Source organism: Serratia sp. LTN-2, from assembly GCF_059740205.1.
Genome location: NZ_JCAXDO010000014.1, coordinates 28,769 through 86,439, shown reverse-complemented (window position 1 = coordinate 86,439; position 57,671 = coordinate 28,769). Strand labels below are relative to the sequence as shown.

The window sequence follows — 57,671 nt, the reverse complement described above, 5'->3', positions numbered from 1 at the left end:
AACTAAAAACCGGTATTAAAACCCGATATGAAGTCACTAAAAGAGTCAGACCTTTTGTGGATGTTGCTTACCAATATGAAAAAGGACAAAAAGCAACTAACGTGCAAGAAGCAACTGAGTCCGAAAAAGGATGGAAATATGGTGCAGGCATCGAATTGGTATTTTAAAATACTATAACTTGAAATCATGAATAGTAGTTTCGGCTACTATTCATGAAATTGTTGCTATTACGATTCAATTCTGTAAAACTAAAAAAGCTTAAAATTTGGTCTATGTCTATGCAGTGGTTAAAAACATGCCTATCGCTGTTTTTATCGTTTGCTATCCTGTTAGTAGGATCGGCTGCTGTTGCCTCGTCTGTACATAAACGATGTTTAATGCCATCTGAACAGATGCAATCCATGCAAATGGAAGAGTCGAAAAATCAGAATATGATGCATACTGATTGTATGAAAGGAGAAGCAAAGTCCAAAAAAACTCTGCATGATCCATCCTGTCTGTCTGAACAAGATTGCATTATGTCTTTTACCAAGCTTGTATATGCTAATGACGTTCAGGGTATTTTGCACTCAATGGTTTCCTTTCCTATAGAGCGCTCAGCTTTTTACTCTTTAGATCAAAATCTTCCTTCTCCATACCCTTCGGGTTTATGGAAGCCTCCACGCTCTAACTAATTTGATAGTCCTCTATCATTCATAGAATTTTCTATGAATGTTCTGCGCGTGCGCGTAAACATTTTAGAGCAAAAAATATGAATATTTATAAAGAAAAGCAATCTCATCGTAAGAGATGGCCAATAGCTACTATCTGTTTCTGTCTGGTCTATGGTCAGGCTTATGCTGAGCCATTAACTTTGAATACAGCTATGAAGCTTGCTGAGCAATATGCACCTACCCTAAGAGCAAATAGTGCAAGGATTGAAGGGGCTGAAAATATGGTTTCAGCTTCAGGTATTTTACCCAACCCTAAATTATTTGTAGGTTTAGATAATTACCCTGTATCCGGCGATGCCGCATGGTCAGTCACACGCGAAGGTATGACTATGCAAAAAATTGGCGTGATGCAAGATTTTCCAAATCGTGCCAAAAGACAAGCTGAGGTCGATTTAGCAAAAGCTGAACTAGGTTCGGCCAATGCTCAAACTGAGATTCTGCGTATTGAGGTACGTCAGAAAGTCGCATCTGCTTGGCTTAAGCGCTTTTATCTTGAACGTAAATTAGCACTATATGATGAACTGTTTTCAGAGAATCGATTACTTTCTCAAATTACTCAAACACAGGTCATCTCTGGTCGTACAATCATTGCCGATGCACTTGATCCAAGACAAGAAGCCACGGTATTGCTTGACCAGAAGGATGATTTACTTCGTGATTTAAATAAAGCCAAGTTAGAGTTGCATCGGTTAGTCAGTGCAGAACCTACTGAAAATCTCTCTCAAATTGAAACCTTACCTGACCAAGCACCATCTATCTACCTTGATACATCAAAGCTATATCATCATTTGCATCAACATCCTGAATTAAAAGCATTTCAGGCAGAAAAGCAAACTGCTGAAGCAAAACTGAAGCAAGCTCAGGCTTTACAGAAACCAGATTGGGGTATTGAACTTGCTTATCAGCATCGAGCACCCGAATTTGGCGATATGATCGGGGTGCAACTAACAACAGAGCTTCCTGTCTTTTCAAAAAGACGTAGTAGTCCACTCATTCAGGCAGCTTTAGCCGAACAAAACAGGATTACCGCCGATCAAGAAGTCCAATACCGTGACCATCTCACTATGCTAGATGATGGGTTATCCGATCTTGATGCACTTGATCAGCAAATTAGACGTGCGATGCAAACAAGTATTCCACTCGCTAAACAAAAAGTGGGTTTACAGTTGGCAAGCTATCAAGCAGGTAAAAGTAATTTGTCTAATGTTATTGCTGCTCGACAAGCTCTTTTAGAACAGCGTTTGCGTCTCATTGATCTCCAACAGCAACAGGCTGTGACTAAAGCCCAACTTTATTATGCCTTTGAAGAACCGACCTTAAACCATGTTGAGGGGCAGCCATAATGTTAAGAAATAAATTAGCAGTTACTGTCATGGGCGTTGCGGTAATTAGTCTGGCTGCGGGTGGTGGTGCTGGATACTGGATTGCACATCAGAAATACAATCCTCAATCAGGTCCGCAACAGGCTGCCAAAGTGTTGTATTGGTACGACCCAATGAAGCCTGAACAGCATTTTGATAAACCGGGGAAATCGCCATTTATGGACATGCAACTGGTTCCTAAATATGCAGATGAAAATACTACGATGACTGAAGACAGTTATCCTGCGGTTAAGATTGATCCATCCCTCCAACAAAATTTAGCAATTCGTTATGCTTCAGTCGAACAAGCTGTGATGGGAAATACTTTGTTAACCAATGGTATATTGCAGACCAATGAACGACAGGTAGCTATTTTACAAACAAGAGCAAGTGGTTTCGTCCAACGAGTGTACGGACATGCTGTTGGGGATATGGTGACGCAAGGCAGTCCCATAGCTGATATTTCAATACCTGAATGGACAGGAGAACAAACTGAATTTCTAGCTGTACTCCGAACAAGAGATCGTTCTCTTATTCAGGCAAGCCGACAACGTTTACAGCTTTTAGGAATCCCACAAAATGTGATTAATCAAGTCGAGCGGACACATCGAGTGCAATCCAATATGACTTTAAGTGCACCTGTAAGTGGATTTATTGATTCGTTAGAAGTCCGCAATGGAATGGCTTTAGCTATGGGGCAAACGCTTGTCACCATCAAGGGGATAAGCCCAATCTGGTTAGAAGCATCTGTTCCAGAAGCACAAATTGCCGGGATAAAACGGGGAATGAAAGTTGAAGCTACTTTTGTTGCATATCCTCAAATAGTGTCCGGTAAAGTCATTGATATTTTACCAACTTTGGATAGCACGAGTAGAACCATAAAAGTTCGTATTGAGTTGCCCAATAGAGAGGGATTGCTCAAGCCGGGAATGTTTGCTTCCGTTAAATTCTCCAACAACCCACAAAGCAATTTAGTTATACCAGAGCAAGCTGTTATACGTACAGGTACTCGGAACGTTGTCATTGTGGGACATGAGCAAGGGCGTTTTGAACCTGTTGTAGTACAGTTAGGTCAAAGTGATGGCAATAAAATTGCAATTCTAAAAGGGTTGAAAGCTGGTCAGAAGGTGGTAATTTCAGGGCAATTCCTGATTGATTCTGAAGCAAATTTACAAGGTGTATTGGATAAGCTGAACACTGGACAATCGAAGACTTCATCTCAAGTGGTTAAGACATCAATATATCAAGGCATTGGTAAAGTTGAAAAAGTCACAGCTCAAGACATTACCATTTCACATCAGGCGATTCCTGAGTTGGGTTGGGGGGCTATGACTATGAGCTTTAAACAACCAGTGCAACCATTTACCCAAATTCAGCAAGGCGATCAGGTCCGTTTTAGTTTTACACATGCTAGAGATACTTACGTTATTTCTGACATTTCCAAGATGTCTATGACATCTATGAAGAACTAAACGGGAGGACGATTATGATTGCCCGTATTATTCGTTTTTCAATTGCAAATCGTGTATTTGTCCTGTTGGCCGCTTTAATTCTGGCTGCTTGGGGAACTTGGGCCGTAAAGAATACTCCGGTCGATGCATTACCAGATTTGTCTGATGTACAAGTAATTATTCGAACTAATTTTTCTGGTCAGGCACCACAAATTGTTGAAAATCAGGTGACCTACCCTTTAACAACAACCATGTTATCGGTGCCCGGTGTTAAAACTGTTCGCGGTTATTCTTTTTTTGGTGACTCATTTGTTTATGTCATCTTTGATGAACATACTGACCTTTACTGGGCCCGTTCTCGTGTATTGGAGTATCTAAATCAAATTCAAGGGAAAATGCCTGCAAATGCGAAATCTTCATTGGGACCAGATGCCACTGGCGTTGGTTGGGTTTATGAATATGCATTAGTAGACCCAACAGGACAGCATGATCTTTCGGAGCTGAGAAGCATACAAGACTGGTTTTTAAAGTATGAACTGAAGACATTACCTAACGTGGCTGAAGTTGCCACAATTGGGGGAATGGTTAAGCAATATCAGGTTGTCTTAGACCCAAGCAAGATGGCTACTTTAGGTGTCACACAAAACAATGTCATTGAGGCGATTCAAAAAGCTAATCAGGAAACTGGTGGTTCAGTTCTGGAAATGGCTGAAACGGAATATATGGTGCGGGCTTCTGGTTATTTAAAAACTTTAGATGATTTTCGCCAAATTCCTTTACGAACAAATAGTTTCGGTGTTCCTGTTTCTTTAGGTGATGTTGCAACTATTCAACTTGGTCCAGAAATGCGTCGTGGCATCAGTGAATTGAATGGGCAAGGTGAAACGGTTGGGGGTGTCGTGATTTTACGAGCAGGTAAAAATGCACGTGAAACGATTACTGCTGTGAAAGCGAAGCTAGCTGAATTACAACAAAGTCTACCGAAAGGTGTACAAGTTGTTCCTGTATATGATCGCAGTCAATTGATTGATAGAGCAGTAGAAAATCTCAGCCATAAATTAATTGAAGAGTTTATTGTGGTGGCTTTAGTCTGTGGACTATTCCTCTGGCATTTACGTTCAGCAATGGTGGCTATTGTTTCTTTGCCGCTTGGGATTTTATCTGCTTTCTTGGTGATGCATTATCAAGGGCTAAATGCCAATATCATGTCGTTGGGTGGTATTGCTATCGCGATTGGCGCTATGGTCGATGCCGCAATTGTAATGGTTGAAAATGCACATAAGCATATCGAAACTTGGCAACACGAACATCCTGAGCAAGTCTTGGAAGCACAAGTCCGTTGGAACATCATTACACGTTCTGCCAGTGAGGTCGGGCCAACTTTATTTTTCTGTCTACTCATCATTACCTTATCCTTCATTCCTATTTTTACTTTACAGGCACAAGAAGGTCGCTTGTTCTCACCACTGGCATTTACTAAAACCTATGCAATGGCAGCAGCAGCAGGTTTATCCATTACCTTGATTCCCGTTTTAATGGGTTATTGGATTCGAGGGAAATTACCTTCTGAACAGCGTAATCCACTGAACCGTTTTCTGATCAAAATATACAGCCCTATGTTGGATAAGGTTTTAGCTCATCCAAAGACAATTTTACTTGGTGCATTGCTAATTTTCCTTATTAGTCTTTTCCCTTTAACACGGTTAGGTGGGGAGTTTCTACCCAATATGGATGAAGGTGATTTACTGTATATGCCTTCAGCTTTACCGGGATTGTCCGCAGCAAAAGCTTCTGAGCTACTCCAACAGACTGATCGAATGATTAAAACCGTTCCTGAAGTTGCAACAGTATTCGGTAAAGCTGGTCGCGCAGAGTCAGCCACAGATTCTGCACCATTAGAAATGTTTGAAACCACGATTCAGTTCAAACCACGGTCTGAATGGCGTTCAGGTATGACACCTGACAAATTGATAAAAGAACTAGATAAGGCAGTCCAAGTACCGGGTTTAACAAACATTTGGGTGCCACCTATCCGTAACCGGATTGATATGTTGGCAACTGGGGTGAAAAGTCCAATCGGGATTAAGGTTTCAGCAAATGATCTGCAAGATATTGATCGGGTAGCACAGCAAATTGAACAAGTGGCTAAACAGGTGCCCGGTGTTAGTTCAGCTTTAGCTGAACGGCTCACAGGTGGTCGATATGTTGATGTTGATATTAACCGTATGCAGGCTGCGCGATATGGTCTCAATATTAAAGATGTACAGCAAATCGTCTCATCAGCGATTGGCGGGGAAAATATTGGTGAAACTGTTGAAGGCTTGGCACGGTATCCCATTAATGTACGTTACCCACGAGAGATTCGAGATTCACTGGAAGCCTTAAGAAATTTACCGATTCTAACTGAATCTGGTCAACAAATAGTCTTGAGTAGTGTTGCTAATATTCAAATTACAGATGGGCCGCCAATGCTTAAAAGTGAGAATGCCCGTCCAAGTGGTTGGATCTATGTCGATGTACAAGGACGTGACTTAGCTTCGGTTGTACAAGATTTGAAGCAGGCCATAGACCAAAAAGTAAAACGTTCTTCTGCCATGAGCATTAGCTATTCAGGACAGTTTGAGTTCATGGAGCGTGCGAATGCTCGCTTAAAAGTTGTTATTCCAATTACTTTGATGATCATTTTTCTATTGCTCTATTTGATTTTTAGGCAAGTACAAGATGCTGTTCTGATTATGGCAACACTACCTTTTGCCTTGATTGGTGGTATTTGGGCTATGTACTTGAGTGATTATCACTTTTCGGTTGCGATTGCTGTTGGTTTTATTGCACTTGCTGGTGTTGCCGCAGAGTTTGGTGTAGTCATGTTGTTCTATTTAAAGCAAGCAATTGAGCATGCACAGCAAAGCCTATCTTCTTCAACGGCATCCTTAACAGAGCAACAACTCAATAAGGCAATTCATACAGGAGCCGTGCTACGTGTTCGCCCTAAAGCAATGACAGTCGCTGTCATTTTGGCGGGGTTAATCCCTATTCTGTTGGGGACTGGAACAGGTTCTGAATTAATGAGTCGTATTGCTTTACCTATGGTTGGGGGGATGATTTCAGCCCCTCTCTTATCTATGTTTGTTATCCCTGCGGCATATCAGCTTTTAATCAAAAGAAAACTATCAAAGAATTGATAGTTTTATTATTTCGTCAAAAGAGGTTTTATTATGTTGAAATTTATGAAAATTGTGGCTCTTGTTGCAACTGTTGCTGCGTTAAGTGCATGTAGCAAAAATGAGGCATCAGAGCAAAAGAAAGCGGAAGCACCGATGGAGCAGATGAGTAAAGAGTCATCTACAGTTGCAACAGCTCAAGCTGTTGGTGTGATTACTGCTATTGATACGAAAGAAAATATTCTAACACTCGACCATGAAGCAATTCCTGCAATTAAATGGCCTGCAATGACCATGGGCTTTAAAGTTGCAGATCCAGCATTATTGAATGGTTTAACTGTAGGGGAAAAGGTTGACTTCGAATTAAAAATAGAGGGTGAGAGTCAGATTATTGTTGCTGTGAAAAAAAGCTCATAATCAGTTTGATACTTAAAAGAAAAATGGATGCGAAGGCATCCATTTTTCTTTATGAAATATTCTTATTTTGATTAAAGTCTACTAATAAGCTGATATGTAATGAAGGCAAAGAAATACGCAAGCCCAAATAAGTAAGTCGCCATAATAACAGGCTGTTTCCAGCTACCAGTTTCACGACGAATGGTCGCTAATGTTGCAAGACAATGTGGTGCGAAAATGTACCAAACTAATAATGACATCCCTGTAGCTAGCCCCCAACCATCAGGACCAGAGATTTGACTCAACAATGTTTGAGTTACAGTATCTTCATCTCCAGACATAGCATAAATTACACCTAAAGCAGCAATGACAACTTCCCTTGCAGCCATAGCAGGAATTAATGCGATACAGATTTCCCAAGTAAAGCCAATAGGTGCAAATATAGGCTGAATAATGTGTCCAAGTTGTCCAGCTAAACTATAGTTGATAGCAGGCATCGTGGCATGCTCAGGTGGTTGAGGGAACGTAACCAACACCCAAAGCAATATAGATAATGCTACGATAATACCACCAACTCTTTTTAGAAAGATCGTAGCTCGATCATAAAGTCCTAATGCAACGTTTCGAATATCTGGCAATCGATAAGTAGGCAACTCAAAGATAAAAATACTTTCTGTTTTATCTTTTCTAACTAGTTTCAAAAATAAAGAAACACATAATGCTGAAACAATTCCAGCCATATATAGTCCAAAAAGAACTAAACCTTGTAGGCTCAACCAACCATAAACTAATTTGTTTGGAATGAATGCCGCAATTAGCAAAGCATAAACAGGTAATCTTGCAGAACAAGTCATTAATGGCGCAATCATAATGGTTGCTAGACGATCTCTTTCCGAACTAATGCTTCGTGTTGCCATGACACCAGGAATAGCACAGGCAAAACTAGACAATAGTGGAATAAAGGAACGTCCACTTAAACCAGCTTTGGACATTAATTTATCCAAAAGGAATGCTGCTCGTGGCAAATAACCTGATTCTTCTAAAATTAAAATAAAGAAGAATAAGATAAGGATCTGCGGCATATAAGCCAAAACACTACCCGATCCAGCGATTACCCCATCAACAATAAGACTTCTAAGTAATGGATGAGTAATAAGCGGGCCAATTGTATTACCTAACCAAGCAATTGCATTTTCAATTAATGAGATAAAAGGTTGTGCCCAGATAAAAACGGCTTGGAACATGACAAACATGGTAAGCGTTAGGATGACTAAACCAAGTACAGGATGTAAGAAAATTTTATCCAAGAAAGCTGTTCTTGCATCACCGTTATCATTTTTTAAAATTACCTGTTTAGTAATATTTTTAATCTGATCAAAATGATTCAGATCAGAATGATAAGGAGTGACAAATAGATTTTTTTGATCTAATTGATTTAGTAGTTCTTGCACGCCTTTAGTTTTAACGGCAACAGCCTCAATAACAGGGATACCCAACAATTCTGATAGCTTATTAATATCTATCGAAATACCACGCTTTTTGACCTCATCCATCATATTTAAAACAAGAAGCATTGGTCGATTCAATGCCCTTATTTCAAGCACAAGACTTAAATGTAAATGTAAATTAGTGGCATCAACCACACATACATATATATCAGGTAGAACCTCACCCTCAAGCTCACCTAAGCATACAGCCCTTGTTACCTCTTCATCTAGACTCGTAGGCTTTAAGCTGTATGTGCCGGGCAAATCTAAAACTCGAACTGATTCACCAGAAGGTAGTTTAAAAAAACCTTCTTTCCGCTCAACAGTAACACCAGCATAATTAGCTACTTTTTGACGAGTACCTGTTAAAGTATTAAAGAGAGATGTTTTCCCACAATTTGGGTTACCAATAAGTGCAATATTTTTACTGTTCATTTGAAACAATCTCTACAAAAATTCGTTCAGCTTCATTCTTTCTTAACGCAAATCGAGAAGTTTCAATTTGAACCAATACTGGATCACCACCGAAAAGTCCCTTAGCTAGAACTTGTAAAGTTTCACCAATTCTGAAACCTAACAATTCAAGTCGTTCGAGAACTGGATCATTTTTATCTAAATATTGGTTACCTTTTTTTAGGTCAACAATTTTGACAAATTCGTTTGGTTTAACTTGGAATAAATTCATTTTTAATACTCTTATTTCAATGCCAAAATTTTTCGAGCACCGTTAAGTACGAAAAGTGAAACAATTATTCCTATAACAAGATCTGGATATGCGGAACCTGTCAAAGCAACTAGTATCCCTGCACAAATCACACCAAAATTGACTATGATATCATTGGATAAAAAGACCCAACTAGCCTTCATGTGTGCACCATCATTTTTTTGATGAGACATTAGGTATATACAATAAAAATTGGCAATTAGCGCTAAAGCAGCAATTCCAATCATCAAGAAAGACTCTGGCTCACTACCATAAATGAACCGACGCACAACATCTACAATTACAGAAGTAGCGAGAATTAACTGTAACCAGCCTGAAAGATGCGCTGCTTTTAATTGTTTTTTTACACTTTTACCAACAACAAACAGTGCTATACCAAACACTGTGGCATCAGCAAGCATATCCAATGAGTCAGCAATCAAGCCTGTAGAGGCAGCTACCAAACCACTGATAAACTCTATAAAGAATAATAGGAGATTAATCGCTAAAAGAATTTTTAAAACTTTTGCTTGTTCAGACGTATCTGCTTTTTCAGGCATTTCACCCACAGAGGCAGCGGTACTTTCAAGTTTGGCTCCAAAACCAAGTGCTTCAAGTTTGCTAGTAATTTCATTAAGACCATCATTATGAAAAACTTTTAATTTCCGATTAGGTAAATCAAATATTAGTCCTTTGACCTCACTCACTGGAGACAATGCCATACGAACCATTTGCTCCTCAGCAGAGCAATCCATTTTCGGAATCAGAAACGTACTGATTTCTTTTGCATGCTCTTTATTTACATAGGCTTCAGTTTTATTTAATTTAGCGCCAAACCCAAGAGCTTCAAGTTTTGCAGTGATTTCATTACTTTCACCATTATGCATAACTTTTAGGTTTCGATTCGGCAAATCAAAAACTAGCCTCTTAACATTTACCAAAGAAGATAAAGTCATCCGAACCATTTGTTCCTCTGCGGAACAATCCATTTTAGGGATTTTATAGTCACTGATGAAAGTCGCTACACCCTCATTATCACTGATTATCTCAGGTGAACTTATTGAATCTGGGGTGCAACATGAGTTTGACTGCGTAGAACATGGCTGAGTACTAGCACAAGAATCTTTTTCATCTGGCTTAGATTGTTGTGGTACTTCATTACCACAACAAGAGCTTTTACTTTCTTCAGCAGTTAAATCTTTACTGTTACCAGAATTTGTTTCTGATTCATTTTGATTTTGCTTAGTGTCTTCACAAGAACTTTCTTTATTACAACCGCAACCACTCATTGATGTGCCCATAGTCATATCTTTACTTATTGCATATTAAAATCTCTATAGCTACTATAGAGTCAAGTTGGATTTTGAGTATTTCTAATGTTTATGAAGATAGGAGAGCTCTCTGAGAAAACGTCGTGCTCAGTACTGACAATACGGTTTTATGAAAAAGAAGGTTTAATCCCGCAACCTGATCGAACTCAAGGTAACTATAGACTATATACTGAAGATTACATTGATCGGTTGAAATTCATTGTGAATTGTCGTTCTTTGAATATGAACTTAATTGAAATCAAAAAATTACTAAATTATAAGGATCTGCCTAATCTAAATTGTTCTGATGTGAATGAGCTTATCGATTCACATATTAACGATGTAGAGGAAAATATTCGGAATCAGCAGAAACTCATACAGCAGCTATTAGAAATAAGAAAGACTTGTGATGGGTTATGTACAGTGGACAAATGTGGTGTACTGAAGAAGTTAGCCTGAATAAAAAGTTAGTGATCACATTTGTTTCTCAAACTTACTGATACGTATATTGGCTTATTTAATATTATTGCTAAATTCTTAATCTAAAATGAATTGTTTACAGCAGTTTTTCAAATTTAACTAGCTTATTTAATGGATTGTATTTTGCAGACCATCATATATGAAGTTGCATATATATGCTAATTCATATATAAAGATATTAATATATTAGAGGTCCCAGTTTCATGACAACTTCATTAGATGTAAAGATTTATCACAATCCTGCTTGTGGCACCTCTCGGAATACTTTGGCTTTGATTCGCAATACAGGAATTGAACCAACCGTTATTGAATATCTCATTACACCACCTAGTCATGACGAATTAGTTAAATTGATTCAGGATGCAAACTTAACAGTAAGAGAGGCTATTCGTCAGAATGTAGATCCTTATCGGGATTTACAGCTTGATCGTAGTGATTTGAGTGATGAACAACTACTCAGTTTTATGCTTGAACATCCTATTTTGATTAATCGACCATTTGTTGTTACTGAATTAGGTACTCGCTTAAGTCGTCCTTCAGAAGTTGTCTTGGATATTCTGCCATTACCACAAAAAGGTGCTTTCACTAAAGAAGATGGTGAACAAGTGATCGACGAAAATGGTCAGAGAGTAAATTAAAAAATTTAGTTCTTGTATGTGATTATCTGCATATCCAAATTTATAGGTAGCAAAGATGGATCAAGTTAATTTTTTTAAATGCTTATCAGATGAAACCCGTCTCAATATTGTCACTTTAATTGCTGAGAATAAAGAACTCTGTGTTTGTGATCTGACAGAAAAGCTACAACTGAGTCAACCAAAGATTTCTAGGCATTTAGCTTTATTACGCTCTTCTGGTCTCTTACAAGACAGACGACAAAGCCAATGGGTGTACTACAGCATTAATCAACAACTTCCAGCATGGTGTTTTGAAATTCTAGATACTTTAAAAAAAACATCATCTAGTCAAGTTGTAAGCAATACCAACACGCTTTCTATAAATAGTTATTGTGAGTAATAGATTATGAAATTCCTTTTTTTGTGTACTGGAAATAGTTGTCGTAGCATTTTGTCTGAAGTGCTTTTTAACAGTCGTGCTCCTCATGACTGGAAAGCATACAGTGCAGGTAGTAAGCCATCAGGACAGGTGCATCCATTGACTATTGAAACTTTGGAAAACCTTGGTCTTTCAACAGAAGGTTTATGGAGTAAAACCATTGATGACTGTGAGCAATATAAACCTGATGTAGTGATTACTGTGTGTGATTCAGCAGCTCAAGAAGCTTGTCCTCTTTATTTGGGGGGAGCGATCAAGGCACATTGGGGCTTGGCTGATCCATCACATTTAGACTTGCCTAAAGAGGAAAAATTAAAAGCTTTCCAAGTGACAGTAGACCATATCAACCGTCGTTTAGATGCTTTATTTGCACTTGATACAGCAAATATGTCTCGTCCTGAATTAATTGCTGCAATCAATCACATATCAGATATTGAATGAGAAAATCATGGCTCAACAAAGACTGTCATTTTTAGATCGTAACCTGACGCTATGGATTTTCATTGCGATGGGGTTGGGGATTGCGATAGGTGTCTTCTTACCTCAAGCTTCCGTTACTTTAGACAAAATGAGTGTGGATTCTGTCAATATTCCAATTGCGATTGGTTTGATTCTGATGATGTATCCACCGTTAGCCAAAGTGGACTATGCAGCTCTACCACAAGTATTTAAAGACAAAAGAACATTAACTTTGTCTTTAGTACAGAACTGGATTATTGCTCCTGTATTAATGTTTGCATTAGCAATTATTTTTTTGCATAGCTATCCAGAGTATATGACTGGACTAATCCTGATCGGATTAGCTCGTTGTATTGCAATGGTTTTAGTTTGGAATGGTTTAGCCTGCGGCGATAACCAATATGTAGCAGCATTGGTTGCATTCAATAGTATCTTTCAGATTTTGTTCTTTAGTACTTATGCTTGGTTATTTCTTACCTTCTTACCACCTTATTTTGGTATTGCTGGGCAAGTAATCAATGTGGATTTTTGGACGATTACCCACGCGGTATTAATTTACTTGGGTATTCCTTTTTTTCTTGGTTTCTTGACCCGTTTGATCTTAGTCAACGCCAAAGGCTTAGAGTGGTACCAAAATGTCTTTTTACCGAAGATCAGTCCATTAAGTCTATTGGCATTACTGTTTACTATTGTTGCTATGTTTAGTCTCAAAGGTGGAGATGTAGTGAGTCTGCCTTTGGATGTAATTCGAATTGCGATTCCATTAACAATTTACTTTATCGTAATGTTCTTCATTAGTTTCTTTATGAGTAAGTGGATGGGTAATGACTACCCAAAAACTACAGCAATTTCATTTACTGCTGCGGGTAATAATTTTGAGTTAGCACTGGCTGTAGCCATTGCAACCTTTGGTTTAGCATCGCCTGTGGCATTTACTACAGTCATTGGGCCATTAGTTGAAGTACCAGTTTTGATTGCTTTGGTCAGTGTCTCTTTATGGCTAAGAAAAAAGTATTTTGAATCGGTGTAAATCTATGAATCTCCCAAATGTTGATATGAATCTTCTTGATCGACCTACTTTAGAGAAAGTTCAAGCTAAAGCACTGGATCATGCACCACGCATCTTATTGTTATATGGCTCGAATCGTGAACGTTCTTATAGTCGTTTAGCGGTGATGGAAGCAGGACGAATCTTGGAGGAGTTTGGTGCTGAGGTGAAAATCTTTCATCCGAAAGGATTGCCTTTGCCAGAAGATGCCGATACTGAACATCCAAAAGTAAAAGAATTGCATGAACTTTTGGCTTGGTCAGAGGGTATGGTTTGGTGTTCACCTGAGCGTCATGGTTCTATGAGTTCTATTTTTAAATCCCAAATCGACTGGATTCCTTTGGCTGGTGGTGCAATACGTGCGACGCAAGGTAAAACTTTAGCACTTATGCAAGTTAGTGGTGGTTCACAATCTTTTAATAGCGTTAACCAGATGCGTATTTTGGGGCGCTGGATGCGGATGATTACAATCCCGAATCAATCTTCAATTCCTAAAGCCTTTTTAGAGTTTGAAGAAGATGGACGTATGAAAGCATCTTCTTATTACGATCGTATAGTAGATGTGATGGAAGAACTCTATAAGTTTACATTACTTACGCGTGGACAAAGCCTGTATCTAACTGATCGATATTCTGAGCGTAAAGAATCTGCTGAAGAATTATCTAAACGTGTTAACCAGCGTAGTCTGTAACACATTGGAGAGAACTAAATGCAAAGTAGACATTCACGTCTGATAATTCTCGGTTCTGGCCCTGCGGGCTATAGTGCAGCTGTCTATGCAGCGCGTGCAAACCTTAAACCTACTTTAATTGCGGGTTTACAACTAGGTGGGCAACTTACAACAACAACCGAAGTTGACAACTGGCCGGGCGATCCTGAAGGTTTAACTGGTCCTGCATTAATGGATCGTATGCAAGCACATGCTGAACGCTTTGGTACAGAACTCGTCTATGACCATATTAACGAAGTGGACTTAAACGTACGTCCTTTTGTTCTAAAAGGTGATATGGAAGAGTACACATGTGATGCTTTGATTATTGCAACTGGTGCTACAGCTCAATATCTTGGCCTAGAGTCTGAACAAAACTTTATGGGACAAGGCGTAAGCGCATGTGCAACATGTGATGGTTTCTTCTACAAAAACCAAAAAGTAATGGTTGTAGGTGGTGGTAACACTGCTGTTGAAGAAGCGCTTTATTTATCAAATATTGCTTCACATGTAACGCTAGTACACCGCCGTGATAGCTTACGTTCTGAAAAGATTTTGCAAGATCATTTATTTGCTAAAGAAAAAGAAGGCAAAATCAGCATTATCTGGAATCACGAAGTTGAAGAAGTATTGGGTGACAATACTGGTGTAACAAGTGTTCGCCTTAAATCAACTCAAGATGAGTCTAAGCAAGACGTAGAGGTTCATGGTCTATTCGTTGCAATTGGCCACAAACCAAATACCTCTATGTTTGAAGGTCAGCTAAACTTACGTGATGGCTATATCCAAGTACAAAGCGGTACTTCTGGTAATGCAACAGCAACTTCTGTAGCTGGTGTTTTTGCTGCTGGTGACGTCGCTGACAGCATTTATCGTCAAGCGATTACTTCAGCTGGGTCAGGCTGTATGGCTGCTCTAGATGCTGAAAAATATCTAGATCAATTGAACGATTGAAAAGCTAATTCAATCACTTGAAAGTTTTAAGAAATAAGCCCAGTCTGTTAAACAGGCTGGGCTTTTGATTTTGTTTATGACAATAAAGAAGAGGGAGAGATAATTTGTCTCAATTACAAGCTGAAGTAGATGTAGTCATTATTGGTGGTGGACAAGCAGCTCTTGCTACAGCCTATTTTTTAAAACGTAAGAAAATTCCATTTGTGATTTTAGATGACCAAAATCAGGCAGGTGGTGCATGGTTACATGCTTGGGAGTCTTTACGTCTTTTTTCTCCAAATACTTGGAGTTCGTTGTCGGGCTGGATGATGCCAAAAACTGAACAAACTTATCCAACGCGGAATGAGGTGATTCAATACTTATCTGCATACGAACAACGCTATCAATTTCCTGTCATTCGACCTATACATGTTGATCATATTGAGAAAAAAAATGACTGCTTAGATGTATATGCGGGTGATAAATATTGGCGAGCAAAGGCCGTTGTCAGTGCTACAGGTACATGGAGTCAGCCTTATATTCCACATTACGAAGGATTAGAAAGATTTAAAGGAATACAAACCCATTCAGCACATTATGTTAATCCAGAACCTTTTATTAATAAAAAGGTTCTAGTGATAGGAGGAGGTAACTCTGGTGCTCAAATTCTTGCTGAAGTTTCAGAAGTTGCAGACACTATTTGGATCACAGTAAATCCTCCTCAATTTTTATCGGATGATGTTGATGGGCGTGTTTTATTCCTTCGAGCAACAGAACGTTTGAAGGCACAACAGGAGGGACGAATAGTTGATCAACCCATTGGTGGTCTAGGGGATATTGTCATGATTGATAGTGTCAAAGATGCACGTGAACGTGGGGTATTACATAGCAGAGAACCCTTTAAAGCATTTAAAGAATATTCGGTTGTTTGGGAGGATGGTTCAACACAATTGGTTGATGCTGTGATTTGGTGTACAGGCTTCAAAGCATCCCTAAATCACTTAAGGAGTCTAGGAGTGATAGAACCTAATCAGACTGTTGCTGTCAATGATGGGCGTTCAATAAAAATAAACAACCTTTGGCTAGTTGGTTATGGTGAATGGACAGGCATGGCATCGGCAACATTAATTGGGGTTTCTAGAACAGCCAAAGCAGTAGTCGATGAAATAGCTGTTTACTTAGCTATAGATTAAAAATTCTTAAATAAAGGATGGCTAAAGATATAGAAGGTTTATATATTTTTTATATCAAACACTTATATTTTTTTTTGGTGGTATTGGTTCTAATTTAGTTAGTGATCAATAACTGGAAAATTTTAACTAGACTCTAGTTGCTTAATATAATTCCCAATAAAACTAGTCTACTGTTTATATACTCTTTCATGAGTAAGGAGGTATCTGAGTACTACAAAAGTTGTTATTACTCAGATACCGACAGATTTAATTGAGCTAATTACACTGTAAGCAGAACCAATTACAGAGATGAAATCATGAAGTCTATAGATGAAATAAAAGCTCAAGAGGTATGTGTAGCTATTCTATTAGATAAAAAAGCTACTAATACGCAAGCCAAGATACTTCCTAGTGAAAATATAATCATTGATAGGTTACTTGAGCGTAAAGTTGAGTTACAACATGCTTATAGTGAGTTGTATTCAAAACTAGGGAAATATCATCAAGCCCTCACAAATTTTTTAGATTTGTTAGTAGAAATTACTTCAATGCATAGTCCAGAGGAAGTAATAAAGTCTAGAGCTGCTCAGAAAAAATTGAATGAGATTAATCAGCAAATTTCTATTAAAGCTCATGAATTAGCAGCTCTCCTAGAAACTAGATCCGAGTTAATAAATACTTCTGGCTTTATGACAGATACCCATTATCACATTGGTAATGTAATTCGTGAAGCATCTCAGAATAATCCGTATTTTAGAACATCTTTGCTAGATAAATTAAAGCAACTCCAAGGTCGGTTTGATCTTAAATATTGGCCTCGGTTAGATGATGTAATGAAAGTTATCGCTGAAGATGCAAGAATGGCCGTACCTATTGCTATTGATTCTATTACTGAAGTGGCAACAAGAGGTGAGAGAGCTTCCTTAGTTGATTATTTTAGAGCTTTATTTGAAGCTATTGAATGTAATCGTCAGAAAGAATATGGTTTCTTACCTAATGACTTTAAGTTAACAGATAATACAATTGCTACTTTAGCTAATTGCGCCTTAGCTTTAGAGCCAAAAGAAATGATTGATGGCCTATATGTGAAAAATTTTAGAAGTCGTGAACGCAAACGCATAGGTAGTGACTCCTAATTTTAAATATGTGGACAAGTCTGGATTTGTCCACATACATAAAACAATCTATAGACTACCTATCCCTATAACAGAAAGTATTTTTACTGTTATTTATTATTTAAGATCATTAGAGGTTAGTCAGACTGTAATTCTGTTAGAAAGACCGTGACTAAATTAGGTTTTGAATGAAGGAATTATGGGCAGCTTATGTCAATTCAATATCTAACATATCAAACTTTAAATATTGATTTATTTAATTAAATTTATTCTTTTATTTCAAAAAAATCTAACAAAGACCATATTACTGATAAATATTTAAGCAATTGAAGTAGTTCTCAATAATTAGTTTATGATAATTACCAAAATGGGAATTGAGTTGTATTTTGAAATGGTGTAATTTATTCCCAAATTGGGAATATTTTTAAATGAAGCTTTTAGGTCTTGAAAAAATAACAGTGATTGAGTGTGAGTTTGCTAAAAAATGGCTCATAAGTTGGATCTCTGAAATACGTGATGCTCATTGGCGGGGCGCGGAAGATATTCTGAAACAATTTCCAAAAGTATCTATTTTGGAAAATCAATGTTTCGAATTTTCGATACATAACTCTAAATGGGTTATTTGTCTACAAATCGCGTTTTCTCAAAGAATAGCGATTATTAAAGCTGTAAACATTAAAGGTGCTAACAATGGAATTTAAAGTTATTCGTACAAGAGAGCAGTATCAAGCTTATCTTGACGAAGTGCATTCTTTAATTATGCTAAATCCGGCTATAGGAAGTCCTGAGAGTGATCGGTTGGAATTATTATCGGTTTTAATAGAAGATTATGAAAATAAACAATATCCGATAGAGGCGCCTGATCCTATTGATGCAATTCTATTTAGGATGCATGAGAAAGGGTTAAAACAAGCTGATTTGGCCCCATATTTTGGTACTACTAGTAGAGTTTCTGAAGTTCTTAATCGAAAAAGAGCTTTAACCGTAGATATGATCCGAGCATTATCTGTAGGGTTGGGACTGTCGGTAGAGACATTAATTGGTTTATCAAATTCAAAGAATACATTAGATAAAAATAATATTGATTGGTCTAAATTTCCTGTTAAAGAGATGAAAAATAGGGGGTGGTTAAAAACATTTCTTGCTGATACGGCAGCATCAACTGAGAGTATTATCCAAAAATATATTGCTCAATCAGGGTTACAAATCGGCTCAGCTTCTTTTAAACGAAAGTTGTCTGGTGATGCCCAAACACCTAATACGATGTATGCACTGTATGCGTGGCTAGCTAGAGTCATTCTCCAAGCTAGAGATAAGAAAGATAGTCTAGGAAAATATGACCCTAATTTAATAAATAGTAATTTTTTAAGAGAGTTAGCTCAATTAAGCTGGTTTGAGCATGGGCCAATATTAGCAATTGAATACTTAGAAAAGCATGGAATTGCTGTAGTCATTGAGCCTCATCTTAAGGGTACGCATCTTGATGGAGCGGCATTGAAGGACAGTGACGGCACTCCTATTATTGGGCTAAGTTTACGATATGACCGATTGGATAATTTTTGGTTTACGTTACTACATGAATGCGCACATATTTGGAAGCATGTTGATGAAACAGAAGCATTTCTCGATGATTTAGATTCATCAAGTATGGAGGATCGGAGGGAGGCTGAAGCAAATCGATTGGCAAGAGAGGCATTTATACCAAGAGGAGTTTTGAGACGTACAGAGGCATTTATCTCACCAAGTAAAGAATCTATTGAAAAGTTGGCTAAAGAGTTGAGAGTTCATCCAGCAATCATTGCAGGGCGTATTCGAAAAGAGTTGGGAAATTACACCTTATTTTCAGACTTGGTTGGTCAATATCAGGTCAAGGCATTATTAACCAATTCTCATTTATTAAGTGTTGAGGAGTAGAGATGATGAAAATTCCAGAATATGTCCCAATCATGAAAGCGAAGCAAGGTGAATTTGATGCGATAAAACCTATTAGGTCTGAGCAGTTAGAATATCAAATACAGCCAACTTTCCACCCTTTATTTGAAATGCCTAATATTTATAAAGAAGGGGTTTCAAGACTTGTTGATATTAATAGCCGTTGCGAGAAAATAGGGAAATTATGGAGTGGAAATATTGCTTTAGTGGATGGTTATTTTTGGAAACCATCTGAAGCTTTATTGGAGAATGGTGAGCATTTCCTAACCTATACGTATAACAAATTGTTTGCATTAGGAGTAAAGGTAGTTCCTGTAATTGGTTATGACCGTTGGTTTGATCAAATGAGCAGTCTTTATCATCAAACAATGAAAAATTTAAATTATCCAGAGGCTCCTTATTTTTGTATTAGATTAGATGGTGAGGCAATGTATGATATTGATGAACCTGATTTTTTCAAAGAACAACTAGAATCAATTATTTCTGATTTAAAATTAGCAGAAAATAATTGTTCTATATTATTAGATTTTGGGGATGTAAGTGTCAATCGTATAACAATTGAACAGATGCTAAGCAAGTCTAGAGACTTTTTAGAAGTATTAACTGAATATGATTTTAAATACATTTCTATCAGTGGAGCTTCATATCCTTCAAGCGTTGCAGAAGCCATTGAAGATCATGATACGGATGGTCCAGTACTTCGAAAAGAAATGGTTGTATGGCAGACTTTAAGAAACATGTTCCCTAATGTTAAATTGAAGTTTGCAGATCATGGAGCAAGACATCCAGCTCCAGAAAAGCAGATTATTAATCAACATACGAATGGAAAAATTATCTACACTATAGATAAAAATTACTATGTCGTAAGAGGCCATCCATTTTCTAGAGATGGTGGAAGTCATGGGCATAGAAAGCAGCTAGCAATGAGATTAATTAATTCTATCTATTATGAAGATGTAAGCTTTAGTTGGGGAGACAATAAAATCTTTGAATGTGCGCACGGTATTAATAATTTTATAGGAAATCCTACGCAATGGGTTGCAATTGATACGAGCCACCACATTCGGTATGTCTTAGAGGAAATAGGATCTTTTGAGCTAGCTTATCAAAAATAGATCAAATAAAAATCCAGCCATTCATAAATGGGCTGGATTTTTAAATTATTTTTCAGTAATTAAATTTTTACACTAAATTTACACCATGAATTTTATTTTTGTTTCTAAGTTTTTAATAATAAATGATATTTTATTTTAGTTGATCCTATCCATCATTGGGGCTACTGAAATACGAGGTTGTAACGATTGAAGTGATTGCATAACCGATAGACCCAAAAGTCGCTAAATTAAAGAAAGGGCAGCATTATACGGGGTTTAGTCCTGAATCGACAGTGGCATTTAACTGCGCAATTTATAACCGCCCTTATGTTAAATATAGAAAGATGATTTTTAACAAATTACCTTATAGCTAAGCCATTTGCTTTTTTTGTAAGAAAGCATCAATCATGCTAAATAAAATACAAAATACAACGAGCCCTACACCTGCAAGGCAAGTCATGGTCCATCCACCACGATTCCATGCAAAAATCCCTAATGCCGAGCCAGCTGCACCACCAATAAAATAAGTAGTCATATAAATAGCATTAATACGAGATTTAGCATCGGGACGTAAACGGAAAATAATACTTTGGTTGCTGGTGTGGACAAGGGCAAGTGCCAATTGAATTAAAGCAAAACCAATAACATAAGCTGAAAGTAGAGTTTGTCCGAAATAGAAACAAATCCAGCTTACTAAAAATAGCCCGCAACCCATCCAGGTGAGTAAACGTGTGTAGCCTTGGTCGGCATATTTACCGATATAACGTGTTGATAACGCACCAAAGATACCAACTAAAGGTACCAGCCCAATAAATAGATCGGGTAAATGATGTGCCGAGGTCAGTAGTAACGCGATTGTTGAATACAAAATACTCACTGACGCAAATGCGAATGCACCTGTAAGCGCTCTTAATAAAAGTCGCTTTTCCTGCTTTAAAAGCTGAGCCATGGAAACAAAAATTTGTCCATAGTTCAGTTTCATACGCATGACATAAGGTAGGCGGCTTTTTAAGGTATAGGCCAACAAAAGCATTAATATACCACTTATGGCATAAACGACTTTCCAGTGGAAAAGGTTGGAAAATAAGCCAGCCAGACTGGTAGAGAGTAAAATCCCGACCAATAAGCCACTCATTAAGAAGCCAATAATCTCACCAGTTTTTTCAGGTTTAACCGTCATTGTTGCAAGAGGAATAAGCACTTGAGCTGCAACTGAAAACAAACCCGCTAAAATTGTACCGATCCAGAGCATAGGTAAGTTAACAGCAAAAGCAGAGGTAAATAGGCCAACTGCACAAAGCATCATCAAAAACGGAATGGCTTTGGCTTTATTGACAATATCACCCATCGGAACAATAAAGAGTAAGCCTAAGGCATAAGACACCTGAGCAAATGTTACTGTTAAAGCAGCTTGTGCCTGAGTTACAGCAAAATCTTGCTGAATAGAGTGAATAAGGGGTTGGCAATAGTAATTCACACCTGCACATAGGCCACATGCTGCTGCCATCAACCAAAGTAAAGGTTTATTTTGACTGATATCTTCAGGGGTAGACATGATGTTCTCTCGATTTTATTAAGTGTATGCCGTTGCTTCGACTTCAATGAGCATATGTTCTAGTGCAAGACGCGGCACAGGAATGAGTGTGCAGGCTGGAAAAGGATGATTTTTCCATAAATCCTTCATAATTTTAATCAAAATCTCATGTTTTTCTACCGAATGGTCAACAACTAGAATTCTTAAAACGGCGATATCCGTAAGTTCTGCATTGGCAGCTACTAACGCATATTTAATATTTTCAAATGCTTGTAGGACTTGTTCGCTGAAATGAGAACTTAATTGACCTTGTTTGTCTTCGCCACCTTGACCTGCAATATGAATAATATTGTTAAAATTGCTTACTACAGCGACATGACTATAAGCGTTAGGTGTTGGGTCATATAAAGTAGAAGGATTTATGATTTTAAAAATTTCTTTGTTCATGGAACTCAACCGTTTAATAAAATTTAGATGAGTATCCAACCTCAACTTAAGTTGAGGTCAAGAGCATTTAGTGTTTTAGTCTTTTCTTTCTTAAAGTAATCATCATTACGCCGACTATATTGAGGAAACAACCGAACCATTGCCATATATTTAGGTTTTCATTTAAAAAAGCAACGGCAAGCAAAATCGTTAAAACTGGTCCGATCGAAGCAATCATTGCAGATTGAGATGCTCCGAGTCGCTCAATGCTTTGCATAAGCATAACGGTAGGTAAGACAGTGACTAAAAAACCTAAGCCAATCCCGTACCAAATTACACTAGAGGGGAGTTGTAATAGAAGTTGAATAGGTTGAGGTGTGCTTAATACGTAATGAGTTAATGTGCCGATACAAGCCACAGTTAAGGCTAACCCTGTGAAATTCCAAGAGCCAAATTTTTTAATTAATGGTGGAGTCAGCAGTAAATAACCGGCAAAAGCTACAGCGCTAGCAAATACAAAACTTGTTCCGAGCCAAAAGTTGCCCTGAATTGGTGCATTTTTGTGCTCTTGCAGCATCACTAACACGGTTCCACCATAACTAAGAAAAATGGCGAATAAACTTTTTACATCTAATTTTTGTTTGTAGAGCAGACTTGAAGCGATCACGGTAAGTGTGGGATATAAAAATAGGATGATTCGCTCTAAAGAAGCGCTAATAAACATGAGGCCCATGAAATCGAGCCAGCTGGCAAAGTAGTAGCCTAATAGACCGGCAAAAATTAAAATTAGCCAATCCTTCTTTTTTATGCCCTGATTATGATGCCTATTGAACCAGCAAATTAATAGAAAAAACGGTAAAGCGCTTAACATCCGTAAAGCCATCAGGACTGTACCGTCTACTAATGGAGAAAGGGCATAAGTTTGTTTAATAAAAATCGCTTTTGTGCTGAATAGAAAAGCAGAGCAAAGCGCAAAAAAAGACCCAATTTGAAACGAAGATAAAGAAATTTTCATATACAGGACTGTATAAGAGAGACTATTGTCTGCAAAAAAAGAAAAATCCTCCTATATTACACCTCATGTCAAATAACGTGAATCATCAGTTCAAAATATGGGTATTTATTAAATAAATAGTGGGTGGTATTTTCAAAAAGTTCAATTAGAATCCAAATTCTGTACAAAGAATACACATGGGGGAAACATTGCGGGTTGCAATGTTTTTGACAATGAGAAATTAGCTTGAGGAACGCTCATGCAGATCGGAATCCCAACCGAAACTGTCGTCGGTGAAAATCGTGTAGCTGCTACGCCAGAGACAGTAAAGAAGTTGATTAGCGCTGGTCATAGCGTTGTGATTGAACGTGGTGCTGGTGTAAAGGCTGCGTACATTGACAGTGCTTATGAACAGGTCGGTGCAACCATTACGGATGATGCCTATACGGGTAGTCAAATTATTTTGAAAGTTCGTGCGCCACAAGGCGGGGAAATTCAAAAACTTGCAGCAAATACAACTGTTGTAGCAATGTTTGATCCTTATCGTAATACCGAGCTAGACCAATTTGCGAATCAGCAAGTGTCTGCTTTTGCTCTGGAATTGCTTCCTCGTACGCTTTCTCGTGCACAAAACATGGATGTGTTGTCTTCTCAAGCAAACTTAGCTGGTTATAAATCAGTTTTGCTTGCAGCTGCTGAATATCAACGCATGTTCCCAATGCTTATGACTGCTGCTGGTACTGTAAAGCCTGCACGTGTTGTGATTATGGGTGTTGGGGTTGCAGGCCTTCAAGCGATTGCTACTGCAAAACGTTTGGGTGCAATTGTTGAAGCAACTGACTTGCGTCCAACGGCAAAAGATCAGGTTGAGTCTTTGGGTGGTAAGTGGTTAGACGTACCAATGTCTGAAGAAGAACAGCAACGTGCAGCAGATGCAGCAAAAAATGGTTATGGCTGGATGCCGGGTGAGCAATACATCAAAGACCAAGCTGCGATTGTAGATAAAGCTGTATCGAATGCCGATATCGTGATTACAACAGCATTGTTGCCAGGTCGTGATGCACCGCGTCTGATCAAAGCTGAAACTGTTGCCAAAATGAAACCAGGCTCTGTCATTTTAGATATGGCAGTTGAAACAGGCGGTAACGTTGAAGGTTCTAAAGTTGGCGAAACTGTTGTCACTGAAAATGGTGTAAAAATTTTGGGTATTCCAAATATTCCAGCCACTGTTGCGACAGAAGCTTCTGCATTATATGCACGTAACGTTTTTAATTTCGTAGAGACTTTATTCGACAAAGAGAAAAACTTTGCGATTAATCAAGAAGACGAAATCCAAAAAGCCCTATTGGTCACTCATGGCGGTCAAGTGCTGCTTAAGCGTGGTTAAGGAGATTTCTCATGGTTGAAACTATTACAATTTTCGTCCTTGCCATCTTCGTAGGTTATTACGTTGTTTGGGGTGTTACACCAGCTTTGCACACGCCACTTATGGCGGTAACCAACGCATTGTCATCGATTATTGTTGTTGGTGCGATGTTACAAACAGTTGGCCTGCCTGTACTTGGTGTAGATGCAAATATTGCATTTCAAAGTGTGAATGTTGTGAGCGTACTTGGTGCGATTGCAGTATTTTTAGCAAGCATTAATATTTTCGGCGGCTTCGCAGTAACTGCACGCATGTTGGAAATGTTCAAGCCTAAGCAAAAGAAATAAGAGGGCTTTGACATGGAATTTATTCAAGCAAATGCAAACTGGTTGTACCTTGTAGGCGCAATTCTCTTTATCTTGACGCTTCGCGGCCTATCTGGTCCTAAAACAGCAATTCAAGGTAACCGTTACGGTATGATCGCAATGGCGATTGCAGTTGTAACAACCTTCTTTGTTGCCAATAACCCAGTTATTTGGATGATTGGTGGTGCAATGGTGCTTGGTGCGATTGTGGGTATTGCACGTGCACGTACTGTACCAATGACTCAAATGCCTGAAACTGTTGCACTTATGCACTCATTGGTGGGGTTGGCTGCGGTTTTGATTGCAGTTGCAGCAATTTTGCATAACAACCAGCTTACAGCATTGTTTGCTCAAAATGAGGCGGCATTAACAGCGGCTGGCGTGCAACATGCACACATGAGCAAGGTTCACCTATTTGAATTGTTTGTTGGTTGTTTCGTTGGTGCGATTACCTTTACAGCATCTGTGTTTGCTTACGGTAAATTGGCTGCGAAAAAATGGGCTAAAACAATCTCTGGTGCATGGGTTAAACCTGTTCAAGCACTTATCTTTGTTGCGATGTTGGCTTGTGGTTTCTACTTCTTCACAACTGGCAACATGACTGCTTTCTGGGCAATGACCGCACTTGCACTTGCATTTGGCTGGGTATGGATTGCACCAGTAGGTGGTGGTGACATGCCTGTAGTGGTATCGCTTCTTAACTCGTTCTCTGGTTGGGCAGCAGCAGGTATTGGTTTTACATTAGAAAACAACATGTTGATCGTTGCGGGTTCACTTGTGGGTTCATCTGGTGCGATTCTGTCATACATCATGTGTAAAGCAATGAACCGTTCAATCATCAACGTATTGTTTGGTGGTGCAATGGGTGGTGCAGCAGTTTCTACAGCTGCTAAAGGTGAACAAGTTCAACGTAACTACCGTTCAGGTTCTGCTGATGACGCTGGCTTCTTAATGTCAAATGCAGACAGCGTTGTGATTGTACCGGGTTATGGTATGGCGCAAGGTCGTGCACAAAATGCTGTAAAAGAGTTATGCGAAATTCTAAAAGAGCAAGGTGTTCGCGTCCGTTTCGCAATTCACCCGGTTGCAGGTCGTATGCCTGGTCACATGAACGTATTGCTTGCTGAAGCAGACGTAGCATATGAAGACATCTTGGAAATGGATGAGATTAACTCAGACTTCCCAGCAACTGACGTAGTACTTGTTATTGGTGCAAACGACGTTGTGAACCCTGCTGCAAAAGATGACCCAGGTTCACCAATTTATGGTATGCCGATTCTTGAAGCACATAAAGCACGTACAATCATGGTGATTAAGCGTTCTATGGCGACAGGTTATGCTGGACTTGATAATGACTTGTTCTATAACGAAAAAACAATGATGATCTTTGGTGATGCTAAGAAAGTTGTTGAAGATATGACGAAAGCAATTAATGGTACAGGCCACTAAGTTGCTTTGATATAAAAAAACCACCTTTGGGTGGTTTTTTATTTTTTGAGGGTTAGAGGAACTTTTCCACTAGATTCATAGATTGCTGATAGAGGTCGCGTGCTAATTGCTGGTTTTTGGCATGAGAGGATTTCCAGTCTGGCATATGCGCACTGACATATTCACCATTGCGGTTTTGCCATGTGTCGCCAGTCGCCATTTCTGTAATGAGCTTTGCAGGAACCGATGTTGGAACTAAACCTACTTTCATGGCTGCATAAACTGGTTTTGGTAAATCGCGATAAATATCGGAAGCAACACCACCGGGGTGTAATGCATTATTGGTAATTGAACTATCTGCTAGTTGTTCAGCTAATGCATTGCTGAACAATAAGTTTGCAAGCTTGGATTGTCCATAATAGAACAGAGGATTGTAAAAACCTTCCGCACGAAATTTATTAGGCTTAATTGAACCAACCCAGTGAGCAATAGACGCTAGATGAATAATACGTGCTTGAGGAGACTGCTTTAAAACGGGGAGTAGTTTTTGAGTTAATAAAAAGTGACCTAAATAGTTAACGCCAAATTGCTGTTCAAACCCATCTACGGTGAGTTGCTTTGTTTTTGAAAATAGACCGGCATTATTAATAAGTACATCAAGGCTGCCATATTTATCTGCAATTTCTTCGGCAGCTTTTTGAGTTAATTCAAGGCTGTTTAAGTCGAGAGAAACGACATCGACTTCTCCTTGGTCGAGTGAGCGTAGTTTGTTTTGTGCCTCTTGTGCTTTTTGAGGATTTCGGCACGCCAAGATCACATGTTGCCCTTGTTTTACAAGTTGTTCTGCTGCGGCAAAACCAATACCTGTGTTGGCGCCTGTAATGAGTATCTTCACTTTTTAGTGCTCCGGTTATGCTATTTATTGATGAGACTATAAGAATTAGTATAGTGCTGGAATTCTGACAATTTGTCATGTCAAATTTAAGTGGGGCTGATGACTTGCTTGTTAGTGTTATTAAAGTTTTGTTGAGTTAACAGCTTTTCATAGGAAGTGAGGGTAAAGGTGGCTGTTTAAATAATAAAAGTTTGATTAAGTATATAAACAAAAAGCGGCTCAAAAGAGCCGCTTTTTTTAAAAGCAAAATTTTATGCGACCGACTCTGGAGCAGTACGCCATAAGCTTTCTAAATCATAGAATTTGCGGGCAGTTGGTAGCATCACATGTACTACAACAAAGCCAAGATCGATTAAGATCCATTCGGCATCTCGTTCGCCTTCAACGCCAATCGGGCGGAAACCAGCTTTTCGAGCTTCTTCTGCAACATTGTCAGCAAGTGCTTTGACGTGACGAGTAGAAGTACCACTCGCGATGACAATAGCATCAGCAACATTGCTAATAGAACTAACATCTAACTGTAGAATATCTTTTGCTTTTACATCAACTAAAGCGTCATGGACGACTTTAAGACAAGCTTGTACGTCTTTATTTGAGGTGTTCATTGCGAAATCGTGAGAATTAGACACGCTGGGCGATGGTTCTAAATTCATATAGGGTATATTTTCCTGACAATTACTCACTATCTAATATAGTGGTTTTCACTCAGAATTTCAAACAAAACTAGTAACAGTTTATATATTTACATCATCGGAAAAATATTTCTTTTTCCATGTAAATGACTGATTTGAGCCATTTTTAGGTTTATATTCTGCCGCAATATAGCCCTCATAAGCACTTTGCTTAATCCATGAAAAAATTTGCTCATACGGTATTTGAGCCGTATCGGGTTCATGACGTCCCGGACAATCTGCAAACTGAATATGGCCAATCTGGTGAATATTTTCTTGTAAACCTTCAAGTACATCTTCACCCATCATTGCCATATGGTAACAGTCATATTGCATTTTTAAGGCAGGGTGATTGACTGCTTCTAGCATTTCTTGGGCTTGCGCAATGTTCTGTACCAAAAAGCGTGGCATATCTGTGCCATTAATCATTTCAAATACAGGTTCAATATCGTGTTCTGTCAGTAAATCACAGGCTAATTTTAAGTTGGTTGCAAGTGTCTTAAGGCAAGGAAGTAAGTCAGAGTCTTGAGGTTGCTTACCTGCCAAAATATTAACACGAGGTACTTTTAATGCTGTGGCATAGCGAATCGCTAACTGTAATGCCTCACGAAATGCAGCCTCTTGACCCGGTATACCTGCTAAGCCATTTCCACCTTGCATAAGGTCACCAGCAGGAACGTTAATTAAACATAAATTTAGGTTGTAACGTTCAAGTTGGTCTTGAATATCAGAAATGGCAAGCTCGTATGGGAATTGAATTTCTACATGTTCAAAGCCCTCTGCATGGGCTAATGCAAAGCGTTCAATTAAAGGAACTTCGGTAAAAATCATGGATAAGTTAACGGCAAGACGACCCATACACAAACTCCGTTTATTATTGCTCTACTACTTGAATCATAGTAGCTAAATCTTTCTCAGCAAAGCCATTTTTTTGGTGAGTTTGTAGCTGTAATAGAGCTTTTTGTGCAACGGGGATGTCTAAATTAACATTGTTAGCCAATGTTACTGCGTTGTTAAGGTCTTTCGATAATGTTTGAACTTTCCACTGAACAGGTTCGAAAGTATGAGTCGCCATACGTGGTGCCAGTATTTGAAAAGGTTTTGAGTCGGCAAATCCGCCAGCTAGGGCAGGAGCGAGTAAAGTGGTATCTACGCCCGCGCGGTCTGCTAGTGCAACTGCTTCGGCAATCAGGGCGCTGTTTGCTGCCACAATGAGTTGATTGCAAATTTTAGTTGCTTGTCCTGTGCCTGTATCTCCCATTCGTGTGACACGTTGGGAAAGAACATTATAAACAGGACTTAAAGCTTCAATAGTTTGAGCATCGCCACCTGCAAAAATGACTAGCGTGCCTTGTTCTGCCCCAGCTGTACCGCCTGAAACAGGGGAGTCAATCCATATCACATCTTGTAAAGCAGCAGCCTGAGCAAGTGCTTTTGTCGCAGCAACAGAGAGACTTGAGAAGTCGACAATGACCTGACCCGCTTTTAAGTTTGTTTGAATTTGATCAAATACTGCTTGCACAGCTTTATCGTCGGCTAGGCAAGTTAAAATGATTGGGTACTGTCCGATGTTGGAAAGATCGAGTGCATGTGCGCCAATATCAATAAGTTCTTCACAAGCAGATGCTGTTCGATTCCATACTGCGACCTGAAAGCCGGCTTGTATAAGACGGCTTGCCATACGGCTTCCCATAAGTCCTATGCCTAAAAAAGCAATAGGAGTATTACGATCAAAATTCATAATAAAGCTCTTATCTATATTGGCGTGGTAAAAATTTAACTTCCGGATGTTTGTCTTTTTTACGAGCAAGTTTGCTATTTTTACCAAGTAATAATTTAAGTTGCCAGATTTTTTCTAAGCGTAATGATTTTTCTGGTTGATGTTCCATTGCATCTAGTACACGTTTTGCAGCAGTCAATGCATCAGGTGAGCGCTGTAACATTTCTGAAGCGATCGCATTTGCTTTTTCTAATGGATTCTCACTTAAGTGAGTCACAAGTCCAATATCTTTTGCATAATTTCCGTCAAAAACACGGGCAGTTAAAGTCAGCTCTTTTGCAAGGTCAACTCCAATCAAGCCTTTGAGCGAACGGGTAAGACCCATATCTGGTACTAAACCCCAACGGCTTTCCATAATCGACATTTTAGTGTCTGGGTGGGCAATGCGGATATCGGCAGCTAGTGCAAGTTGCATACCTGCCCCAAAACAATAACCTTCAAGAGCGGCAATAACAGGGACGGGCAAATTTTGCCAAATAAGAAAAGCTTTTTGGAAAAGGCTTTGTCCTGGTTTAACAAGTTCCCAAATGGCAAATGCAGAGTTCTTAGGATTGTTTAAGTCAGATAAATCAATACCAGCACTAAACACTTGTGCTTCACCTGTCAAAATTACACAGCGGATATCTCGGTCTTTTTGTATAGCTTTAGCCGTTGTTACAAGTTCTTTGAGTAGAGCAAAACTCATAGCGTTACGTTTATCAGGACGGTTTAGATAAACTGTTGCAATGCCATTATTTTTTTCAATACGTAAAAGTGCCATGAAATTCCCGCTTATTTTTTTATCGATAAGCGGAGCATAGCATGGCTGGAAATTGGAAACATGACAGGTCAGTCATGTCTATTTAACAACTATTATTTAATCTGGTATGACTAAAATTTGATGAGCTGCACTCTCAACTTCTTTAATGACGAGACCTAATTCATCGAAACGTCTCATGACTTCTTCAATGAAGCCATCGTCAGCTCTACGGCGTTCTTTGCGTAGCGTAGAAATAAATTGTTCAAAGTCTCCCGTCACTTGTTGAAGTTTTGGTGTGCCTACATAGCGTGTAGCACCATAAAGACGGTGTAGTACATGCTCAAGCTGAGGAAAGTCTTCAAGCTCAATGAGTTGCTGCATTTCTTCTAGCTCGGTTGGGAAGCTATCTACCAAGATTTTGAGAAGATCTTGAGCTAAATCTTCTTTGTTTGCTGCCAGTTGTAAACTTTGCTGCCAATTTAAAATTTCTGGATCTAACGCTTCTGCAACCACATGATGATCTTTAGCTAGATTTTGCGAAGTAAAGTTGTTTTTCGTCCATTGCGTTAAAATTTGAATGATTTGCTCCATTTGAATTGGTTTGGTGACATAGTCATTCATACCAACTTTAAGAAGCTTTTGCTTTTCATCTGCAAGCGCGTGGGCGGTTAGAGCAATAATTGGAAGTTGCATTTCCCCATCTAAAGTGGATTCTAAAGAGCGGATCGCACGTGTGGTATCAATGCCCGACATAACCGGCATTTGAATGTCCATAAATACCAAATCAAATGGTTTAAGTTTCTGATCAATTCTTTCTTGAATAATATTAAGCGCTTCTTGTCCACTTAAGGCCTTAGTAGTTTTGACATTTAACTCACCTAATAATGCTTCTAAAACAATTAAGTTAGGTAAATGGTCATCAACCGCCAAAATATGTAACCCCTGTCCATTAAAGTCTTGTTGTTCCTCTTCAAAGATAGGTTGGTCACTTAATAATTGAATGAGGCCACTACGGCTTAATGGTTGATAAAGTGGGCGAGCGCGATATTCGGTGAGCATGTTTGGCTCAAGAGTCATTTGATAGCCGTAAACTGCTAAGTTACCTTGATAGCGGCTACGGATTTCTTTGAGTAGAGCTTCAGTATCACCACTATGATCAACAATGAGCCATGTATTGTCTTTTTGGTCGAGATGTTTTAAGCGGCTAAACAAGTCCAGAATCGATTGAGTTTCGATATGTGGTACTTGATAATTTTCAAGATAGTAGCGCAAAACACTGGCTGTTGCAGGGTGAGCTAAATAAGACACCACTTGTAAATGTTCGAAGTGAGGATGTTCAATCTCATGTTCTTCATCTACAGCAAACTGTGCAGTAAACCAGAATGTTGAACCTTTTTCTGTTGGAGCACGTTCTTGGTTATCTTCAAAGCCAATTTGGCCATGCATGAGATGAACCAATTGTTTAGAAATTGCCAGACCTAAGCCTGTACCACCAAATTGGCGGGTAACAGATGCATCGCCTTGCGAAAACGACTCAAATAGTTTTTTACGGTCTGTACCGCTTAAACCAATACCACTGTCCTGAACACTAAAATGAAGCAAGCACTGACCGATGTCATCATGTTCCATACGCACACGAACAATAATTTCACCATCTGGCGTGAACTTGATGGCATTGGAAATCAAATTGGTCAAAATTTGCTTAAAGCGTAAAGCATCACCAATCACCTGTTGAGGAATGTTGTCTGCATAATAAAAAGCCATGGCAATATGCTTTTGTGCAGCCAAAGGTGACAACATATCCATGACATCAAATACAGCTTCTTCTAAGTCAAAAGGTGCTGTTTCAAGTTCCAGTTTACCTGCATCAATTTTTGAGAAATCTAATACATCATTAATTAATGCTAATAAATGGGCAGAGGACTTGCGAATAGTTTGTAAATAAAGGTTCTGTTCGTTACTTAAATTTTGTTGGCGAAGTAATAAATGAATAAAGCCATCAATACTATTAAGCGGTGTACGAAGCTCATGACTGATATTGGCCAGGAAAACCGATTTTGCCTGATTAGATGAAATGGCTTGGTCGCGTGCTTGACGGTAAGTAATGTTTTGAACTTCTAAAGTATCTAAAGTTCTGCGTAAGTCTTCTTCTGTTTGCTCGGTATGTTCTTTTAACTCTAAAAAACTAAAGTGTAAGCGTTTCACCACGTTTGCGATATCGCGCTGGAGTAATCTTAACTCACCGGAACTGTTAATCACGATGTGTTGGTCTAAAGTGTCTGCATTGAGACGCTGTAATTGCATACGTATTTCATACATGGGTGCAATCCAGCGGCGAGAATAAAAGTTAAGACAGAGCAAAAGTAATAATAAAGTCATCAGACCGGTAATGACCAAAGCAATCAAAATGCGATAACGCGCTAATTCAAGTGGTTGATTATCCATTTCAATCAAGAGCCAGACAGGAGGCTTTCCTGCGGTATCAATGATACGGACTCCATAAATATTATTATGGTTATAAGAGATCGGACCAAAAAAGTTATTGTTTTGTGTGAAGTTAGGCCAGTAACGATTATCTCGATAACCGATACTTAAATAAGTCTGACCATTACTATCAATTAAAGCAGCACGCTTTAGATTTTTCTCGCTAAACATACTTTGCATAATATGTTGAGCATGATCATATTCGTCTGGTTGTAGTTCTACTAATGTGTAGAGATCTTTAGCAATTTGATTGTAGCGTGCCAAAATCGCTGAGGCATGATGCAATTGTTGTTGCTTTGCAGAACGTGATGTTTCAGTTAAAACCAGAAAAGCCCCAACACACGTTAAAATCATAATGGGCACAAAAATAAGAGCAATTAATTGCCCATATGCATGATTCAGACGTAAGCGTTTCGATAAGGTTTTATTGAAATTAGACATAGCTACATCAGATTGATCTCTCTGTAGGGCATATTATCACGCTTTATTTTAAAACAGACGGCATTTTATAACTGACTGGGCTTTAATCACTTTCATTAAAAAGCATAGTGAAATGGATGCAGTACCGATCATTTTTTCATACAATAGTGCCACCCCGATTTAGGTGTTGATCATGAGTAATACACAACCTGATTTTTTAGCCGACGAATTTTTGTTAGATCACTATGTAGGTAAAACACCTCTGGTCCGTTTGCAGCGCTTGGCTTGTCATACGCAGGCAACGGTTTTAGCAAAATTGGAAGGTAATAATCCAGCAGGTTCTGTAAAAGATCGTCCTGCATATAACATGATTATGCAGGCTGAAAAGCGTGGTCAAATTAAACCAGGTGATACATTGGTTGAAGCTACCAGTGGTAATACCGGTATTGCTTTAGCTATGGTTGCGGCGATGCGCGGCTATAAAATGAAACTTATTATGCCAGGGAATTCAAGTCAGGAGCGTAAGGACGCCATGCGTGCTTATGGCGCAGAATTGATTGAAGCGCCGAATATGGAAGCTGCACGAGATATGGCTTTGCAAATGCAAGCTGAAGGCCTAGGTTTAGTCCTCAATCAGTTTGGTAATCCAGATAATGTGGAAGCTCATTACCTTACGACTGGCCCTGAAATTTGGAAACAAACAGATGGAAAGATTACCCATTTTGTAAGTTCAATGGGTACAACCGGTACCATTATGGGTGTTTCTAAGTATTTAAAAGAACAAAATCCAGATATTCAAATTATTGGTTTACAACCTTCTGAAGGTTCAAATATTGCCGGTATTCGCCGTTGGCCACAAGAATATTTACCTACAATTTTCGAACCAAAGCGTGTTGATCAAATTATGGATATTCCGCAAATTGAAGCGGAAAAAACAGCTCGCCGTTTGGCACGTGAAGAAGGAATTAGTGCAGGTACATCTTCTGGGGGGGCGGTATGGGCTTCAGTAAAAATTGCAGAAGAAAATCCGGATGCTGTGATTGTTTGCATTATCTGTGACCGTGGTGATCGCTACTTGTCTACAGGCCTGTTCTCAGTACAGGACTGATGACTCATAATTGAGAGAAAAAATGCGTTTTCCTACTTTAGTTTTTGATATTGAAACTTTAACTGATTTAAAAGCGGGAGCGCATTTATATCATCTTGATTTGCCAGAGGCAGATGTTGAACAGGCACTCACAAAAATCCGCCGCCAAGAATCCGGCATGGATTTTCAGCGTTTGCCTTTACATGAAATCGTTTGTATTTCTGGTTTGTGGATTGATGAATCAGGTTTCAGATTATTTTCTTTTAGTCGGGAACACTATTCGGAAGCTGAAATTTTACAGAAATTTCTATCCATTTTTGATAAGCGCCATCCAACTTTAGTGAGCTGGAATGGCTCGCAATTTGATTTGCCCGTCATTTTGTTCCGTACCATGTATCATGGTCTTTCGGCACCCGGGTTATTTGATCAAGGCGAGCTTGATAGTCAGAAGCGTTTTAATAATTACCAAAACCGTTATCACCACCGTCATATTGATTTAATGGATGTTATGGCAATGTTTAATGGCCGTAATTTCCAGAAACTCGATGATGTAGCCTGTATTTTAGGTTTACCAGGTAAACGTGGTGAGTCGGGTTATCATGTGCCTGAATATGTACGTACAGAACAATGGTTAAAGTTAACCAGTTATTGTGAAGGTGATGTGCTCAATACATGGTTTATTTATTTGCGTTGGCTATTGCTCAAAGGCCAAATGAATGTAGATGAGCATAACCACTGGATTAGTTCGAGTATTGAGTATTTACAGACTATGCCTCAGCAAGCCGATTTTCTTGAGGTGTGGCAACGTACATCGAAACATACCGAATTTACGTCCCACTATTTTAATCCTTTAAATTTTTAGGTTCATTCTTTGAAACAGCAAGCCAAATCTCGTAAACCTCAACAACCCGAATATATTTTTCAGGTTGAAACTCTTTCTCATGAGGGGCGGGGAATTGCGCATTATGGTTCTCATCCAGACCATCCGGCAGATAAGCATGGTAAAAAAGTGTTTATTCGTTATGCGTTGCCTGGAGAAACAGTAAAAGCCCAAATTACGCATGAGGCTAAGCGGCTTGAAGAAGCTGAAATGGTAGAGCTTTTAGCGGAACCTTCAGCAAATCGTGTAGAGGCAGTTTGTCCTCATTATGGTATTTGCGGGGGGTGTAGCATGCAGCACATCCACCCTGATGAACAGATCCATTTAAAGCAAAATGTCCTTCAGTCACACTTGCAACACTTTGCTGGTATTCAGCCTGAACAATGGTTAGAGCCAATTCGTTCTTTGCAAAGTGATTATCGCCGTCGTGCTCGAATAGGTGTGCGCTATTTGCCAAAACAGGACCGTTTAATTCTAGGTTTTCGTGAGCATCATAGTAATCGTTTAACATCTATCCATACTTGTAGCGTTTTGGATAAAAAGTTATCAGATAGTCTGCCGGAATTGCGTAATTTACTCCAAAGTCTAAAAGGCAAAGCGCATATTGGTCATGTAGAATTAGCAAAAGGTGATCATGAAACATCTTTATTAGTTCGTCATATCGAAAAACTAAACAATGCTGATGTCAACCAATTAAGACAATTTGCGTTACACAAAGGCTGGCAGTTGTATTTGCAACCTAAAGGACCCGAAAGTCTTCATCGTATTGATGAAGAACAAGGAGCTATGCGATTACATTATGCTTTAAATGCATTTGATGTAAATTTTGCTTTTTCGCCATTGGATTTTACGCAGGTCAATGCCACAGTAAATGAACAAATGGTGCAATTGGCATGTGAATTGCTTCAATTGCAACAGGGTGAAAGAGTACTAGATCTGTTTTGTGGGTTAGGTAATTTTTCGCTTCCACTTGCACGATGTGTTGGTGCAAAGGGTCAGGTTGTAGGTGTGGAAGCAAGTGAAGAAATGGTGCAGCGGGCAACAGATAATGCAAAGCGTAATAATCTGGTGCAAGCAAGCTTCTTTTCACAAGATTTAACAAAAGATTTTTCGCATCATTCTTGGGCAAATCAAGGATTTGATGCATTATTGATTGATCCTCCTCGTGCTGGTGCATATGAAATTATGCAGTATGTACCGAACTTTGGAGCAAAAAGAATCGTTTATGTATCATGTAATCCAGCAACATTAGCAAGGGATGCAGGTGTTTTGGTTCAACATGGTTACCAGTTAAAAAAAGCAGCGGTTATGGACATGTTTACGCACACAGAACATGTTGAATCGATTGCTTTATTTGAGAAAATTCAAGAGATAAACGATTAAAAACATGAGTTACATATCCAGGAGAATGGTATGGTCACAGTACGTGAACAGTTACCTGAACAACTAACTGAGTTGTCAGAGGAAACGACTGTAGAGCATGCCGCCGAAACACAAGTCGGTTTAGCCTCATGGTTGGATCGGGTTCGTGAAATATTAGATGGGGCAGAGCTTAAACAACTCGAAGAGGTTGCGCATTTAACCCTACAAAAAGAGTTAGATTCAACGGTTAATCATCGTTCCAATACATTTGCTACTGGTGTTGGAATGGCTGATATTCTGGCGCATTTACATGTAGATGAAGATACTTTATCTGCTGCAATGCTTTATCGTAGTGTTCGTGAGGACATTACTGATATAGAAGAAGTAAAGCGAAAGTTTGGTGAGCAAGTTTATAACCTTGTCAAAGGTACTTTGGCAATGGGTAAGCTTTCAGAGCTTATTGAAAAAAATAAACGACTAGAAGACCATTTTAATAACAACCAACGGGAACATTTAAGCGGCATTTATAAAATGCTGATTTCAGTGACCGAAGATGTTCGTGTCGTTTTAATTAAGTTAGCTGAACGTACTTACTCTTTACGTGAGTTGGCAAACTCATCACGTGAACGTCAAGAGCGTGTGGCGCGTGAAATTTTAACTATTTATTCGCCATTAGCGCATCGCCTTGGTATTGCACAGCTGAAGTGGGAACTCGAAGACTTAGCGTTTCGTTATTTGGCGCCAGACCGTTATAAAGAGATTGCTTCATTACTCAATGAAAAACGTCTTGAGCGTGAACATTATATCCAGTTCGTGATAGACCGTTTAAAAAGTGAATTGGCGGCGCATGGTATTGAAGCTGAAATTACAGGTCGAGCAAAACACATTTATTCGATTTATCGAAAAATGAAAAGCAAAAACCTAAGTTTCGATCAGCTTTATGATATTCGTGCTTTACGTGTATTGGTGAATAGCGTACCTGAGTGTTATCACTCATTAGGTATTGTTCATCAGATTTGGCGTCATATCCCACATCAGTTCGATGACTATATTACTAACCCGAAAGCCAATGGTTATCGCTCATTACATACTGCTGTTATTGCTGAGAATAAATCTTTAGAAGTACAAATTCGTACTCATGAGATGCATGACGAAGCAGAGTTAGGGGTATGTTCGCACTTTAACTATAAAGAAGGTTCAAAGAATACCGACCACTCTTTTAACCATCGTTTGCATTCGCTTCGTGCTGTTTTGGAACATTACCAAGAACGTAATGAAACAACAGTACATCAAAATGAAGATGAGACGGAAGGTTTTGATCAGCTTCAAGACTTTGAAGGTTTTGAAAAGATTTATGTCTTTAGTCGTGATGGTGATATTAAAGAACTACCACGTGGCTCAACAGTTTTAGACTTTGCTTATCATGTGCATACAGAGGTAGGAAACAAGTGTTATGCAGCACGTGTTAACCAGCGCTATGTACCATTAACCTATACGCTAAAAACAGGTGAGCAGGTTGAGATTTTAACCAAGAAGGATCGTGAGCCTAACCGTGACTGGTTAGTGAACTCTTTAGGTTATATCAAGACAGCTCGTGCCCGTGACAAATTACGTCATTGGTTCAGACAGCAAGACCGTAGTAAGAACCTTGAAGTTGGCCGTGAGTTACTAAACAAAGAATTGTCTCGATTGGCGATTCACCCTAAGAGTATCGATCTCAACGATTACTCGTCACATTTTAATGTGAAAACAGGGGATGATATTTTGGTTAGTCTGGTCAGCGGCGATATTAGTTTGCATGCTCTGATTAATCAGATTAATCGTCAAATGCATCTGGATCAGGATGAGCCTGAACTGGTACTTAAACCAACATTAAACCCACGTGCCAGCCATACTCTGTCTGCGCATGGCATCTTAATTGATGGTTTAGACAATGTTGAGCTACATATTGCGCAGTGTTGCCAACCAGTTCATGGTGAATCAATTGCCGGTTATATCACGTTGAACCGTGGGGTAAGTATTCATAAAGTCTTGTGTTCTGATTATCAACGTATGATCAAGCAAGAGCCAGAACGTGCTGTTGAAGCGGATTGGGAGATGCAGCCAACTCGTGGTCAAAGTGTTCAAATTGTAGTTGAGGCTTATGATCGTCGTGGCTTACTCAAAGACTTAACTCAAGTGATTTTCTCTGACCAGATTAATATTCGTCAGGTGAACACAATTTCTGAGGCAGATGGTATTGCTAATATGAAGTTGCTCATTGAGGTGAAAGGCTTGGCTCAGCTTTCACGTTTGTTAGCTCGTTTAGAGCAACAACCTGGAATTATTAGCGCACGACGCATGATTCAAGGTGTTTAACTAAATTGAGAAAAAGGCCGTCAATTGACGGCCTTTTTTATGAGCTACTTTCTCGATAAATAAATATTAGTTAAACGATTTAAAAACTGGGGGCTTATTGTTGAGAGTTGATAAAGCAATTTGGTTTTTATACCAACTGGAGTGTGAGTCGGTGTCCAGAAATGAGCTTTTTTCTCTACAAGTGAAAGCACCTGTTGAGCAATATCATTAGGCGTTAAATCGACTCCCATGTTTTGAATAGAGCCTGCATCCATATTGTTGACCATTGCAGTTTGTACAAATAAAGGCATCACATCTAAAACACGAATACCGTATTTTTTCCATTCCACATCTAAACCTTCGGTAATTCCTCTCACTGCAAATTTACTGGCCGAATAAGAAATGAGGTCAGCTTGCCCGTAAATTGCAGAAGCTGAAGAGAGATTAATGACTCGTGCAAAAGAAGCTTGCTTTAAATAAGAGAGAGCAGCATGGCAACCATTGATTACGCCGTTTACATTAATATTGATTGTTCTTTGGTGTGACTTGATATCGATATTTTCAAAGGCTCCGGAATATAAAATCCCTGCGTTATTTACCAAAATATTAAGCTCACCAGCCCAGTCGGTAAATTCTTTTAATATATGTTGCCACTGGCTGTAGTCACTGACATCTAGATACCCTGCGCATGCATTCGGCCCTAATTCCTGCGCTAAATTTTGAGCACGCGACTCATTAATGTCATAAATGCCGACTTTATAACCCCGCTGATAAAATACCCGTGCAATTTCTGCTCCAATACCTTGAGCTGCGCCACTAATCAGAATGCTATGTTTCATCTTTTTTTCTCTTTATCGTTACAATATGAAGAATGATTTGCCGCTTTAATTTTGATCATAGCAAATTAAGATTTTAAAGTTACTGACCAATTTTTTGAACTTGAGGGTTACATGGATAAATTGCTTAAAATTATGCAAGAGCTACGTGAAAAATGTCCGTGGGACCAAGAGCAAACTCCAATGTCACTGACTAAATATGCGATTGAAGAGGCATATGAAGTCGAGGCTGCAATTCGTCAAGGTGACATTAATGAAATTCGGAATGAATTGGGTGATCTGTTATTACAAGTGGTATTTCAATCGCAAATGTTTAGCGAGCAGGGGGCGTTCAATTTTCAAGATGTGGTTGAGGCAATTAGTGAAAAATTAGTACGACGTCATCCGCACGTTTTTCAAGCAGACCAATTTAACAACTTAACACCAGAACAAGTAAGTGAGTTATGGAAACAAATTAAACAACAAGAAAAGCAAGGCAAACCACAATCAAGATTAGATGAAATTAAACATGGACCAGCACTATCTCAAGCGCAGGAAATTCAAAAAAATGTCGCAAAAGTTGGGTTTGATTTTAAAACGGTAGAAGATGCTTATACAAAATTAGAAGAAGAATTAGATGAGTTTAAACAGGCACTTAAAAATCAAAATAGTAATGAAATTCAAGATGAATTTGGAGACTGCCTGTTTTCATTAGTCAATGTAGGACGTAAACTTGGCATTTCAAGTGAAAGTTCACTTTTATCAACCATACATAAATTTAGAAGTCGTTTTGCTTTTATTGAAGAGCAAGCCATAAAACAGCAAAGAACATTGGAAGACATGACCTTGTCCGAAATGGATGAATTGTGGAATCAGGCAAAACGACAATTAAAATCAGGGGAAAAACCACATGCAATACAGCATGAGATTTTGGAAAAATAAGTATTTTGTTTTAATAATTTTGTGCTTGGGAGTAATTTCACCTTCGGTTTACGCTCAATCTTTTGATCAAAACTTTCAAGAATGGAAGGCTAAACAGCAGATATATGACCAAAAGTTAAACATCACTAAGTCTTCTCATTCTAATGGTTCTAAAATTTCTCAAACTAAAAATTTTAATGACTCTACAGGGCAAATTCATTTGAATCAGGCGAATGTAAATGAGTTTCAGCAATTAAAAGGTATAGGTGAGAAAAAGGCTCAAGCGATTGTAGAATACAGGCAAAAGAACGGTAGCTTTAAAAATATTGACGAAATTAAAAACGTTAAAGGAATTGGACCAGCTATTTTTGAAAAAAATAAATCGCGTTTAGCCTTATAAAAGTTCTATTCGTCAATTATCATTTCCTGCGCAATCTAAGAGAATCAAATTGCCCTTTGTGTGTGTTAGAGCTATGATTAGCGACAACTTGTTATTTACGTCCTGACGTAGGAGACAGCGTCTTTTGCAAACCTTGCGAGCGTCAAAATGTGGTTTGTCCACAGCCCAACTTCCTTCTTCGATTTTAGATGTGATCGATAGTCTGACTAAAGCAGGCTATGAAGCTTATATTGTTGGGGGTGGTGTCCGTGATTTAATGCTAGGACTCAATCCTAAAGATTTCGATGCAGTCACCAATGCAACACCTTCTCAAATTAAAGAAGTTTTTGGTCGTCGATGCCGAATTATTGGCCGTCGATTTGAATTGGCACATGTCTATTCAGGACGTGAGCTAATCGAAGTTGCCACTTTCCGTGCTCCTCCTAAAAAAGCGGTGACCAGTGCTTCGGGCATGATTTTACGTGACAACAACTGGGGAACCATCGAACAGGACTTTGCTCGACGCGATTTTTCTATCAATACTCTGTACTATCAGCCGCGTAAGGGTATTGTGCTCGATTTCTGTAAAGCAATTGATGATGTCAAAAGTAAGACTTTACGTTTATTGGGCGATCCTGTGCAACGTTTTGAAGAAGATCCGGTGCGTATGCTCCGGACATTACGTTTTGCAGCTAAGCTCAACTTTAAAATTGATCCGGCAATTCTCGACATTTTTGATGTTGAGATGACGCAATTACTTCGGGATGTTTCACCACACCGTTTATACGATGAGTCTCAAAAGCTTTTCACAATGGGGCATTTGGCACGCGTGTTACCAATGTTGATTGACTTTGGTGTGTGGAAACAGCTTTTTGCAGATATTCGTCCGGATCTCACTCCATTTATTCAACGTGCAGCAAAAAATACTGATCAACGTATTCAGGTGGGTAAAACGATTAATCCGGCATTTTTCTATGCGGTTTTATTGTGGCAGCCATTTTTAGAGCGTTGTGATTTTTATTTATCAAAAGGCGTTGTTCCGGCCGAAGCACGTGCTCAAGCAGGTTTGGATGTTTTAAAACGTCAAGCAACACGCACAGTTATTCCTCGTTTTGCCGAAACTTTTATTCGTGAAGTTTGGGAAATGCAAACCCGTTTGCTTAATCCAAAACCACAGCAAATTGAAGCATTGGCAAGCCATGCTCGTTTCCGCGCTGGGTTTGACTTCTTATTACTTCGTGAAAAGTCAGGTGATGACACAACACAGGGAATGGGAAGCTGGTGGGAAGCTTACCAAGAAATGTCAAACGACGAAAAAGAAGCTGCGATTAGCCAATATAATCGTCAGAAGGCGAAAAGTCGTCGTAAGGTTGCTGCTGAGCCTGTTGAAAGCAATAAAGTTGATACGGAAATTGAGCCTTTGGTTGATGTTCCAGAGCCTCGAAGCCGTCGTGGTAAAAAAGAGCGTGCACGACAAGAGCAGTCTATTGACCGTTTTATTGAAAAATCTTCCGCAGCACAAACGAATGTGATGAGTGATCATCCAATTTTAAAGCGCAAGCGGGTACAACGTGATTTGAGCCAAGTTATTTTTGGGCCGACACAATGACAGTAACCACATATATTGGCTTAGGAAGTAACCTAGGTGACTCACGCCAGATTCTGTCTGAAGCGATAGCCAAACTTAAATCTCTTGGTGAAGTGAAAGTATCTAAACTTTACCAAAGTCCCCCTATGGGTCCCCAAGATCAGCCGAATTATCTAAACGCAGTCGCTCAGCTAAAAACCGAGTTACTTCCGCTTGACTTACTTGACCAGTTACAGCGTTTTGAGCAGGAAGCTGGGCGGGTGAGACTCCGTCATTGGGGGGAGCGAACTTTAGATCTTGATCTACTGATTTATGGCAATGAAAAAATACAAAATGAGCGCTTAACGGTGCCGCATGTAGGAATATTACAACGAGATTTTGTTGTGATTCCTTTATTAGATTTAGATGCTGATCTACATATTAATGATCAGCCACTTAAAAATTTAGAACTCATACAGCAGCCAACGCTGACTGTACTTGCTGATGAGTCTTGGGCTTAAAGCCGGACTTATTACGTTCTGCAAACTCCTGTAGAGGATACCATCATGATTAGTCTAAGTGACTTAAGAAAATTTAAAGCCGAAGGACGTAAGTTCTCTTGCCTAACTTGTTACGATGCAAGTATGGCAAAAGCAATGGAACTTGCTGAAATTGATACGATCTTAATTGGTGATTCTCTTGGAATGGCAATTCAGGGGCGTGACTCAACTTTACCTGTAACTGTTGAAGACATGGCCTATCATACAGCGGCAGTCCGTCGCGGTAATCAGCATGCTTTAATTATGACTGACTTACCATTTATGAGTTATGCCACTTTAAACGATGCTTTGCAGAATGCGAAAACAGTTATGCAAGCTGGTGCCCAAATGATCAAAATCGAAGGTGGTGCATGGCTAAGTGAAACTGTCCAAGTGTTAACACGTAATGGTGTGCCTGTATGTGTACATTTAGGTTTAACCCCGCAGTCTGTACATGTATTTGGTGGCTACAAGTTACAAGCTAGAACGCGTGAAGCAGCCGATCAGCTTATTGCCGATTGTACAGCGGTGGTTGAAGCGGGTGCGGCAGTTTTATTACTCGAATGCGTTCCGGCACAATTAGGTCAAGAAATTGCAGAATTGTTCCCAAATACTCCTGTGATCGGTATTGGGGCAGGTAATGCGACTGATGGTCAGGTATTGGTTGTACAAGACATGTTAGGTCTAACGTTTGGTCGAGTTGCGCGTTTTGTACGTAACTTTATGAAAGAACAATCTGGTGAAACAGCGATTTTAGATGCTTTTAAAGCTTTTCATGCTGCTGTACAAGATCAGTCGTTCCCAGCTAAAGAACACACTTTCCAAGTTGAGCTGTAATTCATGAAAACAGAAACCACTATACAAGGCTTAGCTGCTTCTTTAAATCCTGCTAGAGCTGCACGTAAAATCATTGGTTTTGTCCCAACGATGGGAAATCTACATGAAGGCCACCTCACTCTTGTTCGTGAAGCGAAAAAGTTATGTGATGTTGTGGTTGTGAGTATCTTCGTGAACCCAACACAGTTTGGTCCGGGTGAAGATTTTGATAATTATCCGCGTACGTTAGAGCAGGATAGTCGTTTGCTTGCAGATGTTGGCTGTGACATTATTTTTGCACCATCAGTTGAGCAAATGTACGGTACACAACCTCGCTTAACTAACATTAGCGTCAGTCAAATTACTGATGATTTATGTGGAAGCTCACGTCCCGGGCACTTCGATGGCGTAGCACTGGTTGTCACCAAACTCTTTAATATTGTGCAACCGAATTATGCTTTCTTTGGTCAAAAAGACTACCAGCAATTAGCAGTGATTCGCCAATTTGTACAGGATTTGAATATTCCGTTAGAAGTTATTGGCGTACCAATTGTTCGTGCAGAAGATGGTTTGGCACTGAGTTCAAGAAATGGTTATTTGACTCCTGAACAGCGTCAGGTTGCACCAGTCATTTATCAAGGTTTAAAACAAGCCGAAGAGCAATTACACCAAGGTAAAGATTTACAACAAGTCTTGGCAGATTTGAAAACACTGTTGACAGACAATGGTTTTGTTGTGGATTATGTGGAGGCTCGCCAACCTAATTTGTTAGCTGCTTCTCAATTTGATCGTGATATTGTGTTGTTTGTCGCGGCGAAATTAGGTGGAACGCGTTTAATTGATAATCTACAAGTTGCCTTTACACCTCAATAATATATAAAAGGACAGCCATGCCATGAAGCGTATACTTATCGTGACAGGACAGTCTGGTTCAGGAAAATCTTCAGCTCTTCAAGTATTAGAAGATTTGGGCTACTACTGTATTGATAATTTACCTTTGGCATTGCTGCCTGAGATCGTGGCAAAGCTAGATCATGAAAATAATCTTGAGCAGCTTGCTTTAGGGGTGGATGTACGAAGTACTCGGGCAGATATGCAAGAGTTCGATCATGTTTTTGAGCAATTACAAAAACATGGTACGGTTGATGTGATTTATCTGACGACACAAGATCAAGATTTGATTGCACGATTTAGTGCTTCACGTCGTCCACATCCGTTAGCAAATCGTTTCAAAAGCCTTTTACAGTGTATTCATGAAGAAAAGCAGTTGCTGATTCCAATTCAGTTTCGTGCCACTGTTCACATTGATACCACAGATAAAAGTGTTCACGATTTAAAACATATCTTGCTATCAAAATTAGGACAATCAGATAATCTGATTGTTATATTGCAGTCATTTGGTTATAAACATGGCATTCCTTTAGATGCCGACTATGTTTTTGACGTACGGCATTTACCAAATCCGCATTGGGATTTAGAATTACGCCGCTTTTCTGGTTTAGACGAGCCAGTTAAACAATTTTTAGAAGCAAGTCCACAAGCAAATGAAATGTTTGAGGACATTCTCCACTTCTTAAAAAAATGGCTGCCGGCATTTGCTGAAGGGCATCGTCACTATATGACGATTTCAATAGGTTGCACAGGCGGCCAGCATCGTTCAGTTTATATGGTAGATAGACTAAAACAAGCACTTGAGGCAGAATGGTCTGTTCAGGTCTTACACAGAGAAATGAAGCACTGGTCATGATAGACACAACTGTTGATGTAATTAATAAACTCGGTTTACATGCACGTGCATCAGGAAAACTGATAGAGGTCACTACAAAGTTTCGTTCGTCAATTCAAATTGGTAAGGGCGATCATTTAGTAGATGCAAAGAATATTATGTCGTTACTGATGTTAGGTGCAGGTAAAGGGACTACTTTACGTTTAGTCATTGATGGCACTGACGAAGAACAGGCATTAAATGAAGTACAGGCGTTATTCGCCGCAAAATTTTATGAGGCAGATTAATCGTGGCACGTCGTCCCAAGCGTTATACTGAAGAAGATTTTGATTCTTTAGAAGGACGTGCAAGTAAAACCGAACAGAAAAAAGCAGTTCAACGTATGGCTGCTTTAGGTGAGCAGTTAGCACAACTTTCTATCAAACAAATTCAAAAACTTCCTGTTGATGAGCGTTTAATTGATGCTCTTTTGGAAGTTCAGAATATTAGTTCATTCGAAGCGCGCCGTCGTCAGTTTCAGCGTGTTGGTAAACTCTTGCGCAATGAAGATGAGACAGTCATTTTATCTTATTTGACCCCTCAGCAAGGCGCGAAGAAACAAGCTCAACTCATGCGTTGGGTGGATCGTATGATCGAGCAGGGTGACCCTGCAATCAATGAATTTAGCAAAATCTATAATGCATCAGAACGACATACTTTACGTCAGCATGTGTTAAGAATTAATCGTGATAAAACCCAGCAAGTTGCAGAAGCAGATCTAGAAGCAACTAAAATGAAATTTATTAACTATGTACAACAGGTTGCTCTATTGTCAGATCAAGGTTAATACAGTTTTAAATAAAAAGCGGCGTTAGAAACGCCGCTTTTTTATTTTATAGGAATCAAATTAAGCGCGTTCTTTTGCCCATTCACGCAAGATGAATTTTTGCAATTTACCTGTTGAGGTTTTTGGAATTTCAGTAATCACCACATCTTTAGGAACTTTAAAGCGCGCAAGTTCTTTTTGACAGTGCTCAATAATTTCTTCAGGCGTGACACTAGCCCCAGTTTTTAATTCAATAAATGCGCATGGTACTTCTTGCCAACGTTCGTCAGGTTTTGCCACAACAGCGGCTGTTAAAACTGCTGGGTGTTTATATAAAACGTCTTCGACTTCTAAAGATGAAATATTTTCTCCACCTGAAATAATAATATCTTTAGAGCGGTCAGTAATTTTTGCATAACCATCTGGGTGGCAAACAGCTAAGTCTCCAGTGTGGAACCAGCCACCTGCAAAGGCTTCTTCCGTTGCCTTTGGATTTTTTAAATATCCTTTCATGACAATATTGCCACGGAACATGATTTCTCCCATGGTTTCACCGTCATTTGGAACTGGCTGCATCGTTTCAGGATCTAACACCCGCATACTATCTTGTAAAGGATAAGGTACACCCTGACGAGAGTGTAGTTGCGCTTGCTCGGTAATGGAGAGGTCGCTCCATCCCGCTTGAGAAGCACAAAGCGCAGATGGTCCATAGGTTTCGGTTAAACCATACACATGGTTGACATTAATCCCAATGTTTCGCATACCTTCAATGACAGCGACAGGTGGAGCAGCACCTGCCACCATAACTTCAACATGATGTTCTATGCTTGGCTGCTTTTCCTTAGGCAGATTAATAATCATAGATAGGACGATTGGAGCGCCACAGAAGTAATCAACTTTATGTTTGGCAATAAGCTGCATCACCAGTTCTGGGTCAACTTTACGTAGGCAAATATTGGTTCCGCCACTGGCTGCAATACTCCATGCAAAGCACCAACCATTACAGTGAAAAAGAGGAAGCGTCCATAAATAAACGGCTCGGGGTTTCATGCCGCAGGCTAAAATATTGCTTGCTGCATTTAAATAAGCACCTCGGTGGTGATAAACCACTCCTTTAGGATTTCCAGTGGTTCCAGAGGTATAATTTAAACTAATTGCATCCCACTCATCTTCAGGTAATTGCCATTCAAAATTGGCATCGCCTTGAGCTAACCATTCCTCATATTCGAAAGAACCAAGGAATTGGTTTTCGCCTTTATACTCTTCATCCGCAACATCAATCACAATAATATGTTGGTTAGGAATAAGTGATAAAGCTTCTCTTGCTAAATTAACAAACTCGGGGTCAACTAAAAGTACTTTAGTTTCAGCATGCTCTAGCATAAAAGCGATGGTTTTAGCGTCTAAACGGGTATTTAGGGTATTAAGAACAGCACCCGCCATTGGTACAGCAAAATGTGCTTCAATCATTGCTGGTACATTTGGCAGTAAAACTGAAACCGTATCATTTTTAACTATGCCTAATTGTTGAAGCTGAGATGCAAATTGACGGCAGCGCTGATAAGTTTGTTTCCATGAAATCTGACGGTTGCCATGAATAATAGAAGCTTGGTCTGGATAGATATAAGCTGCGCGCTCTAAATAGCGCAGAGGGGATAATGCAACAAAGTTTGCGGGTGTACGTGGTAATTCGTTATAGGCACTAACCATGTGAAACAACTCCATGTTCTATTTTTTAATTCATTCTTTGAAAATATGGCTTAATAGTAATCAAAGCATTAATGCTTTAGTCTTAAAGAGAAATACCTCTCAGTCAGAAAATGAGCAGAAATGCTATTTTCAACATCTTAAATCAGTTCTGATGAATAATTATCCTATTTATGTATTTCTGAAAATTTAGCTAGGTCCTTATTAAAGTCATTTATTGCTGTTTACCGTATAAGCAAAATGTATTTATGATTTTATGAGTACAAAGGTTTTCACTTGGCTTGAACAAGTGTAAAATCTTTCAGGTTTTTTAATTTTGATTTACACCGTTTTTATATTTTGAGGCTTGCCTCGATCATAATCTCGCGGTGAAATGCTCCTTCGTATAGGGCATCACTCCTTAAGGATTTTTTTTTATGCCAATTATCACATTGCCAAATGGCGATCAAAAGAGTTTTGATCACCCTGTATCTGTTATGGAAGTCGCTCAAAGTATTGGGCCTGGTTTAGCAAAAAATACCGTTGCTGGACGAGTAAATGATCGCTTAGTTGATGCATGTGACTTAATTACCGAAGACTCGACCTTACAAATTATCACTCCAAAAGATGAAGAAGGTCTTGAGATCATTCGCCACTCTTGTGCACACCTTGTAGGGCACGCAGTAAAACAGCTTTTCCCTGAAGCAAAAATGGTGATTGGTCCGGTCATCGAAGAAGGTTTCTATTACGATATCTGGATGCCACGTCCTTTCACACTAGATGATATGGCAGCGATTGAAGAGCGTATGAAAAAGCTCATCGATCAAGATTATGACGTTATCAAAAAAATGACACCGCGTGATGAAGTCATCAAAGTATTCACTGACCGCGGCGAAGAATATAAATTACGTCTTGTGGAAGACATGCCTGAAGAAAAAGCAATGGGCTTGTACTACCACCAAGAATATGTAGATATGTGCCGTGGTCCGCACGTACCGAACACAAAATTCTTAAAATCATTCAAGCTTACTAAAATCTCTGGTGCTTACTGGCGTGGTGATGCGAAGAATGAACAGCTTCAACGTATCTATGGTACTGCTTGGGCTGATAAAAAACAGTTAGCAGCTTATATCAAGCGTATTGAAGAAGCTGAAAAGCGTGATCACCGTAAAATTGGTAAAGCATTAGACTTGTTCCATATGCAAGAAGAAGCACCGGGTATGGTGTTCTGGCATGCAAATGGCTGGACTATTTATCAAGTACTAGAACAGTACATGCGTAAAGTTCAGCAAGACAATGGTTACCAAGAAATCAAAACTCCGCAAATCGTAGATTTTACGCTTTGGGAAAAATCTGGTCATGCGGCAAACTATGCAGAAAACATGTTTACGACTCATTCTGAAAGTCGTAACTATGCTGTAAAACCAATGAACTGTCCTTGTCACGTTCAAGTGTTTAACCAAGGATTAAAGTCTTACCGTGATTTACCAATTCGTTTAGCTGAGTTTGGTTCTTGTCACCGTAATGAGCCATCTGGTTCTTTACACGGTATTATGCGTGTTCGTGGTTTTACTCAAGATGATGCGCATATCTTCTGTACTAAAGAACAGATCGGTAAAGAAGTTGCAGACTTTATTAAACTCACTTTAGATGTTTATAAAGACTTTGGCTTTGAAGAAGTTCAAATGAAATTATCTACTCGCCCAGAAAAGCGTGTAGGGGATGATGCACTTTGGGATTTAGCTGAAAAATCTTTGGCAGATGCTTTAGATGCAGCTGGTCTTGAATGGGAATTGCAGCCGGGTGAAGGCGCATTCTATGGTCCAAAGATTGAGTTCTCTTTAAAAGACTGTCTTGGTCGTGTATGGCAATGTGGTACCATTCAGTGTGACTTCAACTTGCCAGTTCGTTTAGATGCTTCTTATGTAACTGAAGAAAACGAGCGTGATCAACCTGTCATGTTGCACCGTGCAATTCTTGGTAGTTTTGAGCGTTTTATTGGTATACTAATTGAACACTACGCTGGTTTTATGCCGCCTTGGCTATCACCTGTACAAGCATGTGTCATGAATATCACTGATTCTCAAGCTGAAGCAAGTGAGCAAGTTGTGGCAAAACTCAAGGAAAATGGTCTTCGTGCTATTTCTGACTTGAGAAATGAAAAAATCGGATTTAAGATTCGTGAGCGTACTCTAGAGCGCATTCCTTACCTGTTAGTTCTTGGTGATCGAGAAGTTGAAGAAGGTACAGTGAATGTACGTACTCGCTCAGGAAAAAATTTAGGTACTATGTCAGTGGATGCTTTCATTGACTTAGTGAAATCTGCCGTCGCCGAACGTGGCCGGTATATTGTGGAGTAAGAAAGATTAAACAGCCTGACCGTAACCAACAACAAGGTGCAAAGAGTAACCGTCCAGCAATTAACGATGAGATCCGTGCAAAAGAAGTACGCCTTGTCGGTGCTGATGGTGAGCAAAAAGGAATTGTTTCATTAAATGAAGCACTGCGTGCTGCTGAGGATGCAGATCTTGACCTTGTTGAGATTGTCGCAAACGCTGAGCCGCCTGTTTGTAAAATCATGGATTACAACAAGCACTTGTTTGACCTGAAACAGAAGCAAAAAGATGCCAAGAAAAAACAGCATCAAGTGCAAGTGAAGGAAATCAAGCTACGCCCAGCAACTGATGTAGGTGATTATCAAGTTAAGCTTCGTGCTATTCTGAAGTTCCTTGAAGAAGGCAACAAAGTTAAGATCACCTTACGTTTCCGTGGTCGTGAAATGGCTCACCAACAACTTGGTTTAGCTCAATTGCAAAAAATTGAAGCAGACGTAGCTGAGTTAGGGGTTGTAGAGCAAGCACCGAAAATGGAAGGTCGACAAATGGGTATGTTACTTGGACCGAAAAAGAAAAAGTAACACTCAAAAAAAGCACTGCAAAAGCAGTGCTTTTTTATACCTCTCATCTTTTAGCTCTATTTTCTTAAACTGACGTTTAATATCGTTTTAATCCAAAGTTATTCTCAAATTTTATGTGTTTTTTGGTGTTGGAAATATCATTGTATTACCCAAAACATGATATAACGCAAGACGCAGTCATGATAACGATGAATAGGAAAATAGAATGATTGATCTATATTATTGGGGCACACCCAATGGACATAAAATCACAATTGCCTTAGAAGAAATGGGACTGGATTACACCCTTTACCCAATTAATATTTTAGAAAATGATCAATTTCAACCAGACTTTCTGAAAATTTCTCCGAATAATAAAATTCCTGCCATTGTTGACCAAGATGGTCCACGTGGTGAGCCAATTTCAGTATTTGAATCAGGCGCGATCTTACAGTATTTAGGGCGAAAAACTGGATTGTTCTACCCGACAGACGAGCAAGAGCGAGTTGAAGTGGAACAATGGCTTATGTGGCAAATGGGTGGCTTAGGTCCTATGTTGGGACAAAATCATCATTTTAATCGCTTTGCACCAGAGAAAATTCCCTATGCTATAGACCGCTATGAAAATGAGACTAAGCGTTTATATGGTGTGTTGAATAAACAGCTCATTGGTCAGAAGTTTGTTGCAGGGGAATACTCAATTGCTGATATGGCAATTCTACCTTGGATTTTGCGTTATGAATGGCAGGGGATCCAATTAGAGGATTATCCGTATGTACAAGAATACATTGTTCGCTTAACAGCACGCCCTGCAGTACAAAAAGCATTATCAATTAAAGTCATCTAAGTTTATTGGTAGGGTAATGAATAAGGTGAAAGGTGATTTGGTCTAATTTAACATGCTAAGTTACTTTTTACTTTTTCTGAGTGCATTTGGGGCGGCTACCTTATTACCGCTACAATCAGAAGCTGTACTCGCTACTTTACTATTAAAAGGTGAGCATTCAGCTTTTCTTCTCATTTTGATTGCTACTTTCGGAAATGTATTGGGCTCATGTATAAACTGGTGGTTAGGTTTAAAAATAGAAGAGTTTAAACATAAAAAATGGTTTCCGGTTTCTGAAAAACGTTTAGAACAAGCCCAACGCTTTTATCATAAATATGGCTTTTATTCGCTGCTTTTAAGTTGGACACCTGTGATTGGTGACCCTATTACTTTGGTTGCTGGCTTATTCAAAGAAAATTTTTGGCGTTTTTTATTTATGGCCCTTATTGCTAAAGCTGGGCGTTATATTTTCATTTATTGGGTAATTACAGGTTTTATTTAAAATAAAAGCATCCGAAGATGCTTTTATTAAAATGATTTAACTAATCTTCTGAGCTTTTAGTAATATCGACTTTAAAAAGATCATTGGTTTTTAGCCAACAGAATGTCACCACTGCAAGAGTCATACAACCACCAAAAATAGTCGCTGCAATAGTTCCCAAATATTTGGCAGCCAAGCCTGATTCAAATGCACCCAGCTCATTACTTGATGAGACAAACATTCCATTTACAGCCGCTACGCGACCACGCATATTTTCTGGTGGGAATATTTGCAAAATGGTTTGTCTAACTACCACCGAAATACTGTCGCAAGCGCCCGTCATCGCCAGAGCAAATAGGGATAACCACATATTTTTTGAGAAAGCGAAAAGGATTGTAAATACACCAAACCCTGCAACTGCAAGTAGCATATTACGCCATGCATGCTGAGTTGGCGGAAAACGGGTCAAAGCAATCATGGTAATGAGTGCGCCAATAGACGGCGCTGCACGCAAATAACCTAAGCCTTCTGGCCCTACTTTTAAAATATCTTCAGCAAAGATCGGCAGTAAGGCAATCACACCTCCAAATAAAACGGAGGCTAAGTCTAAAGAAATAGCCCAGAGAACGATTTTGGTTTTCCAAATAAAGCGGAAACCATCACCTAAACTTTCTAATACATTGGTAGTTTCAATTTTAGGAAAGCTTCGTTTTTGTAATAAATTAATCAGAATAAAACAGATGCTGAGTAGGGCTGCAACACTAAAAAGACTGGTTTCTTTGCCTAAATAAGCAAGCATAAACCCACCGAGCATAGGCCCAATAATCACGCCACTTTGCCAACCAATAGTTGTCCATGTTGCGCCATTGGCATAAAGCTCACGTGGAATTAAGAATGGTTTCAATGATGTAGCAGAGGGATTATAAAACCCGCGTATGGTACCTAAGCCAAAAATGACTGCATAAATACCCCAAGAAAGGAAATTTACGCTGATATGACCTAAACCATGCAGATGGAACAGTAACCATAAAACTAAAGGAAGAGGTACTGAGAAAAATAAACAGATTTTCATGATGATCTGTTTATTAAATTTATCAGCAAAATAACCACCCCAAAGCGATAGGGCAATAAATGGAATGGCTTCTGCTAGTCCAATTAAACCTAAAGTTAGAGGGTCTTTGGTAATTTGATAAAGTGAATAGGCAACAATAATTTCTTGAATCAAAATTGCTAATGTTAAGCAAAATTGATTAATGGTGACAATTGAGAAATCTCTATAGCGCAGGGCAGCGAATGCATCATGTTTCTGCATTTGAAATATCGTATGTTGATAATTTGCCCATATTATAGGGGTAAATAAGCAGCGATGCTGAAATTATTGCCGATTATATTCATCTAAAAAAGAGATAGGTTTTTCTCATTTCTAAAGAGGTTAATTTAAAAAAATTCTAGGAATAGTTTTAATTTTAGTCAGCATACTATAAAATACGCGCTTCCTTACCTGCAGGTCGATTTTGCAATGGTGCAATCGTGCCGAACAGGTGCCCAAAAGAGGTTACTATGGCTAAGTTAAAAACTCGCCGTGGTGCAGCTAAACGCTTCAAAGCGACTGCAAACGGTTTTAAGCGCAAACAAGCATTCAAGCGCCACATTTTGACCAAAAAATCTGCTAAGCGTATCCGTCAATTGCGCGGCTGTGTAATGGTTCACGTAAGTGACGTTGCTTCAGTTCGTCGTATGTGCCCATACATCTAAGGAGATTATAAATGGCTCGTGTAAAACGTGGTGTAGTGGCTCATCGCCGTCACAAAAAAATTCTTGCTCGCGCTAAAGGTTACTACGGTGCTCGTTCACGCGTTTACCGCGTAGCGTTCCAAGCGGTAATCAAAGCTGGTCAATACGCTTACCGTGACCGTCGTCAGAAGAAACGTCAATTCCGTGCTCTATGGATTGCGCGTATCAACGCTGGTGCTCGTCAAAACGGTTTGTCTTACAGCCGTATGATCGATGGCTTGAAAAAAGCTCAAGTGATCATCGACCGTCGCGTATTAGCTGACATCGCTATGCATGATGCAGTAGCATTTGCTGCTTTAGCTGAAAAAGCTAAAGGCGCATTAGCTGCATAAGCTTAGAGATTCAAAAAAAGACCGCTTTTTAGCGGTCTTTTTTATTTTTAGTGGTTCTATTTTAAAAAAGAAAATAATCAGAGATAAATGATGATAGACGAAAAATTTCTAAATGACTTAATTCAAAAAATACAGCAAGGTCACCAGTTCAAATATTTATATTTCTGGGGACATATTCCTAAGAGAGCTAATCTTATTGATAAAAGCTGTTTTAGTCAGTGGTTTCCTGCGCAATTTAATGTAGAAGGTATTGAATACTTTACTGCTGAGCACTATATGATGGCGCAAAAAGCAAAATTATTTAATGATAAAGAAATTTTTGCACAGATTTTGCAGGTTAAACATCCGAATGAAGCGAAGCAATTAGGCCGTAAAGTACGTAATTATGATGAACAGATATGGCGAGAAAAACGTTTTGACATAGTGGTGCAGGCGAATTTTGCTAAATTCTCGCAGCATCCTGAGTTAAAAAAATTCTTATTAGCAACGAAAGACCGTATTTTGGTTGAAGCATCTCCAGTCGATAAAATTTGGGGTGTTGGTATGGCGCAAGACCATCCACACATTCAAGATCCATCTCTATGGCAAGGACTAAATTTGTTGGGTTTTGCTTTAATACATGTTCGAGAGTTACTTTTAACTGAGTAGGTTAGTACGAGACGAATTAATGCTTCACTCTAAAAAGTAGTGACATGAGGGAAGTGAATTGAAACCATTAAATGACACAGATATTCGTATAGCATCATTTAAGGATGCATTGTCTATTGCAGAAGTACATGTACAGAGTTGGAAAGAAACCTATACAGGTATGATTAAGCAAGAAATATTGAATAAGCTTAACGTACTAGATAAACAACAGTTATGGAAAGAGATAAGTAGAAGTCCTGATCATAAGTTATTTATCTATACTGAAAATGGAGTAGTGAAAGGCTTTCTCGATGGTTATTTAAATCCGGAAAATAATATTGCTGAAATTCGTGCTTTTTATTTATTAGGAGAAATTCAAAGAAAAGGAGTAGGGCGTGCGTTATTCCAAAAGTTCTATCAATGCGCTTTAAATCAAGGTTATGCTTTTATTCGTTTAGAGGTTTTTAATAAAAATCCAAGTCGCTTCTTCTATGAAAAAATGGGAGCCAAATTAACTGGTGAAGCCGAACTACCAGAGTTCGGCCTTGGAATAATAGAACTATTTTATGAATGGCAACTTTAATCTTGATTAAAGACCAAAATAATAGGCTAAAGCACAAATAATTATTGTCAGAACAATAAGCTTGATTACCCCTGTTCCTCCAGCTTTGTGATGAGGTACTTTTAAATGAGCTGCGGACTCATTCGTTGCATCAAAAGGAGAAGGTTTTTCAACAGGTTTTAATTGAGCTGTTTGATAATGATTTGCTGCTTTCACAATAAGTTTTGCAAATAGGTCGTCAGTTTTGTGGGTAAAGTTTCTTAAGTTAATAATTTGTTCTTGGTCTAAGTCTTCCCCTAAAGGATCATTTGCGGTGCGTTTTTTCTGCTCTAAATAATCTGATAAAGCCTGAGTGCGGTAGAGGAGTTGATGTGCACAATCTGCTGGGTAGCTTTCAGGAATAAGAGCAAGAGTTGGTTGATGCTCTACCGAAATTTGATGTGTTGACCCATCAAAATATTTTTTCTGAAATTCTGGTTCTTCAAAACCTGCTGCATACTTACTTCGAAATAACTCAGTTTCCATAAAGTCTGAAATTTCGTCCCATTGAGGTGCTTTTAAGTCAACTTCAACTTTCTTAGATAATTTTTCATTCAATTCAAAACGCCAGAAAGTCTCTAAGCGTAAATCGCTGTGTTGAGTCAGAGGCGGCTCAAACTCGTTATCGCTGCTGTACCATTCGGCAAGCTCATGTCCAAAAATCCATGCGATTTTCTTATTGTTTTGATGACTTACAATAAAATGAGCATAAGGTAAAAGTTCGACATTACTATTCGGGTTTTGCTCTTCATTTAAAATAGTGGATAGGTGAAGAGAGATTTGAGTCGTCCCTTGTTTTTTGAGTGCTTCTAACCAAACTTGGAAATGTTGAGCAAGTAAATGTTGTGAAATTAAGTCACGAAATTGAAAACTATGCTGGTCAAAAATATGATGTTGTCGCCATTGGCTAAAACTTAAATTCTGACGTAGGTATTCGTTACCATAGGTCACAAGTGTAAGTTGTTGTTTCCAAATCTGATTAAGCGCCATAATAATTGATCTCATTGACGATGCTATTATTTTATACGTTTTATCTTTTTGTTGCCTAATACATTTTTCATGATGGATAAACTTCATCAATACGGTGAAAAACTGTTAGAATGCAGTGTTTTATTATATTTTTAAATTTGTTGCTTTGAGAGTTACTATGTCACTGGAAGCCCTGACCACAGAAGCGCTTGCTGCCATTGCAGCAGCTCAAGACCTTGTTGCACTTGATCAGGTGCGTGTGCAATTTACAGGGAAAAAAAGCCAGCTTGCAGAACAATCGAAAGCATTAGGGAAAATGGACCCTGAAGAACGTAAAGTACAAGGTGCTGCGATTCATGCTGTTCGAGAAACAATTAATAACGCTTTAACTGAACGTCAAACAGCATTACAACAAGCTGCACTGGCGCAAAAATTAGCAAGTGAAACCATTGATATTACTTTGCCAGGCCGTGGACAGCGCATTGGTACAGTTCATCCTGTTACTCAAGTGCAAGAACGTATTTGCCAGTTCTTTACTAAAGC

At 39.0% G+C, this 57,671-nt stretch carries 57 protein-coding genes and 1 pseudogene (1 of these 58 cut by a window edge); 42 read left to right on the top strand and 16 right to left on the bottom strand.

Features of this window, described 5'->3' with window-relative positions:
* The 5 genes from AC6BYQ_RS21775 to AC6BYQ_RS21755 all read left to right on the top strand — a co-directional run.
* Positions 1-167, top strand: partial view of a copper resistance protein B gene (locus AC6BYQ_RS21775; RefSeq protein WP_001260874.1) — the final stretch only. It extends 763 nt beyond the left edge of the window; the window shows 167 of its 930 coding nt (coding positions 764-930); its start codon lies off the left edge, out of view; it ends in the stop codon at positions 165-167.
* Positions 168-751: 584 nt separating this feature from the next.
* Positions 752-2,056 carry a TolC family protein gene (locus AC6BYQ_RS21770; protein WP_001028920.1) on the top strand — a complete coding sequence of 435 codons (1,305 nt, stop codon included), beginning with the start codon at positions 752-754 and terminating at the stop codon, positions 2,054-2,056.
* Positions 2,056-3,546 carry an efflux RND transporter periplasmic adaptor subunit gene (locus AC6BYQ_RS21765; protein WP_000945698.1) on the top strand — a complete coding sequence of 497 codons (1,491 nt, stop codon included), beginning with the start codon at positions 2,056-2,058 and terminating at the stop codon, positions 3,544-3,546. Before AC6BYQ_RS21770 ends, AC6BYQ_RS21765 begins: the two co-directional genes overlap by 1 nt.
* A 14-nt stretch (positions 3,547-3,560) precedes the next feature.
* The gene (locus AC6BYQ_RS21760) at positions 3,561-6,707 is read left to right on the top strand and encodes an efflux RND transporter permease subunit (protein ID WP_000561666.1); all 3,147 of its coding nucleotides are present in this window, start codon (positions 3,561-3,563) and stop codon (positions 6,705-6,707) included.
* Positions 6,708-6,740: 33 nt separating this feature from the next.
* Positions 6,741-7,103, top strand: coding sequence for a copper-binding protein (locus AC6BYQ_RS21755; RefSeq protein WP_000911302.1), 363 nt, complete (start codon positions 6,741-6,743; stop codon positions 7,101-7,103).
* A gap of 71 nt (positions 7,104-7,174) precedes the next feature.
* Here AC6BYQ_RS21755 and feoB read toward each other — a convergent pair whose 3' ends face one another.
* Genes feoB through AC6BYQ_RS21740 form a run of 3 tightly spaced genes read right to left on the bottom strand, consistent with a single transcriptional unit; the run spans position 7,175 to position 10,573 of the window.
* Entirely contained in the window at positions 7,175-9,004 is a 1,830-nt protein-coding gene (feoB, locus tag AC6BYQ_RS21750; RefSeq protein ID WP_001086233.1) for a ferrous iron transporter B, read from the bottom strand.
* Positions 8,994-9,254: a FeoA family protein gene (locus AC6BYQ_RS21745; RefSeq protein ID WP_001048218.1), complete on the bottom strand. Its 261-nt coding sequence runs from the start codon at positions 9,252-9,254 to the stop codon at positions 8,994-8,996. The genes feoB and AC6BYQ_RS21745 overlap by 11 nt, the downstream gene beginning before the upstream one ends.
* 11 nt (positions 9,255-9,265) lie before the next feature.
* Entirely contained in the window at positions 9,266-10,573 is a 1,308-nt protein-coding gene (locus tag AC6BYQ_RS21740) for a cation efflux transmembrane domain-containing protein (protein WP_000537300.1), read from the bottom strand.
* Between the two features lie 75 nt (positions 10,574-10,648).
* On the opposite strand from AC6BYQ_RS21740, the gene cadR reads away from it, so the two are divergent.
* The 12 genes from cadR (at position 10,649) to AC6BYQ_RS21680 (ending at position 20,601) form a co-directional block, all read left to right on the top strand.
* Positions 10,649-11,041, top strand: coding sequence for a Cd(II)/Pb(II)-responsive transcriptional regulator (gene cadR / locus AC6BYQ_RS21735; RefSeq protein WP_000480874.1), 393 nt, complete (start codon positions 10,649-10,651; stop codon positions 11,039-11,041).
* A gap of 224 nt (positions 11,042-11,265) precedes the next feature.
* Entirely contained in the window at positions 11,266-11,700 is a 435-nt protein-coding gene (gene arsC / locus AC6BYQ_RS21730) for an arsenate reductase (glutaredoxin) (protein WP_000213577.1), read from the top strand.
* 55 nt (positions 11,701-11,755) lie between these two features.
* On the top strand, positions 11,756-12,079 hold the full coding sequence (locus AC6BYQ_RS21725) for a metalloregulator ArsR/SmtB family transcription factor (RefSeq protein WP_000373080.1): 324 nt from the start codon (positions 11,756-11,758) through the stop codon (positions 12,077-12,079).
* Between the two features lie 6 nt (positions 12,080-12,085).
* Positions 12,086-12,559, top strand: a complete 474-nt coding sequence (locus AC6BYQ_RS21720; protein ID WP_000670223.1) for an arsenate reductase ArsC — start codon at positions 12,086-12,088, stop codon at positions 12,557-12,559.
* A gap of 7 nt (positions 12,560-12,566) precedes the next feature.
* Positions 12,567-13,607, top strand: a complete 1,041-nt coding sequence (gene arsB, locus AC6BYQ_RS21715; protein ID WP_000068658.1) for an ACR3 family arsenite efflux transporter — start codon at positions 12,567-12,569, stop codon at positions 13,605-13,607.
* 4 nt (positions 13,608-13,611) lie between these two features.
* Entirely contained in the window at positions 13,612-14,316 is a 705-nt protein-coding gene (arsH, locus tag AC6BYQ_RS21710) for an arsenical resistance protein ArsH (RefSeq protein WP_001052988.1), read from the top strand.
* 18 nt (positions 14,317-14,334) lie between these two features.
* Positions 14,335-15,288, top strand: a complete 954-nt coding sequence (gene trxB / locus AC6BYQ_RS21705; RefSeq protein WP_498057522.1) for a thioredoxin-disulfide reductase — start codon at positions 14,335-14,337, stop codon at positions 15,286-15,288.
* Positions 15,289-15,392: 104 nt separating this feature from the next.
* Complete coding sequence (locus AC6BYQ_RS21700) at positions 15,393-16,460, top strand: ArsO family NAD(P)H-dependent flavin-containing monooxygenase (protein ID WP_000080827.1); 1,068 nt, start codon at positions 15,393-15,395, stop codon at positions 16,458-16,460.
* 296 nt (positions 16,461-16,756) lie between these two features.
* A complete protein-coding gene (locus AC6BYQ_RS21695; RefSeq protein WP_000835370.1) occupies positions 16,757-17,575 on the top strand; it encodes a hypothetical protein in 819 nt (272 codons plus the stop codon).
* A 407-nt stretch (positions 17,576-17,982) separates the two neighbouring features.
* Positions 17,983-18,255: a type II toxin-antitoxin system HigB family toxin gene (locus AC6BYQ_RS21690; protein ID WP_000770669.1), complete on the top strand. Its 273-nt coding sequence runs from the start codon at positions 17,983-17,985 to the stop codon at positions 18,253-18,255.
* Positions 18,245-19,468, top strand: coding sequence for an ImmA/IrrE family metallo-endopeptidase (locus tag AC6BYQ_RS21685; protein ID WP_000394712.1), 1,224 nt, complete (start codon positions 18,245-18,247; stop codon positions 19,466-19,468). The genes AC6BYQ_RS21690 and AC6BYQ_RS21685 overlap by 11 nt, the downstream gene beginning before the upstream one ends.
* A 2-nt stretch (positions 19,469-19,470) precedes the next feature.
* Positions 19,471-20,601, top strand: coding sequence for a beta family protein (locus AC6BYQ_RS21680; protein ID WP_000975797.1), 1,131 nt, complete (start codon positions 19,471-19,473; stop codon positions 20,599-20,601).
* A gap of 349 nt (positions 20,602-20,950) precedes the next feature.
* Here AC6BYQ_RS21680 and AC6BYQ_RS21675 read toward each other — a convergent pair whose 3' ends face one another.
* The 3 genes from AC6BYQ_RS21675 to AC6BYQ_RS21665 form a co-directional block, all read right to left on the bottom strand.
* Complete coding sequence (locus AC6BYQ_RS21675) at positions 20,951-22,135, bottom strand: MFS transporter (RefSeq protein WP_000106691.1); 1,185 nt, start codon at positions 22,133-22,135, stop codon at positions 20,951-20,953.
* Between the two features lie 18 nt (positions 22,136-22,153).
* Positions 22,154-22,561 (bottom strand): RidA family protein, encoded by a 408-nt coding sequence (locus tag AC6BYQ_RS21670; RefSeq protein ID WP_001031016.1) that lies wholly within the window; start codon positions 22,559-22,561, stop codon positions 22,154-22,156.
* Between the two features lie 67 nt (positions 22,562-22,628).
* Entirely contained in the window at positions 22,629-23,555 is a 927-nt protein-coding gene (locus AC6BYQ_RS21665) for a DMT family transporter (protein ID WP_000703575.1), read from the bottom strand.
* A 238-nt stretch (positions 23,556-23,793) separates the two neighbouring features.
* Here AC6BYQ_RS21665 and AC6BYQ_RS21660 point away from each other — a divergent pair, with 238 nt between their 5' ends.
* Genes AC6BYQ_RS21660 through AC6BYQ_RS21650 form a run of 3 tightly spaced genes read left to right on the top strand, consistent with a single transcriptional unit; the run spans position 23,794 to position 26,714 of the window.
* On the top strand, positions 23,794-24,921 hold the full coding sequence (locus AC6BYQ_RS21660; protein WP_001165468.1) for a Re/Si-specific NAD(P)(+) transhydrogenase subunit alpha: 1,128 nt from the start codon (positions 23,794-23,796) through the stop codon (positions 24,919-24,921).
* Positions 24,922-24,932: 11 nt separating this feature from the next.
* Positions 24,933-25,247, top strand: a complete 315-nt coding sequence (locus AC6BYQ_RS21655; protein ID WP_000230433.1) for a proton-translocating transhydrogenase family protein — start codon at positions 24,933-24,935, stop codon at positions 25,245-25,247.
* Positions 25,248-25,259: 12 nt separating this feature from the next.
* Positions 25,260-26,714 (top strand): NAD(P)(+) transhydrogenase (Re/Si-specific) subunit beta, encoded by a 1,455-nt coding sequence (locus AC6BYQ_RS21650; protein WP_000394402.1) that lies wholly within the window; start codon positions 25,260-25,262, stop codon positions 26,712-26,714.
* A 52-nt stretch (positions 26,715-26,766) separates the two neighbouring features.
* On the opposite strand, the gene AC6BYQ_RS21645 is transcribed toward AC6BYQ_RS21650, so the two are convergent.
* The 6 genes from AC6BYQ_RS21645 to AC6BYQ_RS21620 all read right to left on the bottom strand — a co-directional run bounded on the left by AC6BYQ_RS21645 (position 26,767) and on the right by AC6BYQ_RS21620 (position 33,703).
* Positions 26,767-27,588 carry an SDR family NAD(P)-dependent oxidoreductase gene (locus AC6BYQ_RS21645; protein WP_000697812.1) on the bottom strand — a complete coding sequence of 274 codons (822 nt, stop codon included), beginning with the start codon at positions 27,586-27,588 and terminating at the stop codon, positions 26,767-26,769.
* 251 nt (positions 27,589-27,839) lie between these two features.
* Entirely contained in the window at positions 27,840-28,241 is a 402-nt protein-coding gene (gene rsfS, locus AC6BYQ_RS21640) for a ribosome silencing factor (RefSeq protein ID WP_001047580.1), read from the bottom strand.
* Positions 28,242-28,322: 81 nt separating this feature from the next.
* Positions 28,323-29,117 carry a hydroxypyruvate isomerase family protein gene (locus AC6BYQ_RS21635; RefSeq protein ID WP_000532988.1) on the bottom strand — a complete coding sequence of 265 codons (795 nt, stop codon included), beginning with the start codon at positions 29,115-29,117 and terminating at the stop codon, positions 28,323-28,325.
* A gap of 16 nt (positions 29,118-29,133) precedes the next feature.
* Positions 29,134-30,000: an NAD(P)-dependent oxidoreductase gene (locus AC6BYQ_RS21630; RefSeq protein ID WP_001008356.1), complete on the bottom strand. Its 867-nt coding sequence runs from the start codon at positions 29,998-30,000 to the stop codon at positions 29,134-29,136.
* 10 nt (positions 30,001-30,010) lie between these two features.
* The gene (locus tag AC6BYQ_RS21625) at positions 30,011-30,799 is read right to left on the bottom strand and encodes a crotonase/enoyl-CoA hydratase family protein (protein WP_001196726.1); all 789 of its coding nucleotides are present in this window, start codon (positions 30,797-30,799) and stop codon (positions 30,011-30,013) included.
* Positions 30,800-30,895: 96 nt separating this feature from the next.
* Entirely contained in the window at positions 30,896-33,703 is a 2,808-nt protein-coding gene (locus AC6BYQ_RS21620; protein ID WP_000064537.1) for a GacS-like sensor histidine kinase, read from the bottom strand.
* A gap of 172 nt (positions 33,704-33,875) precedes the next feature.
* Between AC6BYQ_RS21620 and cysM the strand changes: the two genes are divergently transcribed.
* The 4 genes from cysM to AC6BYQ_RS21600 are packed head-to-tail and all read left to right on the top strand — an operon-like array spanning position 33,876 to position 39,369.
* Positions 33,876-34,790, top strand: coding sequence for a cysteine synthase CysM (gene cysM / locus AC6BYQ_RS21615; RefSeq protein ID WP_000072599.1), 915 nt, complete (start codon positions 33,876-33,878; stop codon positions 34,788-34,790).
* A gap of 22 nt (positions 34,791-34,812) precedes the next feature.
* Entirely contained in the window at positions 34,813-35,631 is an 819-nt protein-coding gene (locus AC6BYQ_RS21610; RefSeq protein ID WP_001212167.1) for a 3'-5' exonuclease, read from the top strand.
* A gap of 9 nt (positions 35,632-35,640) precedes the next feature.
* A complete protein-coding gene (rlmD, locus tag AC6BYQ_RS21605; RefSeq protein WP_000813077.1) occupies positions 35,641-37,032 on the top strand; it encodes a 23S rRNA (uracil(1939)-C(5))-methyltransferase RlmD in 1,392 nt (463 codons plus the stop codon).
* A 30-nt stretch (positions 37,033-37,062) separates the two neighbouring features.
* A complete protein-coding gene (locus AC6BYQ_RS21600; protein WP_000259109.1) occupies positions 37,063-39,369 on the top strand; it encodes a RelA/SpoT family protein in 2,307 nt (768 codons plus the stop codon).
* A gap of 44 nt (positions 39,370-39,413) precedes the next feature.
* Here AC6BYQ_RS21600 and AC6BYQ_RS21595 read toward each other — a convergent pair whose 3' ends face one another.
* Positions 39,414-40,187, bottom strand: coding sequence for an SDR family oxidoreductase (locus tag AC6BYQ_RS21595; protein WP_000682846.1), 774 nt, complete (start codon positions 40,185-40,187; stop codon positions 39,414-39,416).
* 111 nt (positions 40,188-40,298) lie between these two features.
* On the opposite strand from AC6BYQ_RS21595, the gene mazG reads away from it, so the two are divergent.
* The 9 genes from mazG to yjgA all read left to right on the top strand — a co-directional run bounded on the left by mazG (position 40,299) and on the right by yjgA (position 46,937).
* Complete coding sequence (mazG, locus tag AC6BYQ_RS21590; protein WP_000359490.1) at positions 40,299-41,105, top strand: nucleoside triphosphate pyrophosphohydrolase; 807 nt, start codon at positions 40,299-40,301, stop codon at positions 41,103-41,105.
* On the top strand, positions 41,074-41,484 hold the full coding sequence (locus AC6BYQ_RS21585) for a ComEA family DNA-binding protein (protein WP_031986007.1): 411 nt from the start codon (positions 41,074-41,076) through the stop codon (positions 41,482-41,484). Before mazG ends, AC6BYQ_RS21585 begins: the two co-directional genes overlap by 32 nt.
* 124 nt (positions 41,485-41,608) lie before the next feature.
* Positions 41,609-43,072, top strand: a complete 1,464-nt coding sequence (pcnB, locus tag AC6BYQ_RS21580; protein WP_001194201.1) for a polynucleotide adenylyltransferase PcnB — start codon at positions 41,609-41,611, stop codon at positions 43,070-43,072.
* Positions 43,069-43,551 (top strand): 2-amino-4-hydroxy-6-hydroxymethyldihydropteridine diphosphokinase, encoded by a 483-nt coding sequence (folK, locus tag AC6BYQ_RS21575; RefSeq protein ID WP_000219213.1) that lies wholly within the window; start codon positions 43,069-43,071, stop codon positions 43,549-43,551. Before pcnB ends, folK begins: the two co-directional genes overlap by 4 nt.
* Positions 43,552-43,596: 45 nt before the next feature.
* On the top strand, positions 43,597-44,406 hold the full coding sequence (gene panB / locus AC6BYQ_RS21570; RefSeq protein WP_000624763.1) for a 3-methyl-2-oxobutanoate hydroxymethyltransferase: 810 nt from the start codon (positions 43,597-43,599) through the stop codon (positions 44,404-44,406).
* Between the two features lie 3 nt (positions 44,407-44,409).
* Positions 44,410-45,258: a pantoate--beta-alanine ligase gene (panC, locus tag AC6BYQ_RS21565; protein ID WP_000846362.1), complete on the top strand. Its 849-nt coding sequence runs from the start codon at positions 44,410-44,412 to the stop codon at positions 45,256-45,258.
* Positions 45,259-45,280: 22 nt separating this feature from the next.
* Positions 45,281-46,132, top strand: coding sequence for an RNase adapter RapZ (gene rapZ, locus AC6BYQ_RS21560; protein ID WP_000821671.1), 852 nt, complete (start codon positions 45,281-45,283; stop codon positions 46,130-46,132).
* Positions 46,129-46,398: an HPr family phosphocarrier protein gene (locus AC6BYQ_RS21555; RefSeq protein ID WP_000567533.1), complete on the top strand. Its 270-nt coding sequence runs from the start codon at positions 46,129-46,131 to the stop codon at positions 46,396-46,398. Before rapZ ends, AC6BYQ_RS21555 begins: the two co-directional genes overlap by 4 nt.
* 2 nt (positions 46,399-46,400) lie before the next feature.
* The gene (yjgA, locus tag AC6BYQ_RS21550; RefSeq protein WP_000124014.1) at positions 46,401-46,937 is read left to right on the top strand and encodes a ribosome biogenesis factor YjgA; all 537 of its coding nucleotides are present in this window, start codon (positions 46,401-46,403) and stop codon (positions 46,935-46,937) included.
* Positions 46,938-46,997: 60 nt separating this feature from the next.
* Here the strand turns inward: yjgA and AC6BYQ_RS21545 are convergent, their stop codons facing one another.
* Positions 46,998-48,626 carry an acyl-CoA synthetase gene (locus tag AC6BYQ_RS21545; protein ID WP_000253060.1) on the bottom strand — a complete coding sequence of 543 codons (1,629 nt, stop codon included), beginning with the start codon at positions 48,624-48,626 and terminating at the stop codon, positions 46,998-47,000.
* 413 nt (positions 48,627-49,039) lie between these two features.
* On the opposite strand from AC6BYQ_RS21545, the gene thrS reads away from it, so the two are divergent.
* From thrS to AC6BYQ_RS21525, 4 genes are all read left to right on the top strand, one after another.
* Positions 49,040-50,962: a threonine--tRNA ligase gene (thrS, locus tag AC6BYQ_RS21540; protein ID WP_001121792.1), complete on the top strand. Its 1,923-nt coding sequence runs from the start codon at positions 49,040-49,042 to the stop codon at positions 50,960-50,962.
* A gap of 5 nt (positions 50,963-50,967) precedes the next feature.
* On the top strand, positions 50,968-51,519 hold the full coding sequence (gene infC / locus AC6BYQ_RS21535; RefSeq protein WP_012297364.1) for a translation initiation factor IF-3: 552 nt from the start codon (positions 50,968-50,970) through the stop codon (positions 51,517-51,519).
* 205 nt (positions 51,520-51,724) lie between these two features.
* Positions 51,725-52,345 carry a glutathione S-transferase N-terminal domain-containing protein gene (locus tag AC6BYQ_RS21530; protein ID WP_498057521.1) on the top strand — a complete coding sequence of 207 codons (621 nt, stop codon included), beginning with the start codon at positions 51,725-51,727 and terminating at the stop codon, positions 52,343-52,345.
* Between the two features lie 52 nt (positions 52,346-52,397).
* The gene (locus AC6BYQ_RS21525; RefSeq protein WP_000954160.1) at positions 52,398-52,826 is read left to right on the top strand and encodes a YqaA family protein; all 429 of its coding nucleotides are present in this window, start codon (positions 52,398-52,400) and stop codon (positions 52,824-52,826) included.
* Positions 52,827-52,866: 40 nt separating this feature from the next.
* Here the strand turns inward: AC6BYQ_RS21525 and nreB are convergent, their stop codons facing one another.
* Complete coding sequence (gene nreB, locus AC6BYQ_RS21520) at positions 52,867-54,117, bottom strand: nickel resistance MFS transporter NreB (RefSeq protein ID WP_001169053.1); 1,251 nt, start codon at positions 54,115-54,117, stop codon at positions 52,867-52,869.
* Between the two features lie 248 nt (positions 54,118-54,365).
* Between nreB and rpmI the strand changes: the two genes are divergently transcribed.
* The 4 genes from rpmI to AC6BYQ_RS21500 all read left to right on the top strand — a co-directional run bounded on the left by rpmI (position 54,366) and on the right by AC6BYQ_RS21500 (position 56,141).
* A complete protein-coding gene (gene rpmI, locus AC6BYQ_RS21515; protein WP_001096359.1) occupies positions 54,366-54,560 on the top strand; it encodes a 50S ribosomal protein L35 in 195 nt (64 codons plus the stop codon).
* Between the two features lie 11 nt (positions 54,561-54,571).
* Positions 54,572-54,931, top strand: coding sequence for a 50S ribosomal protein L20 (gene rplT / locus AC6BYQ_RS21510; RefSeq protein WP_000124858.1), 360 nt, complete (start codon positions 54,572-54,574; stop codon positions 54,929-54,931).
* An 87-nt stretch (positions 54,932-55,018) separates the two neighbouring features.
* On the top strand, positions 55,019-55,579 hold the full coding sequence (gene ybiA, locus AC6BYQ_RS21505; protein ID WP_000972395.1) for a riboflavin biosynthesis intermediates N-glycosidase: 561 nt from the start codon (positions 55,019-55,021) through the stop codon (positions 55,577-55,579).
* Positions 55,580-55,637: 58 nt separating this feature from the next.
* Positions 55,638-56,141, top strand: coding sequence for a GNAT family N-acetyltransferase (locus AC6BYQ_RS21500; RefSeq protein WP_000803552.1), 504 nt, complete (start codon positions 55,638-55,640; stop codon positions 56,139-56,141).
* Between the two features lie 6 nt (positions 56,142-56,147).
* Here AC6BYQ_RS21500 and AC6BYQ_RS21495 read toward each other — a convergent pair whose 3' ends face one another.
* Positions 56,148-57,149, bottom strand: coding sequence for a hypothetical protein (locus AC6BYQ_RS21495; RefSeq protein WP_498057520.1), 1,002 nt, complete (start codon positions 57,147-57,149; stop codon positions 56,148-56,150).
* Positions 57,150-57,306: 157 nt separating this feature from the next.
* Between AC6BYQ_RS21495 and AC6BYQ_RS21490 the strand changes: the two are divergent.
* Positions 57,307-57,671: pseudogene (locus AC6BYQ_RS21490) on the top strand (phenylalanine--tRNA ligase subunit alpha); the annotation flags it as partial.

Bases quoted from the DNA above. Each gene is read 5' to 3' on its own strand.
- AC6BYQ_RS21770 (WP_001028920.1), top strand. From the start codon at position 752: ATGAATATTTATAAAGAAAAGCAATCTCATCGTAAGAGATGGCCAATA.
- AC6BYQ_RS21765 (WP_000945698.1), top strand. From the start codon at position 2,056: ATGTTAAGAAATAAATTAGCAGTTACTGTCATGGGCGTTGCGGTAATT.
- AC6BYQ_RS21760 (WP_000561666.1), top strand. From the start codon at position 3,561: ATGATTGCCCGTATTATTCGTTTTTCAATTGCAAATCGTGTATTTGTC.
- AC6BYQ_RS21755 (WP_000911302.1), top strand. From the start codon at position 6,741: ATGTTGAAATTTATGAAAATTGTGGCTCTTGTTGCAACTGTTGCTGCG.
- feoB (WP_001086233.1), bottom strand. From the start codon at position 9,004: ATGAACAGTAAAAATATTGCACTTATTGGTAACCCAAATTGTGGGAAA.
- AC6BYQ_RS21745 (WP_001048218.1), bottom strand. From the start codon at position 9,254: ATGAATTTATTCCAAGTTAAACCAAACGAATTTGTCAAAATTGTTGAC.
- AC6BYQ_RS21740 (WP_000537300.1), bottom strand. From the start codon at position 10,573: ATGGGCACATCAATGAGTGGTTGCGGTTGTAATAAAGAAAGTTCTTGT.
- cadR (WP_000480874.1), top strand. From the start codon at position 10,649: ATGTTTATGAAGATAGGAGAGCTCTCTGAGAAAACGTCGTGCTCAGTA.
- arsC (WP_000213577.1), top strand. From the start codon at position 11,266: ATGACAACTTCATTAGATGTAAAGATTTATCACAATCCTGCTTGTGGC.
- AC6BYQ_RS21725 (WP_000373080.1), top strand. From the start codon at position 11,756: ATGGATCAAGTTAATTTTTTTAAATGCTTATCAGATGAAACCCGTCTC.
- AC6BYQ_RS21720 (WP_000670223.1), top strand. From the start codon at position 12,086: ATGAAATTCCTTTTTTTGTGTACTGGAAATAGTTGTCGTAGCATTTTG.
- arsB (WP_000068658.1), top strand. From the start codon at position 12,567: ATGGCTCAACAAAGACTGTCATTTTTAGATCGTAACCTGACGCTATGG.
- arsH (WP_001052988.1), top strand. From the start codon at position 13,612: ATGAATCTCCCAAATGTTGATATGAATCTTCTTGATCGACCTACTTTA.
- trxB (WP_498057522.1), top strand. From the start codon at position 14,335: ATGCAAAGTAGACATTCACGTCTGATAATTCTCGGTTCTGGCCCTGCG.
- AC6BYQ_RS21695 (WP_000835370.1), top strand. From the start codon at position 16,757: ATGAAGTCTATAGATGAAATAAAAGCTCAAGAGGTATGTGTAGCTATT.
- AC6BYQ_RS21690 (WP_000770669.1), top strand. From the start codon at position 17,983: ATGAAGCTTTTAGGTCTTGAAAAAATAACAGTGATTGAGTGTGAGTTT.
- AC6BYQ_RS21685 (WP_000394712.1), top strand. From the start codon at position 18,245: ATGGAATTTAAAGTTATTCGTACAAGAGAGCAGTATCAAGCTTATCTT.
- AC6BYQ_RS21680 (WP_000975797.1), top strand. From the start codon at position 19,471: ATGATGAAAATTCCAGAATATGTCCCAATCATGAAAGCGAAGCAAGGT.
- AC6BYQ_RS21675 (WP_000106691.1), bottom strand. From the start codon at position 22,135: ATGTCTACCCCTGAAGATATCAGTCAAAATAAACCTTTACTTTGGTTG.
- AC6BYQ_RS21670 (WP_001031016.1), bottom strand. From the start codon at position 22,561: ATGAACAAAGAAATTTTTAAAATCATAAATCCTTCTACTTTATATGAC.
- AC6BYQ_RS21665 (WP_000703575.1), bottom strand. From the start codon at position 23,555: ATGAAAATTTCTTTATCTTCGTTTCAAATTGGGTCTTTTTTTGCGCTT.
- AC6BYQ_RS21660 (WP_001165468.1), top strand. From the start codon at position 23,794: ATGCAGATCGGAATCCCAACCGAAACTGTCGTCGGTGAAAATCGTGTA.
- AC6BYQ_RS21655 (WP_000230433.1), top strand. From the start codon at position 24,933: ATGGTTGAAACTATTACAATTTTCGTCCTTGCCATCTTCGTAGGTTAT.
- AC6BYQ_RS21650 (WP_000394402.1), top strand. From the start codon at position 25,260: ATGGAATTTATTCAAGCAAATGCAAACTGGTTGTACCTTGTAGGCGCA.
- rsfS (WP_001047580.1), bottom strand. From the start codon at position 28,241: ATGAATTTAGAACCATCGCCCAGCGTGTCTAATTCTCACGATTTCGCA.
- AC6BYQ_RS21635 (WP_000532988.1), bottom strand. From the start codon at position 29,117: ATGGGTCGTCTTGCCGTTAACTTATCCATGATTTTTACCGAAGTTCCT.
- AC6BYQ_RS21630 (WP_001008356.1), bottom strand. From the start codon at position 30,000: ATGAATTTTGATCGTAATACTCCTATTGCTTTTTTAGGCATAGGACTT.
- AC6BYQ_RS21625 (WP_001196726.1), bottom strand. From the start codon at position 30,799: ATGGCACTTTTACGTATTGAAAAAAATAATGGCATTGCAACAGTTTAT.
- AC6BYQ_RS21620 (WP_000064537.1), bottom strand. From the start codon at position 33,703: ATGTCTAATTTCAATAAAACCTTATCGAAACGCTTACGTCTGAATCAT.
- cysM (WP_000072599.1), top strand. From the start codon at position 33,876: ATGAGTAATACACAACCTGATTTTTTAGCCGACGAATTTTTGTTAGAT.
- AC6BYQ_RS21610 (WP_001212167.1), top strand. From the start codon at position 34,813: ATGCGTTTTCCTACTTTAGTTTTTGATATTGAAACTTTAACTGATTTA.
- AC6BYQ_RS21600 (WP_000259109.1), top strand. From the start codon at position 37,063: ATGGTCACAGTACGTGAACAGTTACCTGAACAACTAACTGAGTTGTCA.
- AC6BYQ_RS21595 (WP_000682846.1), bottom strand. From the start codon at position 40,187: ATGAAACATAGCATTCTGATTAGTGGCGCAGCTCAAGGTATTGGAGCA.
- mazG (WP_000359490.1), top strand. From the start codon at position 40,299: ATGGATAAATTGCTTAAAATTATGCAAGAGCTACGTGAAAAATGTCCG.
- AC6BYQ_RS21585 (WP_031986007.1), top strand. From the start codon at position 41,074: ATGCAATACAGCATGAGATTTTGGAAAAATAAGTATTTTGTTTTAATA.
- folK (WP_000219213.1), top strand. From the start codon at position 43,069: ATGACAGTAACCACATATATTGGCTTAGGAAGTAACCTAGGTGACTCA.
- panB (WP_000624763.1), top strand. From the start codon at position 43,597: ATGATTAGTCTAAGTGACTTAAGAAAATTTAAAGCCGAAGGACGTAAG.
- panC (WP_000846362.1), top strand. From the start codon at position 44,410: ATGAAAACAGAAACCACTATACAAGGCTTAGCTGCTTCTTTAAATCCT.
- rapZ (WP_000821671.1), top strand. From the start codon at position 45,281: ATGAAGCGTATACTTATCGTGACAGGACAGTCTGGTTCAGGAAAATCT.
- AC6BYQ_RS21555 (WP_000567533.1), top strand. From the start codon at position 46,129: ATGATAGACACAACTGTTGATGTAATTAATAAACTCGGTTTACATGCA.
- AC6BYQ_RS21545 (WP_000253060.1), bottom strand. From the start codon at position 48,626: ATGGTTAGTGCCTATAACGAATTACCACGTACACCCGCAAACTTTGTT.
- thrS (WP_001121792.1), top strand. From the start codon at position 49,040: ATGCCAATTATCACATTGCCAAATGGCGATCAAAAGAGTTTTGATCAC.
- AC6BYQ_RS21530 (WP_498057521.1), top strand. From the start codon at position 51,725: ATGATTGATCTATATTATTGGGGCACACCCAATGGACATAAAATCACA.
- AC6BYQ_RS21525 (WP_000954160.1), top strand. From the start codon at position 52,398: ATGCTAAGTTACTTTTTACTTTTTCTGAGTGCATTTGGGGCGGCTACC.
- nreB (WP_001169053.1), bottom strand. From the start codon at position 54,117: ATGCAGAAACATGATGCATTCGCTGCCCTGCGCTATAGAGATTTCTCA.
- rpmI (WP_001096359.1), top strand. From the start codon at position 54,366: ATGGCTAAGTTAAAAACTCGCCGTGGTGCAGCTAAACGCTTCAAAGCG.
- rplT (WP_000124858.1), top strand. From the start codon at position 54,572: ATGGCTCGTGTAAAACGTGGTGTAGTGGCTCATCGCCGTCACAAAAAA.
- ybiA (WP_000972395.1), top strand. From the start codon at position 55,019: ATGATGATAGACGAAAAATTTCTAAATGACTTAATTCAAAAAATACAG.
- AC6BYQ_RS21495 (WP_498057520.1), bottom strand. From the start codon at position 57,149: ATGGCGCTTAATCAGATTTGGAAACAACAACTTACACTTGTGACCTAT.